The sequence below is a fragment of the Roseiarcus fermentans genome, from assembly GCF_003315135.1.
GTDB classification, from domain to species: Bacteria; Pseudomonadota; Alphaproteobacteria; order Rhizobiales; family Beijerinckiaceae; genus Roseiarcus; species Roseiarcus fermentans.
The window spans coordinates 57672-112672 of the sequence record NZ_QNRK01000021.1; the positions used below are offsets into that span (position 1 = coordinate 57672).

Here is a 55001-nt window from a genome sequence, read left to right on the forward strand (position 1 = left end):
GCGAACGCGCGGCCGCTCCCCGGCGGCGCGCGGCGCAGGAGCGCCCGTTGGACGAGCAGCGGACCGACCGCCCGGTCGACCGCGGCGCTGATTTCCGCCGCCACCGCGCCGAGCGGCCGACGCACGAGCGCGCCGCGGAGGAGCCGCGGACGGAGCGTCCGGTCGAACCCGCAACCGAATCCCGGCGCCACCGCGCCGAGCGCCCGCCGCAGGAGCGCGTCGCCGCCGAGCAGGAGCGCAACCGGGAACGGGCGCAGCGCCACGTCTCCGCCGGCGGAGCCAAGCGCGAACGCCCGCGCCGCGACGACGACGCGCCGGTGATCGGGCTCGGCGATCACGTTCCGAGCTTCCTGCTGCGGCCGGTCCCGAAGCGGAGTCATCAGCCGCAAGAGCCGGAGAGCGTTACCGAAGACTGACCGGTACGAGCCATCGGGGGACGGCGAGGTGTTGCGATTCGGCTTGCTTCCCGTCCTCGCCGTCGTGACGCTCGCGGGCATTCTGCCTTACGGGCTGTACCGGCTCAGCCGGGCGCTCGGCGCGCCGCTCACGGTGGCCGGAGCGGTCGCGCTCGGCCTCGCCTATGGCGCCTTCAAGGCCGACAATCCGTGGTCGGGCGACGGACTCGCCGTCAATCTGCGCATCATGGCCGTCAGCGCGGCCGTCCTTGGCGCCTACGCGGGCGTCAGCGTCGCGGTCGCGCGGGCGATCGCCAGACGGCTCTAGCCGGGTTTGCGCCTTCGCCTTTTTCGCAGCGGCGCGCCCGAAGCCTTTGCTCTAGGCGAGGTTGCGAGATCGCCGCGACCCGTCGGCGCCCCCTGGGAGAGGGGGCGCAAACGGCGTCTGCGCCTGTCTTACTCGGCTCTCGCTCAGTTCTTCGGTCGCAGGTCCAGCCCCACGCCCTGGTTCACGAACTGCAGCGTGTAGGCCTGCTTGAAGTCGATGCCCGGCTTGACCACGCCGGCCTTGACCATTTTGTCGTAAAAGTCCTGCCAGCGCTCGTCGGTCATCGCGCCGATGCCCTTGGTCAGCGTGTCGCCGGAATCGACGATGCCGTATTCCTTGATCTTGGCGATCGAGAACGCGATCTGCTCGTCGGTCATCTCGGGGTTCTCTTTCTTGATCGCCTCGTTCGCTTTCGCGTTGTCGCCGTAGAGGTAGTGGTACCAGCCGATCGCGGAGGCGTTGACGAAGCGCTGAACCATGTCCGGGTTCTTTTCAACGATCTCCTTGCGCGTCATGATCTGGGTCGCGTAGGTGGTGTAGCCGTAGTCGGCGAGCAGGAAGGCGTTCGGCTTGAATTTGCCCTGCTGCTCGACCTCGAACGGCTCGGAGGTGATGTAGCCCTGCTGGATCGAATGCTTGTCGACGATGAACGGGGCCGAGTTGAAGTTGTACGGCTTGATGTTCTCGTCCTTGAAGCCGAACGCCACGCGCATCCAGGCCCAGAAGGTGTTGATCGCGCCGGCGCTGACGAAGGCCGGATTGGCTTTCGGCAGGTCCTCCCACTTGTCGAGCCCGACGCCGGGATGGGACATGAAACACTGCGGGTTCTTCTGGAAGTCGGCCGCCACCGTCACGGTCGGGATGTTGTTCTGGGCGTTGAGGAAGTCGCCGATCATGTCGCCGCCCATGAAGAACTCGATCTTGCCGGCGATCAGCAGCATGCCGCCGTTCGCGGCGGGCCCCCCCTGCATGATGGTGACATCGAGCCCGTACTTCTGGTAGGTGCCGTCGGCCAGAGCCTGATAATATCCGCCGGCCTCCGGGTCCGCGAGCCAGTTGGTGGCGAAGGTGACCTTGTCGAGCGCCTGGGCCGGATGCGCGAGCCCTACGGCGCCGAGCAAGGCGGCAATGATCGCAACACGCATTCGAGATCTCTCCTCAGTTTCCATTCCGGAGGCGCCGAAACGCGTGCGTTGCCTCCCCCTTTTCGCTGGGGGAGTTTCGAGCTTCGCCCTCCCGGCCGACACGCTGCGAACTCCCTCGTTGGCGGTACCATACGAACGCGATTCGCGCCCGTCCAATCCTAACTTCACCCAGCCCGTCCGGGCCCCGCCCCGGACTTCCGCCCAGGAGTTCGTCCCATGCGCATCTGGATCAAGGACCCGCTCGCGATCCTCGCCCCCGGCGCCGAACGCGGCCTGGTGGTCGACGGCGCGCAGATCGTCGAATGCGTGCCGCGCGGCCGATCGCCGACGATCGCAGTCGGCTCGACCTTCGACGCCTCGCGCCATGTCGTGCTGCCGGGCCTCGTCAACACCCACCATCACCTCTACCAGACCCTGACCCGCGCCCATCCCGCCGGCGAAGGCAAGGACCTGATCCCCTGGCTCGTGGCGATGGAGCGCGTCTGGGACCGGACGACGCCCGAGGCGCTGAGCGTGGCCGTGCGGCTCGGGCTGGTCGAGTTGCTGCTCTCGGGCTGCACCACGACCGCGGACCATCACAACCTGTTTCCGCCCGGCCTCGAGGGGGCGATCGACATCGAGGTCGAGGAGGCGACGGCGGTCGGTCTGCGCATGACGGTCACGCGCGGCTCGATGGGCATTTCCGAGAAGGACGGCGGCCTACAGCCCGACTCGATCGTGCAGAGTTCGGACACGATCCTCGAAGACAGCGATCGCGTGCTCAGGCGCTATCACGATCCGAGCCCGGGCTCGCTGCTGCGCGTCGCGCTCGCGCCGTGCTCGCCGCTCGCCGTGCCGCAGCGGGTGCTGACGGAATCGGCGAGGCTCGTTGAAGCCTACGACGCCCGCCTGCACTGCCACCTGTGCCAGTCGCCCGACGAGGACGCCTATGCGCTCGCGACCTTCGGCAAGCGCTCGGTCGATCTGCTGGAAGACGCCGGCTGGCTCGGCCCTCGAACCTGGGTCGCGCACGGGATCCATTTCAATGCGGACGAGATCGCGCGGCTCGGACGGGCCGGCGTCGGCGTCGGCCACCTCCCCGCGGCCGACATGGCCTTCGGCGTCGGAATCTGCCCGACGCGCGAACTCGAAGCGGCCGGGGCCCCGGTCGGGCTCGGCGTCGACGGCTCGGCCTCCAACGATTCCTCCAACATGATGGAGGCCGTCCGCCACGCGTTGATGCTGCAACGCCTGCGCTACGGCCACGCGGCGGTCTCGCCGTACGACGCCCTGCGCTGGGCGACCGAGGGCGGCGCGCGCTGCCTCGGCCGCGACGACATCGGCCGCATCGCCCCGGGCCTGCAGGCCGATCTCGCGCTCTATCGGGTCGACGAGCCGCGCTTTTCCGGCGCCCACGATTTCGTGGCGGCGCTCGTGCTGTGCGGCGCGACCCATGCCGACCGGGTGATGGTCGCCGGGCGCTGGCGGGTGATCGACGGCAGGCCGGAGGGGCTCGACCTCGCCGCGCTGGTCGCCCAGCACAAGGCGGCGGCGAAGGCGTTTGGATGAGCGCGCAGGAGGGACAGAGATGACGACGGAGCCCCTGCCGAACGGGATCACGCCCGAAAGCCTCACCATGGCGTTGCGTTGCGCGGGCGCGTTGACGGACGGACGCGTGGCGAGCGTTTCGGTCAAGCGCGCATGGCCGACGATCCTGTCCCGTATCGTCCGGCTCGGACTCGCCTACGAAGGCGACGCCGCGGACGCGCCGGCCAGCGTCATCGTGAAGACCGGACTGCCGGAGCGCATGTCGAAAGACTGGAGCGGCGGCCGCAAGGAAATCGCCTTCTACCGCGACGTCGCAGCCGCGACGCGGCCGGGCGTTCTCCCGCGGTGCTTCGAGGCGGAATGGGACGAAAAGACCTATCATTGGCGGCTGGTCCTCGAAGATCTGGGCGATTCCCACAGAATCGCCACGCAATGGCCGCTTCCCCCGCGTTGGGAGGATTGCCAGACGATCCTGCGGGCCTGGGCGCGCTTTCACGCGCACTGGTGGGACGACGTGCGCTTGGGATCCTCGATCGGACGCTGGGGCGACGCAGCCGCCATAGACCAATTCCTGCGCCGTCTGGGCGAGAAGGTCTCGGCCTTCGCCGATCGCATGGGCGACCGTCTGCCGTCGGAACGCAAGCGCCTCTACGAGCGATTGGTCGATCAGGCGCCTCGGCTCCTCGACCGCTTCGATTCGCGACGCAACGTCACGATCGCGCACGGAGACGCCCATGTCTGGAATTGTTTCCTGCCCAAGGATGGCGGCGCCGACGTTCGTCTGTTCGACTGGGACAATTGGCGTCTCGGCATCGCGTCGGAGGACCTCGCCTACATGATGGCCGTGCACTGGTATCCCGACCGCCGCCAGGCCCTCGAGACGCGGTTGCTTGACGCGTATTTCGCCGAGCTCGCCGCGCAGGGCGTTTCCGGTTACGGCCGGCGCGCCCTTGCGGATGACTACCGTTTCTCCGTGCTTTGGAGCGTCACGACTCCGGTCTGGCAGGCCGAGGGCGGCATCCCGCCAGTGATCTGGTGGAACAATTACGAGCGGATCTGGCTCGCTTTCGACGATCTGGACTGCCGAGAGCTGCTCGGGTAAGCGCGCAAATTTGCGAGCCGCCAAACCAAACTGCGTTCGCGTGGGGGCGAAAGCCGGCGATCGTCGCGAAGGCCTGGACAAGGCCTACGGCTCGTCCCGCTTCTTGCGGTAGACGACGTGGCGGCGGAGCGGATCGTCCGGCTTGCGGTCCATGCGGTCGAAGTCGTCTACCGGATCATGGGTCATGCCGATCCGCTCCATGACGCGCCGCGACGGTGTATTGACGGCGACAGCGTAGGCGACGATTTCCGCCAGACCGAGCCTTGCGAACCCGTCGCCCAGCGTCGCGCGTGCGCCCTCGGTCGCATAGCCGCAGCCCCAATATGCGCGAGCCAGACGCCAGCCGGCCTCGACTGCCGGCCCGAACGGCAGTTCGGATCCGATGTGCAAAAGGCCGATGAAGCCGATGAAGCGCGCCACGCCGGGAACTTCAGCAGCCCAGAAGCCGAAGCCGTATGCTTCGATGTGCTTCTGGAACGCTGCCGCCTGCGCGTCGCTCTCCTCGCGGCTCAGCGTCGTGGGCCAGTAGCGACGCACCTCCGGATCGGCGTTCAGCGCGGCGTAGGGCGCGAAGTCGTCATCCCGCCAGGGTCGCAGGATCATGCGTGGGGTTCTGATGACGAAGGCTGGCATCCAATCGATTTCTGCGGGAGAGAAGCAAGAACGCAAGACAGCGGCCGGATCGCGCGCCTTCGGGCCGACCTCGCGCTCTCCCGCCTCGGCGAATCGCGCGTGCGGCGCCGGCCGGGTCGGCCGACGCCGCGCTTTTCAGCGGCCCTTCAACACGTCGGCGACTCGCTTGGCGAACCCGGCCGCCGAGCAGGCGAAGCCGCCGGGGCGGTCGGGATCGGGATTGCCTTCGCTGCGCGATCCGATGGCCACGATCGCCGGCCGGCCGTCGAAGTCGAACAGGATCGGCGCGCCCGAATAGCCGAAATTCGTCAGGCACGCGTAGCGGAGGACGGTGTCGAGGGGGGTCTGGCCGACCTTGCAGGGACGGGCGACCGACGGCAGGTAGGGCCGATCCATGCCGAAACCCACCTGGAACGCCGAACCGGTCCCGGACAGCGTCAGGATGTCCTCGGCCGAGGCCGCGCGCACCGCAATCGGTTCGACGGGGATCGCCTCGGCGAGGAACACGAGGGCCCAGTCGGCGCCGGCGCCCGTCCACGCGGCGTCGTCCGCCGCCGTGTATCCCTCACCGATCTCGAAGCGTTCGGCGACCGAATGATGGGTCGGAACTCCCCTGTCGAGGCCGGCGGAGAAGTGGATGGCGCGAGGCGAAGCCGTTCGTCCGCCGCGACTGAGACAATGCGCCGCCGTCAGGACGACTTTCGGCGCGACGAGCGCGCCGGTGCAGCGGGTGAGGACATTGGCGCCCCAGGGGATCGTGATCGCGCCGATCGCGGACACCGGCCACGCCGAGGGATCGGCGACGGCGCCGAAGTGACCGTCCGGGCGGCTCGCCGGCGCGGCCGGCTGCCCGAGCGAGACGTCGGGCGCCATGGCGGCGACGACGAACGCGGCGGCGGCCGCCGCCGCGAGGCGCCGCTTCACGGGCGTCGCTGTGAACTCCGCGTCGGCCATCCCGCGATCTCCCGGCCCGACCGTGCGTCTGACGCGGCGTTGCATCGTCGATCCGATCGGCAATCGGCGCCCGTCGCGCCCGTATCGATCCGCAAGGCGGACCGCGCCGCGTCGTTGTCGGCGCGGCCGCCGGCCGAGCTCGCGGAGCGCGGCTACGCGACGCCCACGGGCGGGCCGCTCCGGCGCGTTCTCACGCCGCCTTCGCCTGCGGCGCTTCGGCGCCGTCCATGGCGCGCAGATAGAGGTCGAGCAGCGATTCGTGCTCGTCGCGCTCGTCCTTGTCCAGCTTGCGCAGGCGAAGGATCTCCTTCAGCACCTTCACGTCGAAGCCTTCACCCTTGGCTTCGGCCATGACCTCCTTCTTGCCTTCGTTCAAGGCCCTGATCTCGTCGTCGATGTGTTCGACGCGCTCGATGAACGAGCGAATGCGGTCGCCCGCGATTCCAACCGTGTCCGACATGCATGGCTCCTCGTTGCCAGAGGTCTTACGGTAGGGCGGCGAAAGTTACCCGGTCGTTAAGCGCGGCGCCGCTGTCCCCAGCCGGCGCGCGATCGTCTCCAGCACCGCGGCCGCGGCGTGGGCGCTCGGCGCGCCGCCGTCGGCGAGCTGCATTTCGCGGTCGAGCCGGTCGAGCGCCTCGACCTGCGCTGCGCGCTCGGGGCCGTCGCGCATCAGGCCCGCGAGTTCGGCCGCGAGCGTCGCGGGCGCGCACTCGCGCTGCAGCTTCTCGGGGATCGCCCGCAGGCCGAGGATCAGGTTCGGCAGCAGGATCGACGGGACCTTGATGAGAAACCTGAGCTGCTCCTCGACGATCCCCACCTTGTAGGCGCCGACCAGCGGCACGCCGGCGAGCGCCAGTTCCAGCGTCACCGTACCGGAGGCGGCGAGCGCGGCGCGTGCGGTGCGGAACGACTCGTAGCGCGCCGCCTCGCCGAGCACGATCCGCGGCGCGACCGGCCACAGCGCCGCGCGCGCCCGCACTTCCGCCTCGATGTGCGGCAGGGTCGGCACGATCGCCGCGAACGGGCCGATCGTCTCGCGCAACAGGCCGAGCGCGCCGCCGAAATCGGCCATCAACCGCCGGATCTCGGAGCGGCGCGAGCCCGGCAAAACCACCAGGATCGGCGGCTCGGCGTTGCGCCGGCGCGACTCGTCCTCGTTCGGACGCAGTTCGACCAGCCGTTCGATCAGCGGATGGCCGACATAGACGCAGCGGGGGCCGCCGAGGCGGCGATAGGCCTCCGGCTCGAACGGCAGCAGGCCGAGCACGCAGTCGACGTAGCCGAGCATCGCCTTGGCCCGGCCGGGCCGCCACGCCCAGACGCTCGGGCTGACGTAGTCGACGACCGGCAGGTCCGGCAGCGCCTTGCGCACCCGGCGGGCGACGCGGTGGGTGAAGTCGGGGCTGTCGATGATGACCAGCGCGTCCGGGCGCTCGACGACGATCGCCGCCGCGGTCTCGCGGATGCGCCGGAGCACGGTCCTGAGCCGGGCGATCACCGGCAACAGCCCCATGACTGCGATGTCGCTGATCGGAAACAGGCTTTTGAGGCCCTCGGCCTCCATCGCCTCGCCGCCGACGCCAGTGAAGGTCACGCCCCCGGCGTGGGCATCGCGCAGCGCGCGCATCAGCTTGAAGCCGAGCTGGTCGCCGGAATGCTCGCCCGCGACGATCGCGACGCGAAGCGCGCCGGCCGCGCCGCTCACGCCGAAAATCCCGCGATAAAGAGGCCCGCCGCATCCGCCTCGCGGACGCAACGCTCGCGGTCGACCATCAGCACGGCGCCCGCCGCGAGCGCGAGCCCGCGCAACCCCGCGCGCGCCGCGCCCGCGACCGTGGCGGGGCCGATCGCCGGCATGTCCAGCCGCAGGTCCTGCCCGCGCTTGGGCGCCTTGACCAGCACGCCGCCCGGCTCCCTGCGCTTCAGCCGGCCGCTGGCGCGCATGTCGGCGACCCGGGCGAGCATGGCGTCAGTGCCCTCGGCCGCCTCGATCGCCAGCACCCGCCCCGAGGCCACCACCGCGCACTGTCCGGCGTCGAATTCCGACAACGCGCCGAGCAGCCTGGCGCCGAAAGCGATGTCCTCCTCGTCCCCGGCGCCCGGAGCACGCGGGCCGAGCGCGCCCGAAGGCGCCACGAGGCGCGGCGCGATCTCGTGCGCGCCGACGATGCGGACGCCTTCGCGCTCGAAGATCGCGGCGAGGCCGACCAGAAGGCCGTTGTCGCCGCGGCGGAAGAGTTGCGCCAGTTCGGCGGCGCGCCTGACCGCGCCCCAGTCGAGCCTGAGATCGGCGAATTCGGGGCGCGCGATGGCGCCGACCATCGCCATTTCCTTCACCCCCCGCCCCTCGAGCGCGGCGAACAGCTTGCCGACCTCGCCGATCCGGACCCAGACGTGCGGATAGGCTTCGATCGCGGCGTCCGAAGACCCGACCACGCCGACGAGGAACGGGTCGCGGCCCCCCTTGCGGGCGTCGGCGGCCACTTCCAGCGGGAAGGCGCCGGCGCCGCACAGGATCGCAAGCGGCGGCGCGGCCGCGCCTGCAGCCCCGGCGTTCACGCCTCCTCGCCCCTGGCGTCGCGCGGCACGCAGATCGCCCGGTCGCCGCCCTCGAGCACGAAGGCGACGATCTGCCGCACCGCCTCCTGGCCGGGGAAGGCCGCAGCGACGTCGGCGGCGCGCTCCTTGAGGGTTCCCTTGCCGTTGAACAGCATGCGGTATGCGCGGCGCAGTTCGTGGATCGCCTCGTGCGAGAAGCCGCGCCGCTTGAGGCCGACGAAATTGAGGCCCGCGAGCGCGGCGCGATTGCCGAGCGCCATGCCGAACGGGATCAGGTCGTGCTCGAGGCCGGCGAGGCCGCCGACGAAGGCATGCGCGCCGATGCGCACGAACTGATGCGCCGCCGCGCCGCCGCTGACGATGGCGAAGTCGCCGACGGTGACGTGGCCGGCCAGCATCACGTTGTTGGACAGGATCACCCCCTCGCCCACCCGGCAGTCGTGGGCGACATGAGCGTTGGTGAGGAACACCGAGCGCGGCCCGACGACCGTCTCGCCGCCGCCGCCTTCGGTGCCCGGATTCATCGTCACATGCTCGCGGATCAGGCAGTCCTCGCCGATGACGAGCCGGACCGGCTCGCCCCGGTACTTGAGATCCTGCGGCTGGTGGCCGATCGCGGCGAAGGGAAAGATGCGCGAGCGCGCCCCGATCGTCGTGTCGCCGGCGAGGCTGACGTGCGAGACGAGCCGGACGCCGTCTGCGAGCTTCACCGCCGGCCCGATATGGCAGAAGGGTCCGATCTCCACGCCTGCGCCGAGGACCGCGCCGTCCTCGACCACCGAACTCGGATGAATCGCAACTGTCATTCGCGCACCAGCATGGCCGAGACCTCGGCCTCGCAGACGAGCGCGCCGTCCACCCTGGCCTCGCCGCGGAACCACCACATGTTCCGCTTCTTGGCGGTGCGGGTCATGTGGAACCGCACCTGATCGCCCGGCACGACTGGCCTCCTGAACTTCGCCTTGTCGATGGTCATCAGATAGACGACGCCGGGCGCTCCGGTCTTCTGCGAGGCGACGCAGAGCGCCCCGGCGGTCTGCGCCATCGCCTCGATCAGCAGCACGCCCGGCATCACCGGACGCACCGGGAAATGGCCCTGGAAATGCGGCTCGTTCACCGTCACATTCTTGATCCCGACGCCGTATTCGTCGGCGCGCGCCTCGACGATCCGGTCGACGAGCAGAAACGGATAGCGGTGCGGCAGCAGCCTCAGGAGCTGCTGGATGTCGTAGCTCTCGAAGGTCTGATCCGTCGTATCGTTCATTCATCCCCCCTTTCCGCCGGCGTCCGGGCGATGATCGTGGCCCGACTCCTCCTTCATACTCGAATCGGCGCGGGCCGCGGCGAGCTTCTTCACCAGCGCGACCTCGCGGAAGAATTCCCGGATGGGCTTGGCCGGGGCGCCGCCCCATCGCTCGCCCGGCGGAATGTCGGTCATCACGCCGGCCGCGGCCGCGACCTGGGCGCCGGCGCCGATCCTGAGGTGGCCGGCGATGCCGGCCTGGCCGCCGAGCGCGGCGAAATCGCCGATCACGCTCGAGCCCGACACGCCCGACTGCGACACCAGGACGGCGTGGCGTCCGACGACGACATTGTGCGCGATCATCACGAGATTGTCGATCTTGGCGCCTTCGCCGACCACCGTGTCGCGGTTTGCGCCGCGGTCGATCGCGACGCCGGCGCCGATTTCGACGTCGTCCTGAATGATCACCCGGCCGACCTGCGGCACTTTCAGGTGGCCGCGCGCGCCGAGCGCGAAGCCGAAGCCGTCCTGGCCGATGTGGACGCCCGGGTGGATGATGACCCGATCGCCGATCAACGCCGCCTGGATCGTCGTGGTCGCGCCGATCGAACCGTCGCGGCCGATCCGCACGCCGGGGCCGATCACCGCGTTGGCGCCGATCACCGTTCCCGCGCCGATCTCGGCCCCCGGCCCGATCACCGCCCCGGGATCGACGACGACGCCGGCTTCGAGGCGCGCCGTGGCGTGAACATGGGAGGCCGGCGAAATTCCGGTCACGCCGAACGCCGAGCCAGGCTTCCTCGCGGACGGGTAGAGCCGCGTCATCACGTGGGCCATGGCGCGGTAGGGCTCGCGGACGACGAGCGTCGCGCACCCCGGCGGGGCCGCCCTCGCGAAGCGCGGCGCGACCAGCGCCGCCGCCGCCCGCGTCGTCCGGAACGCCTCGAGGTATTTCGGATTGTCGAGAAAGGTCAGGTCGCCGGGCCCGGCCTGATCGAGCGCGGCGACGTCGCTGACGACGCGGTCCGCGTCCTTCTCGTCCGAAAGGGTCGCCTCGCACCAGCTCGCGACCTCGGCGAGCGTCGGCGCCGAGCTTTGCGGAAAGAAGCGGATTTTGGTCAAGCGCGGGGTTCCGTCGAAAGCCGACGGGCGCGTCAGCCTGGTGACGCGCCCGCGGATCGGGAGACCGGGAAGGACGACGCTTAGAACGTCGCGCCGCCCGAGAAGTTGAACACCTGGGTCTGGTCGTACTTGCCCTTCGACAGCGGCAGGGCGAAGTCGAACCGGATCGGACCCATCGGCGAGTTCCAGATCAGGCTCGCGCCGACCGAGGAGCGGATCAGGTTCGGGTCCCAGATCTTGGCGCAGCTCGGCTGGGTGATCAGGATCACGTTCTGCGCCGGGCAGTAGGTGTAGCCGAGGAAGCTGGCGAAGTTGGTCTGCCCGCTGTAGCCGATCAGGTTGCCCGCGTCGGCGAACAGCGCGCCCTTGAGGCCGATCTCCTTCGGCAAGCCGAAGATCGGGAAATCGACCTCGGCCGACGCGCCGTAGTAGGTCGTGCCGCCGATCGCCGAGCCCGTGATGTTGTTCGAGCTCGCCACGTCGCGCGGCCCGATGCCGCCCGGAGCGAAGCCCCGAACCAGCGTCGGCCCCATCATGAAGTTGTTGATGATGTCGAGCTGCTTGGAGCCGAAGCCGTTGATCTGGCCCGCCTGCAGGTGGATCTGGCCGATGAAGTCGTCGGTGACGACCGGATGGAACCAGCGCGCGTCCAACGTCTCGCGGATGAAGTCGGACTGACCGCCGACGCCGGCGAAATCCTGCTTGTAGTTCGCGGCCCAGCCGCTCGTCGGATCCCTGCGGTCGTCGAGCGTGTTGTAGCTCATTGTGAAGCCGATGAGCGACGTCGTGACCGCGCCCTGCGCCGCAGCCTGCTTGATTTCCACCGGCGCCTCGCCGTTGGTCAAGCAGTTGATGTAAATCGTCGGGGTGACGGCGTAGTACGTGCCGCCGACATACCACGGCGAGTTCGGCCCCGAGCAGTCGTCATAGGGCTGCGAGGTCGTATTCGGGATGGAGATCTTGGACTGGTACAACGCGTAGTTCGGCTGGAAGGTCAATTCGTCGGTGATCGGCACGCCGAGCCGCAGAGTGGCGCCCGTGGTCCAGTTCTCGTACAGCGCGTACTGGTTCTGCGAATTGACCTGATGGTAAAGGTCGAAGCCCGCCGCCAGCCGCTGGCCGAGGAAGTAGGGCTCGGTGAACGACGCCTTCCATCCCTGACTGTACTGGCCGTCGGACACGCTCAACCGAACGTACTGGCCGCGGCCGAGGAAGTTGGTCTCGGTGTAGGCGAGTTCGGCCATGATGCCCTGGGTCGTCGAATATCCGCCGCTGAGGCTGAGCGATCCGGTCGGCTGGTCCTGCACCTCGACCACGACGATCACGCGGTCGGGGGTCGAGCCCGGACGGTTCGAGATGTGGACCTTCTTGAAGTAGCCGAGGCCGTTGAGCCGGCGCTCGGCGCGCTCGATCATGACGTGGTTGTAGGGGTCGCCTTCGCCGATGTCGAACTCGCGCCGGATCACGTAATCGCGGGTGCGGGTGTTGCCGACGATGTCGATGCGCTCGATGTAGACCTTCGGGCCGTTGTCGACCGAGTAGTTCAGCGCGATGGTGTGGTTGACCGTATCGCGCTCGCCGTGCGGGCGGACTTCGGAGAAGGCGTAGCCCTGGGTCGCGACCGCGCGGGTCATCTGATCCACCGTCTTGTCGACGCCGCCAGCGTCGTAGACGTCGCCCGCGTGCAGCGCCGAACGGCTGAGCAGCGCCGGACCGTCGACCGCCGGGATGTGCGAATCCACCGACACGCCGGAGACGTGATACTGCGGCCCTTCGTCCACCGTGATGGTGATCACGTAGCCGGCCGGATTGGGCTGGTAGGTCACGTCCGTGTTGACGATGCGGAAGTCGGCGAAGCCGTTCTTCATGTAATAACGGCGGATCGCTTCCTCGTCGGAGGCGAGACGGTCGGGGTCATAGACGTCGGTGCTCTTGAACCACGACAGCAGGTTCATCGTGCTGGTCTGCATCAGGTTGTGCAGACGATACGAGGAAATCGCGTTGTTGCCGACGAAATTGATCTCCCGGATGCCGGTCTTGTCGCCCTCGTCGATGCTGAAAACGAGATCGACGCGTCCGTTCGGCAGGGTGACCAGCCGCTTGGTCACCCGCGCCTCGTTGCGCCCGTATTTCTTGTAGGCGTCCTTGATACGGCCGACGTCCCCCTCGCCGACCGCCTCGCTGTAAGGCTGGCCCGGCTTCGACTGCACCTCGACCTCGAGCTGGTCCTTGGTGATCTTGGAATTGCCCTCGAAGGCGACGCGGTTGATGACCTGCTTGGCGACCGCCAGCGACACGACGATGCGGCCGTCGACCGCCCTGGCGCTGACCGAGGAATAGATGCCGGTCGCCTTCAGGTCGTCCACGCCGCGCTGGATGGAAGCCGGATCGGTTCCGGAGAAATAGGGCTTGAGAGCCGCCGGATCGATGCCCGAGCCGCCCTCGACCACAATCTGCTGCGCAAAAGCCGGCGAAACCGGGACCATTCCGCCAAGGGCGAACACGACCGCCAGAACCAGCGCGCCAAAGACGCCGCGAATCCAATTCATGTCGTTCATAGTCCCTCTTCGCGTTGCCGGCGGCGACCGCCGTCCGCGCCAGCTCGCCATCCACACGACCACGGTTCGTTCCGCAATCATCTTGTTCGCGAGGCGCTGCGCGCAACGCCCCCGCCGGGTCCCGCCCGAGGGACCCGCGTTTAACGGCCTTTTACCGTTTTCAGCCACTCCTGCAAACCTCTATTCGGCAAGCCTACACCTTTTCGCGAGGCCGTTGCCGCGAGGACACGCAAGATGGTCGACCAATGGTTAATTGCCGCTCGACACCAGCCGCAGGATGTCGTGCGACGTTGTGAACACCAGCAGCGTCGCCACCAGCACGATGCCCACTCTCAGCCCGATTTCCTGCATGCGCTGGCTCAGCGGCCGGCCGAGCAGCGCCTCGAAGGCGTAGAAGACGAGGTGCCCGCCGTCGAGCAGCGGAATCGGCAACAGGTTCATGAAACCCACCGAGACCGAGATCAGGGCCGCGTAGTAGAATAGATCGAAGACGCTGATCTTGGCGATTTCCCCCGCCATCTGGGCGGCCCCGATGAGCCCGGACATCTGGTCGGTCGATTCGCGCCCGGCGACGACGCCGACGATATAGAGCGCGGTCGACTTCGTGATCACCCAGACCCTGTCCGCGCCCCAGGCGGCGCAAACCGGGACGCTGCAGCGCGCGATCCGGGTGTCGCTCGGCGCCGTCGACGACCCGAGGCCGAGATGGCTCATCTTGCGCTTGCCGAACACGCCCTGGTCGACCACGGTGACGGCCGGCGTCGCGGTCAATCCGACGGTTCGGCCGTCGCGCTCGACCTGGAAGGTCAAGGGGAGGCCGGCGCTCAGGAGCGTCGCCTCCTGCAACGCCTCGAAGCTGCGGACCGGATCGCCGTCGACCGACTTGACGAGGTCGCCGGGCAGGAAACCGGCCGCCGCGGCGGGGCTGTTCGCCTCGACGCGGCCGACGCGGGGCATGTGCTCGACGCGGCCGAAACTCATGAACACGCCGGTGAAGATGACGAAGGCGAGCAGGAAATTGGCGACCGGCCCGGCGAGCACGATGGCGGCGCGATTCTGGACCGGTTGCGCAGCGAGCGTGCGCGACGGCTCGACCCCGATGTCGAGCGTCCCGACATCGACGCTGGCGGCGTTGGCGTCGCCGTGGAACTTGACGTAGCCGCCGAGCGGAAGCGCCCCGACCCGCCAGCGGGTTCCGTGCGAATCGACCCGCGCGAACAGCTCCGGCCCGAAGCCGATGGAGAAGGCGTCGATCCGCACGCCGCACCATCGTCCGACGAGATAGTGCCCGAGCTCGTGGATGAACACGATCGCGCTGATGATCACGATGAACGGCAGGACATACCAGCCGAGCCACGACAGGAGCTCGGAAACCGGGTGCAGGATCGCCATCGACGTCTCCGCGCGCGCGCCCCGCGCATCGCCCGGCTGGAGCCGGGCCGGGTTTCACAAAACAGCCGCCGGACCGACCGGCCTCAGGCCAGGAGTCCGCGGGTTCTCTCGCCCGCCATATGGTGGACGGCGAGCGCCTGCGCAACGCTCGAAGGCGGCGCGAGCTCTCCCGCCGCGCTCATCGCCAGGATCGTCCGGTCGACGAGCCGGGCAATGTCGCTGAAGCCGATCCGGCGGTCGAGAAACGCCGCGACGGCGACCTCGTTGGCGGCGTTGAGCGCGGTCGGAGCGCCGCCGCCCGCCCGCAGGGCGTCGATGGCGATGCCGAGCGCGGGAAACCGCTCGAGGTCCGCGCGCTCGAAGGTCAGGCGGCCGAGCGCGGCGAGATCGGGCGAACGCACGCCCGAGGCGATGCGGTCCGGATAGGCGAGACAATGCGCGACCGGGGTGCGCATGTCGGGCGACGCCATTCCGGCGATCATCGATCCGTCGGCGAAGGTGACGAAGCCGTGGATGATCGACTGGGGATGGACGACGACGTCGAGCCGGTCCGGCGGGACCCCGAACAGGAAATGCGCCTCGATCAGCTCGAGGCCCTTGTTCATCAGGCCGGCCGAATCGATCGTCACCTTGGGTCCCATCACCCAGTTGGGATGCGCCAGCGCCTGCTCGGGGGTCGCCGCGGCGATGCGCTCGGCGCTCCATTCCCGGAACGGGCCGCCCGAAGCGGTGATCGTCATCACCGCGATCGTGTCCTTGTCGCGCGATCCGATCGCCTGGAACAGCGCGTTGTGCTCGGAATCCAGCGGCAGGAGCAGGCTTCCGGCGCGCGCCGCGGTCTCCATGATCACCGCGCCGGCGCACACCAGCGTCTCCTTGTTGGCGAGCGCGACCGTGCGCCCGGCCGAGACCGCCGCGAAGGTCGGCTCGAGCCCGGCGGCGCCGACGATCGCCGACACGACGAGGTCCGCCTCGCGCAACGCCGCCTCGCGGACCGCCTCCGGCCCGGCCGCGGCCTCGACGCCCGTCCCGGCGAGCCCCGCCTTGAGGTCGGCGTAGGAGGCCGGATCGGCGATCGCCGCGAAGTCCGCGCCGAGTTCGATCGCGCGGCGGGCGAGCGCCGCGCCGTCGCGACCGCCCGCGACCGAGACGACGGCGAACCGGCCGGGCGCTGCGGCGATGACCTGGGCGCACGAGCCGCCGATCGAACCGGTGGCGCCGAGAATCGCGAGCCGCCTGGGCGGCGTGCGCCGGCTTGAAACGGTCTCGGGAGAAAGATCCAGGTCGAGTGCGCTCACCATTGGAACAATCCGCTTGCGATGAAGGAGCCGCGGGTGTTGAGCGCGGCGACGACGGCGGCGAAGGCCGAGGCGGCGATGAAGGAATCCAGCCGGTCCATCAGCCCGCCGTGGCCCGGAATGAGGCCGCTCGAATCCTTGACCCCGAAGCGGCGCTTGACCGCCGATTCGAACAGGTCGCCCAGTTCCGACACGATCGCCGCGGCGAGACCGAGGGTGAAGACCTCGTCCATGAGGATCGAGCCGGGAACGAGAACCAGGGCCAGGGCCAGTCCGAGCGCGGCTCCCGCGAGCGCCCCGGCGATCGCCCCCGACCAGGTCTTGCCCGGCGAGACGCTCGCCCAGAGCCTCGGTCCGCCGATCGCGCGGCCGGCGAAATAGGCCGCGACGTCCGCGCCCCAGACGATGGCGAACAGCCACAGGATCGCCGGCAGCCCATAGGACGGACTGGTCTGCAGCAGCCCGAGGCTGACGACCAGCGCGCCCGCGTAGAGCGCGCCCGCCGCCGCCCAGATCCGGTCTCGCGGCGCAGCGACGGCGCCGACGGCGAGCGCGGCCGCTGCGAGCGCGGCGAGGGAGAGGAGCGCATGATTGTGAAGGGTCTCGAGCGCGGCGAGCGCGAGCAGGAGCGCGCCCGCGGCGACCCGCGCAGCGAGCCGCTCCCCCCCGACGAGCCGCTGCCATTCCCACAGGACGATCGCCGAGGCGACCCACCAGAAGGCGACAAAGACGATTCCGCCGAACCAGGTCGCGGCGAGCGCGGCCAGTCCGAGCACGATCGCCGCGGCGACGCGCGGCCACAGGTCGGGCCCGATCCGGGTCCCTTCCCTGCCCTGCGCCGGTTCGTCGGTCGGGTTCGCGCTCATCCGGTCGCCCTCACGAGGCGGTCATGGCGGCAGTCGTGTGGACGACCGCGCCGAAGCGGCGCTCGCGCGCAGCGTATTGCTCGAGCGCGGCGACGAACGCCGCGTCGTCGAAGTCCGGCCAGAGAATCGGCAGGAAGACGAGCTCGGCGTAGGCTGCCTGCCAGAGCAGGAAATTCGACAGCCGCATCTCGCCCGAGGTGCGGATGATCAGGTCCGGGTCGGGGATGTCCGCGCTGTCGAGCCGGGCGGCGAAGTCCTCGTCGCTGATCGCGTCGGGATCGATTCGCCCCTGGCGGACGTCTTCGGCCAGACGCCGGGCGGCCGACACGATCTCGTGCCGCGACCCGTAGTTGAAGGCGACGACGAGGGTCAGGCCGCAGTTGTCCCGGGTGAGCTGCTCGGCCTCCTCGAGCAGGGCGAGAATGTCGGGCGGGAGCCCCTCGCGCTCGCCGATCACGCGCACGCGCACGAAATTCTTGTGCAGTTCGGCGAGATCGACCCGGATGAAGCGCTTCAGCAGGCCCATCAGGAGCGCCACTTCGTCGGCCGGGCGGCGCCAGTTCTCGGAAGAGAACGTGTAGATGGTGAGGAAGCGAACATCGTGGTCGATCGCCGAACGCACCGCGCGACGCACGGCCTCGACGCCGCGCCGATGACCCTCGAACCGGGGCAGGCCGCGCGCCTTGGCCCAGCGGCCGTTGCCGTCCATGATGATGGCGACATGCGCGGGCGTCTGGTCCGAGCGAGGACCGGCCGGGGAGCGTGCGAAGGGCATGCGGGGGATCCTCCGGCTTCGGCCGTTCCGCTTAGACCTGCATGATCTCCTTTTCCTTCGCCGCGAGCGAGGCGTCGATCTCCTTGATCGCCAGATCGGTCGCCTTCTGCACCTCCGCCGCCTGCTTGGCTTCGTCGTCCTCGCTGATCGCGTGCTCCTTGAGCAGCTTCTTGAGGACGTCGATCCCGTCGCGGCGCACGTGACGGACCGCGACGCGGGCATCCTCCGAGTACTTGTGCGCGATCTTCGCCATTTCCTTGCGCCGCTGCTCGTTGAGCTCGGGAATGCGGATGCGCAACGTCGTGCCTTCGACCGTCGGGCTGAGGCCGAGATTGGAATCGCGGATCGCCTTGTCGACCGCATGCACCATGCTCTTGTCCCAGACGGACACGGCGAGCGCGCGCGGCTCGGGAACGCTGATGGTGGCGACCTGGACGATCGGCATGCGCTGACCGTAGGCCTCGACCTGGACCGGCTCGAGCAGGCTCGCGCTCGCCCGGCCCGTTCGCAAGCCGCCCAGCTCGTGCTTGAGGGATGCGTGGGCGGCCTGCATGCGCCGCTTGAGATCATCGAGATCGAATTTGGGCAATTGCGCCATGATGGTCCTATTCGATGTTCGTTCGCGAGCCGTCCCCGCCGCCTTGGCGGCGGCGCGAGGCTCGGCCGTCTTCTCTACGGGCGGCCATCGGCCTCATTAGCATAGCTGGCCGGTTGTGACAGCGTAGAAAAGGCGGAGCTCGGGCGCTATCCGGCCGGCGCGCGGGCCAGTCGCGCAGCCTCGGCCATCGCCGCGAGTTGGCCCGCGCCCTCTGGCTGGATCAGTCCGGCCGACATGATCAGCTTGGCCGCTTCGTCCGCGGTGATCGTCAGTTCGACGATGTCGTCGGCCGCGATGTAGAAGAAGAAGCCGGTCGTCGGGTTGGGCGTGCACGGCATGAACACCGACACCATCGGCTTGTCGCCCGGCAGCGCGCGCGCCATCACCGAACCGGGGTCGGACGACAGGAACACGATCGACCAGCTGCCCTTGACCGGGAATTCGACCAGGCCGACCTTGCGAAACTGCGAGCCCGACTGACTGAAGACGGTCTCGAACACCTGTTTCAGGCCCTTGTAGACGCCGCGCACCACCGGCGTGCGGTCGAGCATCGCCTCGCTGAAGCCGACCACGCTGCGGCCGATGATGTTGGCGGCGAGGAAGCCGAGCACGGTCAATCCCACCACGGCGATCAGGACGCCGAGGCCGGGAACGTGGAACGGCAGCCAGCCGTCGGGCGACAGGCTCTGGGGAAGCAGCGGCTTCACCCAGTTGTCGATCGTATTGACGACGAACCAGGCGATGTAGGCCGTCACCGCGACCGGTCCGAACACCACGAGGCCGGTGAAGAACCACGACCGAAGCTGACGTGCGAACGAGCGGTGGATGGAGGCAGGCGAAGATTCGATCGACATTCCGACACGCGACTTTTTTGCGCCGCAAAACTGGCGGCTTCGCGTGGCGAATGCAAGGCGCCGGCCGGCGCCTATTCCCGGTCTTCGCCGAGCTCGTAGTCCTCGCAGGAGCGGCCGAAGGCGTCGAGCGCGTCTTGCAGATAATCCGGCAAAAGCGGAATGCCGAGCAGGTACTTCCAGGTCGGGCCCTCGCGCCGGTCGTTGGCGGCGGCGACCGCCGCCTGCCAGTCGTCGGCCTCGTAGTCGCCGCGTCCGATCCAGGCGAGCGCCACCAGGGCCGCCGATTCGTCGACGTCGAGGTCGCGAACGAACTCGACCAGCTCGCGCCGGAAGGCGTTGTTGGCGTCGGTGAGGACGATTCGCTCGCCGTCGTCGGTCGGGTTGGACGCGTCGGGGTCGACGCCGACGTCCTCGCTCAGCAGTTCGCGCGCCTTTTCGATGATGAAACACACCTTGGCCGGATTGATTTCCGGCATCGGGCGCTCGCTCGTGTCGATCCTTCGCATTCCCGGACTCCTTCGCCGCATTCATGGCGCCGCAATACTCCGTCCGACTTGCGGCAGGTCAAAGCCGTTCGGAAAAACAGCCGCGGGCGAAGCGGACCGCCGACGCCGCGGCGCGCTGCGTAAGAAACACGGGGGGGCTCCGCCGCGTTCCCCTTCGACGCAGCGCGCGGCGCCTGCGGAAGCCCGCGTGTCGTTTCGCCCTGACAATGTCTTCAGCTGGTCAAATTGTTCAATGAGGCGGGACAATACTTATTTCACCTTCTTTTTCTGTCAACATGAGCTTGCCCGCCGCAGTCTCTGCCCAGCTCGCGATTATATGCGCTATCGATGTGAACCTCTACGCTTCGCGCGGACCGTCGGGCTTTCGTCGCTCGTCTTTTTCGCCTAGGGGATCCTTCCGGCCTCGGCGCAACACGCCCCGCCGCCGGCCCCTTCGTTCTGGAGGGACCGGCAATGGCGCACGCCGAGGGAATATGCAATAAATTACATAATTTCATTGGCGTTTTGCAGCCGACCCCGGCCGTGATTCCCATCTTCGTGTCCGATCCGCGATCCGACCGGCTTCGTCGCGACGGAGCAACCATCGGGCGCGACCACCACAAGCGCGAACCCCTTCTTCAGGCTTTGGGGGTCAATCATCGGACAGGCTTCAGCTGCCACCAGCCGGCGACGGGATGGTCGATCAGCGCCGCCAGCGCCCGGCAGCGCTTCGGCGACGGAGCGGCCAGCGGCGCCGATCCGCTATTCCGTCTTGCAGGAACTGGCGCTGACAGAAAGCATCGCATTTCGCCCTATATTCACACTGAGAACTATATTTCCACGTCTTGACAACGCCTCTCAATTATAACATTCTTCAGTGAAACTACGAAAACTTAATTTATCTGCGAGGAACGAAGTTCTCGACCCTTGCAACTTTGCAATGACCGTTTGAGCCCTGCGTTTATCGGAGCGGGGACTCCGATTGATCTAATGATGGAGGTCATTTTGCGCTTTCGAGGCGAACCCTTACACTTGCCGCGAGAAATGAAGTCGAAAGCCATCGGGTTTTCCATTCTCGCCCTATTTGCGCAAGGGCTCCCCGCGTCGGCAGGAAACGCTCCGCCGACCAACCGGTTGTGGTGGCTGGCGCCAGCGATCGAGCACGCCATGCAAATCCACAAGAGATTTCCTGACACGCTGTTCGGATCCCAGACGACGCCAGCCGCAATTCCCGCTTTTGAATCCGATCCCGACCCGGCAGGGCTCGTCGCGACCGATCAACCCGCAGGCGCGACCCTCACAGCAAGCAACGCCTTTTTTCAGAATCTGGGAGCCAATCAGCGTACATGCTTTAGCTGCCACCAGCCGCAGAACGGATGGGCGATCAGCGCGGCCAGCGTCCAGCAACGCTTTTATTCAAGCCTTGGCAACGATCCACTCTTTCGTCTCATCGACGGCGCAACCTGCCCGAATTCCACCATTGAGACGTATGCGGGAAAAATTCTATCGTTTAGATTGCTCTTGACTAAGGGTCTCATAAGGGTTGGATTGCCTCTGCCTTCATCATTGACAATGACTGGCCTTGTTGATCCCTACCAATGTTCGAACAACACAACGGTAAACGTCGGGAGCACGTCTATATATTCTTTTTACAGGCGGCCATTACCGTCGACCAACTTTTTCTTCCAGACCTCCAACCCATCCAATCTCTTCATGTGGGACGGCCGTGAGCCAAGCCTCATCAGCCAAGCCAACGATGCGACCCTGATCCATGCGCAGGCGCCGACCGCGCCGACGTCGACCCAGCAGACGCAGATGGTCAGCTTCGAGTCCGGGATCTTCAGCGCGCAGAATTTCAGTTCCGCCGCCAGGTCGCTCCAGACGCAATCGGCGACGGGCGGGCCGTTCGCGCTATCGTCCCAGCCGTTCGTCCAGGGGGGGCCGCAGCCGAGCGCGGCTTCGCTGCCAGCTCCTTTCAACCTTTACACCAGTTGGGCGACCCTGACGGCGACCGATCCCGTGAGCGCGGCTCGGGAGTCGATTGCGCGCGGCGAGGCGATATTCAATTCGACCACAGCGAAGTCATGCGGCGGTTGCCACAATACGGTCAACAACGGCAATCGGGACAACGCCGCCAACCCGGGCATCCAGAAATTCTTCAACACGGGCCTTGCCAACGCGAGCGCCACGCCGCCCTCCGCGGGGCAGGGCATCACGTCGGCCGCCCTGGCGGATCTCGACATCTCCGGGCTGCCTGTCTTCACCGTCACGTGCAACGACGGCTCGAACCTGCAGGGCTCCGTATACACCGTCACCGATCTGGGTCGCGCGATGATCTCGGGCGTCTGCGCCGATATCGGAGCCTTCAAGGCGCCGTCGCTGCGCGGATTGGCCGCGCGCGCGCCCTATTTTCACAACGGCTCGGCCGCCACGCTTCTCAACGTCGTCAACTTCTACAACGACAATTTCAATCTCGGCCTGACGTCGTCGCAGGTGCAGGACCTGGTGAATTTCCTGAATACGCTGTAATCCGGGCGCCATCGTTGCGGCCGTCAAGCCGCATCGTGGCCCCGTGACGATCGAGGGCGCGCGGGCCGGCGAGCGACATGCCGGCCCGCAGCGCCAGATCGACGACCACCCGGGGCGGGCGGGCCTTCTTCGCCGGCAAGCGGCCGCCGCACGCTATTCCACCGTCACCGATTTCGCCAGATTGCGCGGTTGGTCGGCGTCTTTCCCCATCAGCACGGCGGTGTGGTAGGCGAGCAGCTGGACCGGCACGGCGTAGACGATCGGGGCGAAGTTGGCGCCCACGTCGGGCATGGCGAGGAAGCGCTCGATCTCGACCGCCGCCTCCTCAGCGGCGTGGCGCGCTCCGATCAGGATGATCCGGCCGCCGCGCGCGGCGACCTCCTGCATGTTGGAGACGGTCTTCTCGAACACCGCGTCGCGCGGGGCGAGCACGACCACCGGCATGTCGGGATCGATGAGCGCGATCGGCCCATGCTTCAGCTCGCCCGCGGCGTAGCCTTCGGCGTGGATGTAGGTCAGCTCCTTCAGCTTGAGCGCGCCTTCGAGGGCCAGCGGATAGCCGGTTCCGCGGCCGAGATAGAGCACGTCGCGCGCGTGCGCGATGCCCTGCGCGAGCTTTTCGGTGGCGCGCTCGAGCTTCAGCGCCTCGGCGATCAGGCCCGGCGTCGCGACGAGTTCGGCGAGCAGCGCGCCCTCCTCCTCGTCGCCGACCGTCCCGCGCGCCCGCCCGAGCGCGATGGCGAGCGCCGCCAGAGCCGCGAGCTGGCAGGTGAACGCCTTGGTCGAGGCGACGCCGATTTCCGGGCCCGCCAGCGTCGGCGCCGCGGCGTCGGTCAGGCGCGCGATGCTGGAATCGGGCACGTTCACCACGCCGACGGTCTTCGAGCCGCGCTCCTTGACGTATTTCAGCGAGGCCAGCGTGTCGGCGGTCTCGCCCGACTGCGAGATAACCAGGGTCAGCCCGTCCGGGTCGACCGGCGCCTCGCGATAGCGATATTCCGACGCCACGTCGACCTCGACGGGCAGCCGGGCGAAGCGCTCGATCCAGTACTTGCCGACGAGCCCGGCCATGTAGGCTGTGCCGCAGGCGATGATGGTGAGGCGGCGAAGGGTGGCCGGGTCGACCGGCCAGTCGAACGGCTTCAGCCGCATCGAGGCCATGTCGATATAGTGGGCGAGCGTATGCCCGACGACCTCGGGCTGCTCGTGGATCTCCTTGGCCATGAAGTGGCGATAATTGCCCTTCTCCGCGAGCAGACTCCCGACCGGGCTGCGCTGGATGCGCCGCTGCACCGATACGCCGCCGGAGTCGAAAACCTCGGCGCCGGCGCGGGTGACGACGACCCAGTCGCCGTCCTCGAGATAGGCGACGCGGTCGGTGAAGGGGGCGAGCGCCAGCGCGTCGGAGCCGAGATACATCTCCCCGTCCCCGTAGCCGATCGCGAGCGGCGCGCCCTGGCGCGCGCCGATGAGCAGGTCCTCGTAGCCTTCGAACAGATAGACGAGCGCGAACGCGCCCCGCAGCCGCCCGAGCGCGGCGAACACCGCCTCGGCCGGCGTCTTGCCGGCGGCGAGCTCGTCCTCGACCACAAGCGCGGCGATCTCGGAATCGGTCTCGGTGACGAAGGCGTAACCCTTGGCCGCAAGCTCCTCGCGCAGCGCCTTGAAGTTTTCGATGATGCCGTTGTGGACCACCGCGAGCCCGCGCGCCGCATGCGGGTGGGCGTTGGCCTCGGTCGGCTTGCCGTGGGTCGCCCAGCGGGTGTGGCCGATGCCGATCGCGCCGCCGAGCGGCTCGGCGGCGAGCCGCGCTTCGAGGTTCCTGAGCTTGCCTTCAGCGCGCCTGCGCTCCAGCCTGCCGTTGTGGAGCGTGGCGACCCCGGCGGAATCGTAGCCCCGGTATTCGAGCCGCTTCAGCGCGTCGACGATCGCGCCCGCGACCGGCCCCTGACCCAGAACGCCCACGATGCCGCACATGGTCGATTCTCCTTCGGCCCAATTCGTTCGAACAACGGTTAGGCCGCGGACGCGCGCGATCACAAGTCACTTTCGGTGAGGGAGTGTGAACCGGCGGCGCCCTGCGGCGTCCGGGCGGCGATTGATCCGTCCGGCGCGTTAGGCTACGCAATGACTCAATATTGCAGGCGCCGAGCTGAAGGGGCCGTAAGCGGTGAAAAGCGGCGGCAAACGTGTGCGCGGAAAGCGGCGGGCGACGCCCGGCGCCGCCGTGTTCCGTTCGCCGCTGACGGCGATCGCCGCGGCGCTGGCGCTGCTCGTTCAGTTGGTCGTCCTCCCCTACCATCAGGCGCTGTCCGCTCCGGTCGCGCCGTCGGCGGCGAGCGACATTGCAACGGTCGCGGCGGAGCTGAAGGCGGTTTTCGGCGACGCGGCGGCGCTCTGCGTCCAGAGCGACGACCCGGGGGCGCCCGGCGCGCCTTCGGGCGACTGTGACGATCATTGCCCGCTCTGCCAGTTCGCGGCGCAAGCCTCGGCGCTGCTCGCGCCGGATCTTCCCGCCCTGCCCGACCGGTTCGACGCCGCCTGCCGGGCGCTCGGCGTTCGACCCGAGCCGGGCGCGCTTCCCCTCCGTCCAGCCCATCAACACCGCGCCCGCGCGCCGCCCTTCGCCGTCTGAGCCGATAACCGTCCAGCCGCGAACGGCTGCACCGCCATCCTCAGACCCGAAGGTCAAATTCCCATGTCCTCCCCCGTTTCGCGCGCCCTCGCCGGCGCGCTCGCCGCGGCGTCCGCGCTTTGGCTCACGCCCGCCTTCCCCCACGCCGTATGCGGCGACCGCATCTTCCCCGCCACGCTGGCGATCGACGACCCGGGCGTCGGCGACGAACTGGCGCTGCCGACCGTCAGCTATGTTCCCTTCAACTCCGACGGCGCCCACGAATGGGACGCGAACTTCAGCTGGACCAAGACGATCACCCCCGGCCTCAGCGTGGTGATCACCGACGGTCCCACCTGGGAGCACCCCGGAGGCTACGGCTGGAACGGGCTCGACACCGAGATCCAATACCAGCTCCTCTGCGTCCCCGACGCCGAGTTCATGGTGAAGGTCGGCTTCGATGTCGGCTGGGCCGGAACCGGCACGGGGATCAATGCCGGCTCCGGCGGGCAAAACACCTATACTCCCCTGGTGGACGCCGGTCTCGGCTTCGGGACGTTGCCGCCCGCCCTCAAATATTTGCGGCCGTTCGCCATCACCGGCGAATTCAGCACGTCCTCCCCGGGTCAGGACTTTACCGCCGGTGCGCCGAACGTGAGCTTCTTCAATTGGGGGTTCACGATCCAGTACAGCCTGCCGTACTTCAGCTCACACGTGGCCGCGATCGACAACGACTTCCTCAAGCACCTGATCCCGGTCGCAGAATTCGCATTCCAGACGCCGATCTACAACGGCGGCCTGACGGGGACGACGACGACGGGATATTTCCAGCCCGGCCTCATTTACATAACTGACAAGTGGCAATTCGCACTCGAAGCCATGATCCCGATGACGGGCTCGACCGGTCACGGCGTCGGGGTGATCGGCCAAATCGACTTTTACATGGACGACATCTTCCCCGATTCGCTCGGCAAGCCAATCTTCCCCCACGGCCTCGGCATAGCTCCAGGAATCTGACCCATGCGCAACACCTTGCTCACAATCGCGACTTCGCTCGCCTTCGCCTTCGCGGCGTCGCCCGCCTTCGCCCACGCCCAGCTCGAGCGTTCGTCGCCCCCGGTCGGGGGCACGGTCTCCTCCCCGAGCCAGATCCGGCTCGAATTCAGCGAAGGCGTCGAGCCGAAATTCTCGGGCGTGACCCTGTCAGGCCCCGGCGGTTCGGCGCCGCTCGGCGCGGCCGCGGTCGAGGCCGGCCATCAGAACGTGCTGATCGTTCCGGTCGCGAAGCCGCTGGCGCCGGGCGACTACACCGTCAAGTGGCGCGCCGTCTCGGTCGACACGCACCACACGCAGGGGACGTTCGCGTTCACCGTGAAGTAACTTCCCGTCCGGGCCGTCCATGGCGGTCCGGATCAAATGTCGCCAGGAAAGGACAAAAAGATGACCCGCAGGACCGTTTTCGCCCTCGCTCTGGCGCTCTGCGCAGCCGCCGCTCCGGCGCTCGCGCAGGAGTTCAAGGCGGGCGACATCGCCATCGACAAGGCCTGGTCGCGCGCCACCCCGAAGGGCGCCGACGCCGGCGCCGGCTATCTGACCATCCACAACAACGGCGCGACGCCGGAGCGGTTGGTCGGAGGCTCGGCCGATTTCGGCGCCGTCGAAATTCACCAGATGAAGACCGAAAACGGCGTCATGACGATGCGGGAGCTGAAGGACGGGCTCAACATCCCCGCCCACAGCGCAATCCGCCTCGCGCCCGGCGGCTACCACATCATGTTCACCCACCTGACCAGGCCGCTGGAAAAGGGAGCGAAGGTCACCGCGACGCTCAGCTTCGAGCACAGCGGGTCGATCGCGGTCGATTTCCCCGTCGAAGCCGTCGGCGCCTCCGCGCCCATGAAGGGCGACGACATGGGCGGCATGAAGGGCATGAAGATGTGAGCGATCCGACTGCGCCGACCCTCGCGTGACGGCCCTCGCGCTCTGCCGCTTCGTCCATTTCCTGGCGGCGATGGCGGCCTTCGGGTCCAGCGCCTATCTCCGGCTCTACGCGCCCGCCGACCTGCGGCAGGCGCTGACGCCGAAGATCCGCCGCATCGCGGTCGCGGCGAGCCTGATCGCGCTCGCGACCGCCGGCCTCTGGCTGGCGCTGCAGGCGGCGTCGATGGCCGACGACCCCGGCGCGATGATCGATCCGGACACGATTGCAGACGTCCTCGTCGACACGCGCTTCGGGCAGGCCTGGATCCTGCACCTCGCCCTGGCGGCGGCTTTGGCCGCCGCCGCGCTCCTTGCGCCGCGCGACGCCTGGATGACGATCGCGGTTCTCTCGGGCCTCATGCTGGCGAGCCTCGCGCTCGTCGGCCACGCGTCGATGCAGACCGGGGTCGAAGGCGTCCTCCATCGCGCCGGTCACGCCCTGCATCTCCTGACGGCCGGGGCCTGGATCGGCGGGCTCGTTCCGTTCGTCATGTGCCTCGACGCGGCCGGGCGCGCGGCGCTGCGCCGCGACGCGGTCACGGCGATGATGCGGTTCTCGTACTGGGGGCATTTCGTCGTCGCGACGCTGGTCGCGACCGGGATCGTCGACATCGCGCTGACCTCGGGCCACGCGCCGCTGCCGCCGACCACGCCCTACCGCGTCCTGCTCGACGTGAAGATCGTCATCGTCGCGGCGATGATCGGGCTCGCCCTCGTCAACCGTTACGTCCTCGTCCCGCGTCTCATGGCGCGCGCCAACGCGCTTGCCGCGCTTCGCGCCCTCACGCTCGTCAACGTCGGCCTCGGCGCGCTCGTGGTCGCGCTCGTCAGCGTCTTCGCCCTGCTCGATCCGGCCTGAGGGCGTCGCCGCTCGGCCATTTCCCAAGACGTCGACATGTCGCGCCCCGCCCCGCTTCGCGCAGCCCTGTTCGCAGCGGCGTCCAGTCTCGTCGTCTTCGGCGCTCCCCTGCCCCTGCCCGACTTCGGCGGGGCGCGGATGCTCACAGCGAGCGGCGCACGCGCCGACGAGGCGCCAAAAGTCGTCCTTGGCTGAGACGCGCCGCGCTCACCGCGCGCCCTCGCGCGCCGCACGCTCGAGCGCGAAATTCACCAGCGCGCCCGCCGCCATGAGGACCGCGGTGCCGAGGAAGACGGCGCGCATGCCGATGTGGCCGCCGAGAAAACCGCCGGCGAGCGGACCGAGCACCTGCCCGACATATTGCGCCGACACCGACCAGCCGAGCAGGCTGCCGGCGATCGCCTCCGGCGCGCTGTGGCGGATGACGGCCGCCATGCCCGGCGCGAGCCCGCCGAGCGCCGCGCCCATGACAAAGCGCAGCGACACGAGTTGCCAGCTCGCGGTGACGAACGCCTGGGGCACGAGCAGCAGCGCGGCGGCGGCGAGCGACAGCGCGACCAGGCGCCAGGGACCGAATCGATCCCCGAGGCGCCCGAGACGCGGCCCCGACAGCACGCCGCCGAGCGCGCCGGCCGACATCGCGAGGCCGGAGACGAAGGTCACCGCGTCGGGCGGCGCGAACAGGGCGACATAGACGGTGATGATCGGCTCGATCGAGGTCAGCGCGAAGGTCAGCAGGAGCCCGGTCGCCAGCATCGCTGCGACCGGACGCGGGTCGGCGATCTGTCCCCATAAGCTCCCCGGACCCGCCTTGCGCGCCGCAGCGGGACGCGGGGCCTCGCGCAGGAAAAACGTCGTGCCGAGAAAGCTGACGAAAATCGCCGCGCCCGACAGCCAGAAGGTGGCGCGGATGCCGATCAGCGGCGGCAGCACGCCGCCGATCAGCGGCCCGACCAGATTGCCGGCCATGATTCCCGACGACAGCACGCCGAGCGCCCAGCCCGCCCTGCGCCTCGGGGTCTGGGCCGCGACCAGAATCATCGAGCCCGAGGCGTAGCCGCCCAGGAGCCCGGTCAGCAGGCGCACCGCGACGAGCTGGTCGATGGTCTGCGCCATGCCGGTCAGCGACATCGCCACCGCCATGCCGAGGCTGGCGCGGATCAGCATGAGTTTCCGGCCGTAGCGGTCGCCGAGCCGGCCCCACAAGGGCGCGGTCAGCGCGGCGGTGAAGAAGGTCGCGCCATAGGCGACCCCCGACCACTGCACGATCGCCGCCCGGCCGGTCACGCCGATCTCCTCGACGTAGAGCGGCAGGAACGGCAGCAGCAGCGTCATCGCGACGATGGTGGTGAACGACCCGATCGTGCACACGATCAGGTTCGTGAACCAGTGGCGGTCGTCGGGAGGCGGAGCGTCGGGCACGAGGGTCTCTATCGCGGGATCGCGGCGCGGCCGCAAGCGCGCGCGGCAGAGCGCCGCCGCCCGTGCGACCAGCCGCTCGGCGGCCCGACGCGTCGTTGCTTACACGCTCACCTTGACGTCGAGTTCGTCGTAACGCTTGACGCGATAGATCACGACGGAAAGCAGCCAGGCCAGCGCGAAGACGCCGATGATGACATAGCCGAGCACCCCGAAATTGTCGTTCAGCGCGCCGATCGCTTGCCAGAACGGCCCTCCGAGCTTGAGCCTGTCGCCGATGAGGCCCAAGGTCTCGATCCCGCCGATCAGCACCGCGACCACGACCGAGACCGCGGTGATCGTGATGTTGTAATAGAGCTTGCGGACCGGCTTCATGAAGGCCCAGCCGTAGGCGCCGAGCATCAGCACGCCGTCGGTGGTGTCGATCAAGGTCATGCCGGCGGCGAAGAGGGCCGGGAAGACCAGCAGCGTTCCGAACGACGCGCCGTTCGCGGCCTGGGTCGCCGATATGCCGAACAGCGCCACTTCCGTCGCCGTGTCGAAGCCGAGCCCGAACAGGACTCCGATCGGAAACATGTGCCAGCTCTTGGTCACGATCTTGAACAGGGGACGAAAGATGCGGGCGAGGAAGCCGCGATTGTTCAGGAGCAGGTCGAAGTCGTCCTCGTGAAAGGCCTCGCCGCGCTTCACCGCCTGGAACGTTCGCCAGACGGAGATCAGGACGACGATGTTGAAGGCTGCGAGCAGGAACAGGAACAACGCCGAGGCGAGCGTGCCGAAAACATCGCCGAAGGCCTTGAGATCGTCGAAGCGCCCGCTGACCGCCGAGGCGGCGACGCCGACGGCGACCGCCAGCAGGAAGACGACGAGCGAATGGCCGAGCGAGAAATAGAACCCGACGGAGACCGGCCGCTCGCCCATCTGCATCAGTTTTCGCGTCGAATTGTCGATCGCTGCGATATGGTCGGCGTCGACCGCGTGGCGAAGGCCGAACGTATAGGCGAGGAAGGCCGAGCCGAACAGGACCGCGTTGCCGCGCAGGGCGGCGAAGGCCCATGTCCAGACGACGATATTGGCGCCGATCAGCAGCGCGTAGAGACCGATCAGACGCGCGCGAACGCTCGGATCGCTCTCCTTCCAGATGCGGGAAACAAAGCCTTGCATGACACCCTCGCATGCATTGGAGCCACAACAGTCAGCGCAACCGGGAACGGACGCGCTGCGCGAGACGGCAGGTCTCCTGGCTCGCGGTTCATCGCCTGTCGCCGGCCTTCCCAGGTTTCCCCAGTGGCCATGATCGGCGTCAGACTCGCCGCTTACAGTTGCGGGGGCAGCCGCGGCATAGGACAGATCGTCCGCACCGCATTCCCTTTTGATCCCGGACGGGAACCATCGCAACCACGTTACAAGACCATGGTCAGCGGCGCAAACTCGCCGCGCACGTCAACTCGCTGCAGACGGGGGCCGCCTCGGCGAGCCCGCACGGGCGTCGCGAACGGCAGGCTTCGCCGCGATCCTTCCGCACCGACTGAACAGCGCCGCCCGCTGCGCGGGCCCTCGTCTGTGGTATGCGAGCAAACCAGGGATGACCCGCACATCGCACGATCGGGCGCCTCATGAGCGGACGAAGTCATGCCGATCGCCATTCTCGACGCCCTGCTCGTGGGATTCGCCGCCACCCTGGGCACGATCGTCATTCACGGCTACGTCGTCCACACGATCGTCATGACCTTGCGCCGCAACCTGCAACGCGGCGTGCTCGGCATCCGGATCAGGAAGAACCTGACCTTCGTGATGAGCGCGACGCTGCTCGCTTTCGCCGGCCATCTGGTGGAGATCGTGCTGTGGGCGTTCGCGCTCGACATGTCCGGCGCGGTCGCCGATTTCAGCTCGGCCATCTACGCGTCGGCCGGCAGCTACACCACCGCGGGGTCCGACATCGTCCTGGCTTCGGGCTGGAGGCTTCTGGGACCGTTGGAAGCGGTGTGCGGAATGCTGATGTTCGGCGTATCGACAGCGTTCATCTACGCCGTGATCAACAGCCTGATCCATGCCCGGTTCGAGGACGCCGATCGCTTTCTTCCGTGAGCGCGGAAGGCCGCTACTGCGCCGGCTTGCCCCGCGCCGCCAGCGCCTCGAGCCGCGCCGCCATCGCGTCGCTGTCCCAGTCGGCCGCGCCCTCGCGCCGGGCGAGCGGCGCGCCGTCGCGGCCGATGACCAGCGTGGTCGGGAAGCCGCGCGCGCCGACCTCTTCGGCGAGTTTTCCGTCCGGATCGAGGTAGAGAGCGAGCCGCTTCAGCCCCATCCGGTCGAAGGTCCGCTTCGAGGCCGAGTCGCCGGCCGGGTCTTTCGTCACCGCGACCACCGCGAAGTCCGCGGCGGGCAGGCGCGCGGCGAGGCGGTCGAGCGACGGCATCTCGCTGAGGCACGGCGCGCACCACGGCGCCCAGAGGTTGAGGACGACCGTCTTGCCGCGAAAATCCTCGATTCGCACCGGCGCTCCCGACGCGTCGAGGAAGGCGCCGAGCGTCGCCGGCGGCTGGCCCAGCAGCTCGACGAAGCCGGCGTCGCCGTCCGGAGCGCGGGCCTGAAGCATCGCCAGAATCGCGAAGCCCGCGGCCAGCAGCCCGATCAGGGCCGTCCATTCGCGTCGCCGGCCGCCGGCCGTTTCGACGGCGGCGCTCATGCGGCCGCGGTTCGCGACCGGAGAAGGGCCCGGATCGCGATCACGACAAAGGCCGCGCCGCCGACGATGGTGACGATCGAGGCGATCCCGTGCGCCGCCATGCCGGCCGCCGCCACCGGATCGAGCGGGCCGCCCGGCGTCTTGCGCGCCGCGCCGTAGCCGCCAGCGACGAACATGGCGATCGAGGCGACGAACTGGCCGCCGGCGTAGAGCCCGATCAGCCAGCGAATCGCGCCGGCGCGCACAGGCGCGAGGTCGAGCGCGTCGAGGCCGAAGGTCAGCAGCATGCCGGCGCTCGACACGCTGACCGCGGTCACGACCGCATGGTAGTGCGCCGGCGTCCGCGTGTCCGAGCCGGAGATCAGAAAGCCCATGATGCCGCCCAGCGCGAACAGCGCCAGCGAGGCCGCGAGCGCGAACGCCGCCGGGTCGCGCCACGGCCACGGCTTTCGTCGAAGCGCGGCCTTGCGCACGAGCGCCGCCGCGAACACGAGCGTCGGCGCCGCGAGGCCGAACTGCAGCAGGCGGAAGGCCTCGTGCTGCCCAGGCGAAAACGGCTCGAACGCGGCGTAGAAGAAGGGCGCCGGCGCCGCGAGGACGGCGATCAGCACGATCGCGACGCGGAAGGCGGTCTCGTCGACCGCCGTCTCGCCGAGCCCGCGCCGCGCCAGGATACGCCAGTTGACCACCAGCAGCATGGCGTTGACGAACTGGAGCAGGTGGCCGCCGCCCCAGAACAAGGCCTCGCGGTCGCCGAGCGCGCCGCGCTGCGCCAGCAGTACGCCGGCGACGACGAAGGAGACCAGCGCCAGGCCGTAGACGAGCCCCGCCAGCGCCATCGCCAGCGTCAGCGGCGGCGGCGGCCGCCTGCCCGGCAGATTGACGATCAGCCGCACGACGGGGGCGAGCACGCCGAGCGCCAGCAGCACGAGGCCGATGTCGTAGGCCGGGTGGCGAAGCAGAGGGATGTAGTTGGTCAGCTCCGGCTGGGCCGCGTCGAGGAAGGCCGGCGCGAACAGGCAGGGAAAGGCGACGAGCACAATCCCCTGCCCGATCCGCCCGAGCGGCGCGGCGCGCACGGTCGGGCTCGCGGCGTCGCGCGTCGCGACCGTGGCCAGGAACGCGAACACGCCGAGGAGCCAGATCACCAGCGAGAACACGACATGGATGACGAGGCCCTTGTAGAAGAAGCCGATCGGCCACAACGGCGCCCGGTCCATGCCGGGAATCCGCGACAGCGCCAGAAGGATCGCGAACACGCCCGCGAGCCCGAGCGCGCCCACCGCGATCAGCGCCCAGCCGCGCGCCTCGGGCGCGAGCGCTCCGGCCGCATCCGCCTTGCGCCCGATGGCGACGAACTGCGACGACGCGACGCTCATCCGCCGGCGCCCGGCAGCGGATAGAGGTGAACCGCCATCCCGTAGACGACGAGGCCCGACACGGCGACGAACATCCACGACGGATAGGTCACCCGGGCGAAGCGGCGGTGGACGGCGAACCGGCCGGTGAGCGCGTTCCAGACCGTGATCGGAACGAGCACCGCGACCGCGAAGGCCATGACCACGTGAACGGCGAGCAGGGTGAAGTAGATCGGCCGAATCGCGCCTTCGCCGCCGAACTTCGCCAGGCCCGCGAACGCGTGATAAGTGAGATAGACCGCCAGGAAGACGGCGCCGATCGCGATCGCGACCATCATCGCGCGCCTGTGCCCGTCGCGATCGCCGGCGCGGATGCGGCGGTAGGCGACGACGAGCGCGACGATGGTGGCCGCGTTGAGAACGGCGAGCACGTGGGTGAGATCGTGGACGGCGATCATGTCTTCGTCAGAACCCGTAGCCGGCGATCTTGACCATCATGCTCCCGTACCCGAACGCCGCGACCGCGGCGAGCAGGGCCAGGAGCAGCCATTTGTTGATCAGCGGCTTGCGCCGCTGCGGCTGGGCGAGGGGGTCGTTCATCTTGCAAAGCTCCAAAGGGTTCCGTCGCGTTCGCGCAACCGGCGCCGGGGTCTCTCGCCGCGGCCCTTGACCGCGAGCGCGGCTGCGCGCGGCGCCGGCGGGCCTAGCCCCTGAGCAGGGCCTCCGCGAGCAGCGTCGCGAACAGGAGGAACATGTACAGGATCGAGAAGCGGAACAGCGCCATCGCGGCCTTGCGGCGCACGGATTCGTCGCCGAGCCGCAACCGGTAGAGCGCGAGCGCGCGCCACAGGAACACGGCGTTGCAGGCGGTCGCGACCGCGACGTAGAGGGGGCCGACGCCGGGAATCACCAGCGGGCCATAGGTCGAGGCGGCGAGCGCCACCGAATAGAGGAGGATCTGCCGGCAGGTCTCGACCGGTCCGGCGACGTTGGGCAGCATCGGCACGCCGACCCGCTCGTAGTCCGTCGTGCGGCAGATCGCCAGCGCCCAGAAGTGCGGCGGCGTCCAGAGGAAGATGAGGAGAAACAGCGCGACCGAACCAAGGGTCATCGAGCCGCTGGCGGCGGCCCAGCCGATCATCGGCGGCAGGGCGCCGGCCGCGCCGCCGATCACGATGTTGAGCGGCGTCCGGCGCTTGAGCGTCATGCTGTAGAGCGGGATGTAGACGGCGATCGTGAGCACCAGCAGGGACGCTGCGAGCCAGTTCGCGCGCAGGCCGAGCGCGATCACCGAGACCACCGAAAGCAGCACGCCGATCGCCAGCGCCTCGTGCGGAGGAACGGAGCCGCGCGGGATCGGACGCATCGCGGTGCGCGCCATGCGGGCGTCGATGTCGGCGTCCCACCACATGTTGAGGGCGCCGCAGGCCCCCGCCCCCGCAGCCATCGCCGACAGCGTGGCGAGCAGCTTCAGGCCGTCGAGCGGGCCGGGCGCGAGCAGGTATCCGACCGCCCCGGTGAAGACCACGAGCGACATCACCCGGGGCTTGAGAAGGACGAGGTGGTCCATGACGCTGCGCGACGGCCGCGCTTCCGCGGCCGGTTCGCCGGTTGCAATCGCCCTCACGCCGACACGAGACGTCCCCATGCGCATATCCGTTCCCAGCCGCAAGACTCGACTCGCGCGGATCCTCGGGGTCTGGTCGAGGGCCGCAACTTCCCCAGCGTGCAGGAAGCGCTTATCCGGCCCCGGATCGACAGCAGGACGCCGTGAACGCGCTTTTTCTCTGTCGAAAGCTCACGATGGCGGGGACCAAAAGTCAAGCCGTCATGCGACAGATTGACGCGCGCCGCGGCCAGCCGTCCGGCGCGCCGTTCACGCGCCCGCCTTCAGCGCCGCCGCCGCCGGCTCGAACTGAAGCCGCGCGAGGCGCGCATAAAGGCCGCCCCTGGCCACGAGGTCGGCGTGCGTCCCCTGCTCGACGATGCGGCCGCCCTCCAGCACGAGGATGCGATCGGCCTTCTGCACGGTGGCGAGGCGGTGCGCGATCACCAGCGTCGTGCGTCCCGCCATGACCTCGTCGAGCGCGGCCTGGACCAGGGCTTCGCTGTGGGCGTCGAGCGCCGAGGTCGCTTCGTCGAGCAGGAGAATCGGCGCGTCCTTGAGGATCGCGCGCGCGATCGCGAGCCGCTGTTTCTGGCCGCCCGACAACGTCGCGCCGCGCTCGCCGATTTCGGTGTCATAGGCTTCGGGAAGGTCGCGGACGAAGCCGTCGGCCGCCGCCCGCCGCGCCGCCTCGGCGATCGCCTGCGCGCTCGCCTCCGGGCGACCATAGGCGATGTTCTCGGCGACGCTGCCGCCGAAGATCGAGGGGTCCTGCGGCACGGACGCGATTCGCGCTCTCAACGCCTGCGGATCGACCGACTTCACGTCGACCCCGTCGACCAGCACCCGGCCCTCGGTGCAGTCGTAGAAGCGCATGATCAACTGGAAGATCGTCGACTTGCCGGCGCCGGACGGGCCGACGAGGGCGACCCGCTCGCCGGGCGCGATCGAGACGCTGAGACGGTCGAGCACCCGGGTGTCCGGCGCGCCGTCGTAGGCGAAGGAAACGTCCTCGAAACGCACGGCGCCGAGCGGCGGCGGCAGGACGGCGGGCGCTTTCGGGGCGACGATCCGCGGCTCGACCGCGAGCAGCTCGGCGATTCGCCCCGCCGCGCCGGCCGCCGCCGCGGCCTCGCTCCACACCTGCGACAGTTCGCCGAGCGAGGTCGCCGCCAGCACCGCGAACAGCACGAACTGCGACAGGAGCCCGCCGGTCATCCGCCCGGCCAGCACGTCGTGCGCGCCGAGCCACAGCACGAACACCACGCTGCAGAACGCGAGCGACACGGCGACCGCGATCAGGATCGCGCGCACCGCCGAGGCCTCGCGCGCCGCGGAATAGGCGCTCTCGACCGCGCGGGCGAATCGCCGCCCGCTCGGCGCCTCGGCCCCGAACGCCTGCATCGTCCGCACCGCGCCGAGGCTTTCGGAGGCGAAGGCGGTGGCGTCGGCGAGCGTGTCCTGGGCGTGGCGGGAGCGGCGCCGCACGATCCGGCCGGCGACGATCAGCGGCGCGGCGATCAGCTGAATGGCGGCGAGCACCAGCGCGGAGAGCTTCGGGCTGGTGGCGATCATCAGCGCGGTCGAGCCGACGAACATGAAGAGGTTGCGCAGCGCCAGCGACGCCGTCGCGCCGAACGCCGACTTGATCTGGGTCGTGTCCGCGGTCAGGCGCGAGACCAGTTCGCCGGTGCGCGCGCGATCGTAGAAGGCGGCGTCGAGCGAGGTCAGATGCGCGTAGACGTCGCGGCGCAGATCCGCCACCACCCGCTCGCCCAGCGTCGCCACGAGGTAGTAGCGCGCCGCGGCGGCGAGCGCGATCACGATCACGACCGCGCCCATGACCACGAAATAGGCGTCGATCGCGCCGCCGCTGTCCTTCGAGAAGCCGGAGTCGATCATGCGCCTGAGCGCGAACGGCACAGCGAGCGTCGCGGCCGACGACACGGTCAGCGCCGCCAGCGCGCACAGCGCCCGCGGCCAGTAGCGGCGTCCGTAGCGCACGAGCGGAACGAGCGCGCGCAACGAGGCGCTCCTGGTCGGTCGCGGCGCGTCTGTCATGCAGCCTCCGTGGGCGCTCGAGTCTCGTTCGGATGCGGACGCCCCACAGGCTTCAAGGCGCCCGCGTCCATTCCACCATCGTCACGCCGTCCGCGAACGCGCGCGCGGGGCCGGCCGCGAGCCCCGCGCCGGCCAGAACCGCCTCGGGCGAGCGCCCGTCCGCCTGCTCGCGGAACACCGGCAGGCCGCCGGCCAGGCGTACGCCGGGCGCATGGCTCAGGTGGAAGGCGTCGTAGCCGATCGTCAGGAACAGGCTGAACACGAAGGTTCCGCCGATCACGGCGACCGTCCCCGACCGGACCCCGAGCGAAGCGCAGGCGTCGTCGAACGAGGCCCCCGCCGGATTCCAGAGGCGGGCGTTCGGATTGCCGGGGTCGGGGGCGAGCCCGGCGACGCGGCGCGTCACCACCAGCCGCTTGCGGGCCGGCGAGTTCGCCTGCCACTCGTAGGACAGATGGCCGTTGACGAGCGCGCTCGCCCCGTCGAGCGCCGTTTCGTACGCCTTCTGGTCGGACGGAAACTTGAGCGAATTCGGCATCAGCCCGGTCGAATCGGCGATCATGCCGTCCTCGGAGGCGATGGCGTGGCCTTCTATGCGAAACGGACCGCGCATCCGACCTCCGTCGCTCACGTCCCCAGCGCCTTGAGGGTTTCCTGGACCGGCCCGGGCGAGAGCTTCAGCACCCCGACGAACGGATCGGTCAGCTCGATGATCAGGAACATCGCGCTGGCGACCGCGACCGCGCCGAGCCCCAGCGAGACCATGACGGTGGCGTTGACCGGAGACACCAGCCCGTAGCCGCAGAACAGCAGCAGCGACCAGGCGACCACGATCGACAGCATCGCCCAGTTGACGCCGCTGGCCAGTTGCAGGTCCATCAGAATTCGGGTCTGCCCGATCTGGGTCGCGGCGGCGGTGGCGGCGGCGAGCGCCTGCTTCTGGGCGTCGGTCTTGGGCGTCAGCGTGGCGAGGAATCCGTCGAGGATCTTGGTCCCCTCGAGACTGGACTTGACGCTCAGATCCGCGACTTCGGCCGTGTTGTTACCCCAGATCCTGTTGTAGCTTTCCGTGATCGCCTTGCGCAGGCCGTCCCGCCCGGGTTGCGCCTCGGGGCCGAAGGCTTCGAGCGCCATGTCCAGTTGCAGGGAGCGCGCCGACAGGGTTTCGATCTCGGACTTCTCGATGGCGTAGAGCGCGTAGGCGGAGCCGATCAGCGTGCCGAGGACGAGCGCCAGCAGCAGGCCGAGCAGGCCGGTCATCGCCCCGATCATTTCGCGCGACTTTTCCGGGGCGTGCTTTTCCGGCAGCCACTCGTGCAGCTTGAGGCCGACCATGCCGGCGCCGAACGCCAGCACGGCCACCCCGAAGACGAAAATCAGCGAATCCACCAGGGCCTCCCAGACCGACAGCGGGGCGCACCGTAATTGTCGGGGGGCGGCGGTTCAAGCCGCCTGTCGGACAGACCGAGTCTGGCGCCGTCGGCGAGGCGCCGACCGGAGGGCGTATCGCCGGTCGGGTCGCGGCGAGGGGCTTGCGACCCCGCCGCCGCGGGGAATCAGCGGCGCGTGGCGACAGGCGCGCGGCGCGGTCGGAACAGGCGAGATCGCGATCACAGCCGACGCGCTGAGCGACTGCTTCGCGCAAATAGCCGTCGCCGCTGACAGCGTGCAGAACGGTCACTTGCAAACAGTCACCAGTAGGCCGTACGAGGGACGCACGTGGGAAGGCCGTCTCACGGCCTCGTATTAGCACAACACTGTACCGCCCTGAGACATCTATTTAGTGCTGGCGGGCAGACTAGGCGTTGCCGGTAGCAATATGTTTGGCCCAGGCACACAGCCCTGAATCGAACCAACACAGTACCTCACAAAGGTCGTATGCTCCGTATCATCCACATACGTCTTGGGGATGTCGATTGGAACCGTAACTCGGTCTCCAGATTTCCAGTTCCCTTTGACAGATGTATATTCTCTGTCGTCGGACCTTGCGCAACTCTTGTTTGCCTTGTATGAATAAACTGTAATCAAATTTATGGGATTGCTCGTGAGCAATCCCTGTATTACGGGAACTGTAAAGCCAACCTCGTAATGATAATGATCATCTTTCGCGACAGCAGTTACCACAGGCGCCATAGAAACGGCAGAGGGTGTGTCCAATACCGGCGTATATGTCGATCCGGACGGCAAGACCGGTATGGCATTTAGATCTGTTTCGCATTTTCCAAGTCGACCTTCCGGGTCGTCCAAGAGCCCAAGACGAATAAACGATATAAGGTTACGACAGGCCGATTTTTGATCGCCAGTACCAACGGCCTGTACAATCAAATTTGATTGAGCTTTGAACTGTTCGATACGTTGAGAGTTACTGCTGGAAACCAACGCCACAAACATATTGCCAAAGAGACCAGAAGCCGCCGCAATAAGCCCAATAACTGTTGGATTAAGCCACCGTGACCTCCGTGCATCATTTTCCTTAAGTTCAAGCTCGCGAGTATTCAACAAATTTCTTTGTAATTGCATCTCCCTATCAAAAGCAAACTTTCGCTCTTCGAGCGATATATCGTTACCAGAATGCTCATTAGCCATTGCAATCTCCACCGCCAAAGGCACAGGGGATGCAAGCTTCGCTTCGGTCCGCGAATATCAGCCTTCTCACGGGCCAACTTGTCCTGGAACATTGCCCTGTGGGAGCGTCACAAAGCAGGGATTGCCTTGAGCTTGAATAGGCCCAGGCCCAAAACGCCCAAATGCAGTGTAGCAGAAAGCGCCTAGGGACTGAATATTTGATGGTTGTGGTATATATGTCGCAGGCAGCGTATTTGGAATAGTTGGCATTCGATTTGTTATCGTATTACCATTCTTATTCTGACTATACCACGCGGCAAAACCATTACCCTTCATGTATGCGGGATCTTCAACGCTGCGCCAATCTCGAGTGTATTGGACGGAGAAACTATGAACTCCCCAGTCTCTATATTGATCAACGTGGGTCAACTCGTGCGCCCAAGTGGATAAGTCGTTCGCCTCAATGGGGCCGCGGAAAATTACGACGTCAATCAGAGTGACTGCGTCGGCCTTTCCCCCTTGCTCGATTAGGTGCGCAAGATTGGCAAACCCGTTGTCGCCTATTTTATAACGGACCCGGTTCATTGAGTCTTCACTGGCGTAACCGGTCAATGCGCGCCTGACGTCCGGCGGGATAGACATGGCGCCATTTATCGCGGTATTGTGGGACGAGATGATCGCTTGTTCGAGAACTGGTCCTGACAGAAGACCTGCCTGAAGTTCGTTGAGGGCGTTTCCGACGTCCCGTTGAGCCTTGGCGATGGTGTTGACCGTATCCTGGGCGGCCTGTTGGGCCTGCGTCGAAATGTTCGAAGGGCTGAGTCCTCCGTGTGTCAAGTTACATTGCGCGTCAAAAAAGCCTCCGCAAGCCATGCCTTTTGACGGACTAAGAAATAACAAAGGGATTGCCGTGACGATAGTCATGAGCTTTGACATCGCAACGGCCGGATAGCTCCGATTAAACTGCGGTAAACACATTTTGTTTCTCCCGGCATAGCCTTATTATTCGATTTGATTTGACAAAGGAGTTGAGCAAAATTCTTGCTGGTGCGCAGTGACGGCGGTCACACAGCGAGCGATCTCGCGATTTGTTACTGGCGCCACGTGAAGACCAGACGTTCACTTTCGTTCGTGCGGACCTACCCTGGCTCTATGACCTCTTCCTCCTTTGAGGCAGGCGGCGGCGACCGGCGATGGCCGTCGATACGTCGTTTGCTCCGTTCGATACTGGAACCGGGATCGCGGCGCGGGCCCGGCGCGACCTATCGCCCCACACGGTCCCGGGTTCTGGTTCTGGTCGCAGCCCCGGCGGCGGTTCAAGCCGCCCTGTTCAGCCGCCATCGTTTCGCTTAAGACCCGCGCTGGTTTCGAAAGCGCCGCTGGGACGCCTCCGCTGATGAATGGCCGAAGACTGATACCGGGCAAGCCTATCCCGGCCGCGGATATTCCGGACTACGCGATCGAGCGGGACACGCTCGCCGAAACGCTGTCCGAACGGTTCCGCGACCGCCTGCAACGGCTCAACGCCATCGTCGCCGACTCGGGCGAGGCGCTCGAAGGCAACATTTTCTACCCCGATCTCGACGCGGCCTTCGCCGGCGCCCCGCCGGCCGACTCGCTCGCGCCGGCGCGGCGCAACGTCTGGCGCGCGGCCCGATTCAAGCGGCGGATGCTGGAGGTCGGCGTCAACGCCGGCCACAGCGCGCTGCTCGCCCTGTCCGCCAACCCGAGGCTCGAATATTACGGGGTCGACATTCTCGCCCACGCCTACACGATTCCCTGCGTCGACTTCCTCAAGGGGGAGTTTCCCGGCCGGGTGCATCTCTTTCCCGGCGATTCGCGCGAGGTGCTGCCGTGGCTCGCCGATCGCGGCGACGACATGAATTTCGACCTCGCCGCCATCGACGGCGGCCACACCGACGAGGTGTGCCTCTCCGACATGACCCACTGCGTCCGCATGGCCGTGGGGCGGAAGGGCCGGCACCTGCTGCTCGACGACGTCCATGCGAGCTGGATCTTCGACATCTACTGCGAATTCCTGGCGCGCGGCGACCTCACGACCGAGACCTTCTTCGGCGACTGGGAGGACGCGGGGCGCAACGTGCTGGCGCGTATCGAATGATCCTCGCCCCGGCTCAAATCGGGAGGCGGACACCTTCCCCGGCTCTGCCGGGGAAGGTGGCGCGTAGCGCCGGATGGGGTGTGGCCCACCGCTTCGCCGTCAGTCGAATTGCTTCGCCGGTGCAACTCGGATTGCGCGACCGTCGCCGCGAACGTCTGAATGAGCGGACCTGCTTTCCCCACCCCATCCGTCCCTTCGGGCCCCCTTCCCCAGCAATGCTGGGGAAGGGGCGGGCCGCCCTCGCATGACGACCCCCTGCGACTTCGCCTCGTTCTGGCACGGCGGGCCGCTGCACGCCTTCGCCTACGCCTGCCTCGCGTCGTTTCCGAAAGAGGGCGCTCGCCTCGGCCTCTACGGCTACGACGCCGGCCTCGAGGTTCCCCCGGGCGTCGCGCTCATGGACGCGCGCGCGATCTGCCCGGACGAGACGCTGGTCTCGCGCTACCTCGCCAACGGCAAGCCGTCGATCGCCACCTTCGCCGACATGTTCCGCTACCGCATGATCCGCGCAACCGGCCTCTGCTGGGTGGACACCGATCTCGTCTGCCTGCGGCGGCCGGCGTTCGCGAACGACCCTTACGTCTTCTGCCGCCAGGCGGACGCCGTCAGCGCGCTGCTCGTCAACAACGCCGTGCTGAGGCTTCCCCGCGACGACCCCGCGCTCGCCGAACTGGTCGCGACCGCGGACGCGGCCGCCGGCGTCGACGGCCGCTGGGGCGCGCTCGGGCCGTTCCTGCTGACGCCGGCGCTCGAAAAGCACGGCCTCTACGCCCGCGCTTTTGCGCCGCGCGTCTGCTATCCGATCGAGCCGGAGCAGTTCTGGAAGCCGTTCCTGCCCGCCTTTCGCGACGAGGTCGCGACGAAGGTCGAGGGCGCGACCTTCCTGCATCTCTGGAGCGAGGCGATTCGCTGGAGCGGCTACGATTATCGCGCCTGCCCGCCGGAAGGGTCGTTCCTGCACGAGCGCTTCGAGAGGCTCGGCGTCCTCGGCCGGTTCGCCCGGACCAGCGACGAGGACGAGGTCCTGCGCCGGATGGGCGAACAGATCGCCGCGAGCCGGGCGCGCCCGGCGGCTCCTTCAGGCGGCGACGGTTAGCCGGCCTCCCGACCCCACGCTACTGATGACCGCCGGGGGGCTTGGTCGCGGCTTCGACCGCGGCCAACACGTCTGTGATCGGAGACGGACTGACCTGGAACAGGCCGGAATACGGGCTGCTCAGATCGGCGATGACGTAGATCGCCGAAGCGATCGCCACAGCGCCGAACGCGAGCGCGATGTAGGTCATGGGATGGCCCTTCGCCATCAGCCCGTAGGCGCAAAACAAAATCGTCGCCCAGACGACGACGACGGCGAGGAGCGGATAGTTGATCGGATCGACGAGCGACAGGGCCAACTGGGTTCGCGTCTGCCCCATCGCGATCGCGGCCTGCCCCGCCGCCGCCTTTGCGGCGATCTGCGCGTCCGAGGTCGGTTGGAGCGTCTTCAGATAGCCCTCGCGGGCTTTCAGGCCGTTCATCACGTGGGTGTAATTCTTGATGATGAAATCACTGTCGTCGCCGTCGTTCCAGATCTCGTCGACCGAGCGCGCGAGGCCTTCCCTCAGGAGGCGGCGCCCTTCCGCCGCCTCAGGCCCGTAGTCGCGCAAAGCCTCGTCGTACTTCATCCCGCTGAGCGCCAGCGTCTGAATCGCCGTCTTCTCGCCCGAATACACGCCGAACGCCGTCCAGATCAGCAGGCCGAGGACGAGGGCGAGAAGCAGCGTGATCAACCCGGAGACGGCGCCGATCATGTCCCTCGCGCCGCCCGTGGTGTAGCCCTCCGGCAGCGCGCGCTGGAGACCAACGCCGACGGCGCCGCCGGCGAACACGCCGACAAAAACGATCACCGCCAAAATCAATGAGTTCATCGCCCCGCTTTCCCCAACCCAGGCCTCGGGCGCCGCGCCCGGCCCGGCCGCCGACGCTTCCACGCCGCGTCGGGGCGGCCTCGAGCGCTCTCCCCGAGTGGGTCGTCTGCCTCACTTCATCGCATTTGTCGACCGGCTTGCGGCATGGCTCCGACCCGCTCGAACGCCCCGCAGAAGAAGCCCAAATCGACGGCCTTGTCCTGTCCGGACGGACGACGCCGACCTTTCAGTCCCGCCGCTCCCACGCCCGCATCGTGTCCGGTCCGCAGGCGGCCGTCTCGACCAGGCGATAACGGGAGGGACTCGCCAGGCGTTCGCGCGCTTCGTCGCTCAACGCCGCCACGCCCTGGCGGCCGAGCGGCCTCTCCGCCGTGAACACCACGACCTGATCGGCGAGCCCGAGCGCGATCAGCCGCGCCGCGACCCGCGGTCCGCCCTCGCTGAACACCCGGGTGACGCCGCGCGCCGACAGCGCCCGCAACGCCGCGCCGAGATCGACGTGGCCGCCCGCGTCGAGGGCGACGCGCTCGACGACGACGCCCCGCTCGGCGAGCCTCGCTTCGGCCTCGGCGGACGCGTCCGGACCGGCGAAAGCCAGCGTCGGCAGGCTTTTCGCGTCCGTCGCGAGGCGCGATGAGGACGACAGACGCAGACGCGTGTCGAGCACGACCCGCCACGGTCTGCGGTCGAGGCCGGGCAGGCGCACGGTGAGCGCGGGATCGTCGGCGAGCGCCGTCTCGCTGCCCACCATGATCGCCTCGTGCGTCGCGCGCAGCATCTGCACGCGGGCGTTGGCGATCGCGCCGGTGATCTTGAGGCGCGAATCGTGGAGCCCGCCGGAGGCGAAGCCGTCCGCGGTCTCGGCGATCTTCAGGGTCACGCAGGGGCGGCCCTCGGTCACCCGGCGGATGTGGCCGAGGTGGTCGCGCCGGGCCTGATCCGCGCCGACCCCGACCGTCACCACGATCCCCGCGGCGCGAAGCCGGGCTGTCCCCTGGCCCCCGACCAGCGGATTCGGGTCCTCGATCGCGACCACGACGCGCGTCACGCCGGCCTCGATCACAGCGTCGGCGCAGGGCGGGGAGGCGCCCACGTGCGAGCACGGCTCGAGCGTCACATAGAGGGTCGCGCCGCGCGCCGCATCGCCCGCTTCCGCGAGCGCGATCCGCTCGGCGTGCGGACGGCCGCCGGGCGCGGTGACGCCGCGGCCGACCACCACGCCGCCCCTGACCAGGATTGCGCCGACCGACGGGTTCGGCGCGGCCTGGCCCAGCGACCGCTCGCCGAAATTCAGCGCCGCCTGCATCCAGCGGGCGTCCTCGCTCGCCGTGGCGGACGCAGGCGCGCTCATGAGGCCTGCGGCTCCTTGCGCCGGCGCGCGGGCGCGGGCGCGGGCGGCGGCGCCTCCGGCTCGGCCTCGAGTTCGCCGACGATGGCGTTGAAATCCCGCGCCTCGCGGAAATTGCGGTAGACCGAGGCGAAGCGCACGTAGGCGACGTCGTCGATCGCCTTCAAGCCTTCCATCACCAGTTCCCCGATTCGCTCGGTCGGGATGTCGCCGTCGGTCTGGCTTTCGAGCTGGCGGACGACGCCGTTGACCATCCGCTCGATCCGTTCGGGCTCGACGGTGCGCTTGCGCAGCGCGACCTGAACCGAGCGCATCAGCTTGTCGCGATCGAACGGCGCGCGCCGGCCGCTCTTCTTCACCACCATCAGTTCGCGCAGCTGGACGCGCTCGAAGGTGGTGAACCGCCCGCCGCAGTCGGGGCACACCCGCCGCCGGCGGATCGACGCCGAGTCGTCGGTCGGGCGGGAGTCCTTCACCTGGGTGTCGAGACCGCCGCAATATGGGCATCGCATGGCGGGCCCTCCCCTAGAGAATCAGGCGCCGCCCTCTCCCGCCGGGAGAGGGGCGGCCGCCGAAGGCGGCAGGGCGAGGGCCGGCCGGCGCCGCCATCGACGCAGTCGGTCCGCGCTCAGTAGATCGGGAAGCGCCGGGTCAGCTCGGCGACGTCGCCGCGCACCCTGGCTTCGACCCCGGAATTGTCGCTCTCGCCGTGCTTCGCCAGGCCGTCGAGGGTCTCGACGATCAGTCGCCCGACCTCGGCGAACTCGTCGACGCCGAAGCCGCGCGAGGTCGCGGCCGGCGTGCCGAGGCGGACGCCGGACGTCACCATCGGCTTCTGCGGGTCGAACGGAATGCCGTTCTTGTTGCAGGTGATGTGGGCGCGCCCGAGCGCCGCCTCGGCCGCCTTGCCGGTCAGCCCCTTCGGCGTCAGGTCGACCAGCATCAGATGGTTGTCGGTGCCGCCGGAGACGAGCTTCAGGCCGCCGGCGAGGATCTCCTTGGCCAGCGCCTTGGCGTTTTCGACCACGGCCTGCGCATAGTTGCGGAACTCGGGCTGGAGCGCCTCGCGGAACGCGACCGCCTTGGCGGCGATGACGTGCATCAGCGGGCCCCCCTGGAGGCCGGGGAAGATCGCCGAGTTGATCTTCTTGGCGAGGTCCTCGTCGTTGGTGAGGATCATGCCGCCCCGGGGACCGCGCAGGGTCTTGTGGGTGGTGGTGGTGACGACGTGGGCGTGGGGAAACGGCGACGGGTGCGCGCCGCCCGCGACCAGCCCGGCGAAATGGGCGATGTCGACCATGAAATAGGCGCCGACTTCGTCGCAGATCGCGCGGAAGCGGGCGAAATCCCAGTGGCGCGCGTAGGCCGACCCGCCGGCGACGATCAGCTTGGGCTTCACCTCCCTGGCGAGCCGCTCGACCTGATCCATGTCGACGCGATGGCTCTCGCGGTCCACCCCGTAGGACACGCACTTGAACCATTTTCCGGACATATTGACCGGTGAACCGTGGGTGAGATGGCCCCCCGCCGCGAGATCGAGGCCCATGAACGTGTCGCCCGGCTGCATGAGCGCGAGGAACACGCCCTGGTTCGCCTGGCTGCCCGAGTTGGGCTGGACATTGGCGAAGCGGCAGTCGAACAGCAGGCAGGCGCGCTCGATCGCCAGTTTTTCGGCGATGTCGACGAACTGGCAGCCGCCGTAATAGCGCCGGCCCGGATAGCCTTCCGCGTACTTGTTGGTCATCACCGAGCCCTGCGCCTCGAGCACGGCCTTCGAAACGATGTTCTCCGACGCGATCAGCTCGATCTCGTCGCGTTGCCGGCCGAGTTCGAGCGCGATCGCCTCGGCGATCTCGGGATCGGCGGCGGCGAGCGGGGCGGAAAAGAACGAGTTCGAGCGGATCGGCGGATTGGCGGTGACGTTCATGGGCGGACCTTCCTCGGCGGGGGACGACGAGTCGCGTGAGGCCGCGCCCATAGCACGGGCGGCGCGCGAGAACCACAGAAAGCGTTCCCGGCTTGTCCCGCGGCGAGGCGGGGCCCGCGCGCTTTCGGGCGTCGGCGCGGGCGTGGACGGCGCGGGGCGGCGGACGAGAGGAAGGCGCCGGCGCGGCCGGCGTATCGACATCGCCGTGCCCCGGCCGCGACCTCGATCTCGTCACCGCCGAACCGCCTGCGACCGCCCGGACCGCCACACCGTCGCGGTCGAGGTCGTCGACATTGTCGCGAACGACACGATGACCCTCGCGCCGGTGAACGCGGGTCGTCGCCGATGCGCCCTGCGCGCCGCCCGTCCGGCGTGGGCTTCCCCAGGCCGAAAACAATTCCTTGCCCTGCGCGGTCCGGTGTTCTAGTTTTGTTCTCATCTGCACGGTGAGCCGGCTCCCGGGCCGATTCGTTGGCCGCTCCGGCAGGAGGTCGAGCGAAGCGCGCGCCGCGTGACCGTTTCAGGCGAGGAGGCCGTCGCCGCCGCCGGCGGCTCGAAAGGGCGAACTTGTGACAAGTCTTGCCGCCCAAGACCCCGGAATCCTTGCTTCCCTGCCGGAACTGCGCGCGCCCCGGGGCCCGACACGCGACCCGCTGCTCGTGTCCTCCCGCGCAGGCGGTGACGCGACGGCTCGGCCCGGACGAGCGGCGCATGCGCGCCGGATCGCCGACGCGCCGCTCCCAAGGCTGCAGCGTTCGCGCGCATGACGACGCCGGCCGCGACGCTCGCCCGTAACTGCCAAGGTGGGGTCCTTACACCTCGTCATCGCGAGGAGCCCGAAGGGCGACGCGGCGATCCAGGAGCCGTCTGCGCTGCCGGCTGCCGAAGCGCTGGACTCCACTGGCGGCAGGCGTCGGCGTCCCGGACTCCTGGATCGCCACGTCGCTTCGCTCCTCGCGATGACGGCTTTGAAGCGAGCCGCCGCCTTGGGAGATACGCTCGCCCGCTCGCCCGGAAAATCCGCCGCAACATCTTGAAAAGATGGATTCCGCGCCCGAGCCGCCCGGCCCGTGTGCGGCGGAGCCTCCGTCGTCTGCCGGGTCCGCGCGGGCGGCGCCCGGGCGACCGCCCCGCCCTACCGCACCTTCTGCGGCTTGGTGAAGATCACCACCTCGTCCTTGCCGACCCGGTCGAGCTGGAGGTGCGCCTCCTCGTCGAGCAGGTCGCGGTCGACGCTTTCGGGACGAAGCGCGGCGACGCGCCGCTCCCAGCGGCCGCGCTCCTCCTTGAGGGTTGCGAGCTGGTTCTGCAGCACGACCGCCTCGGCGGCGGCCTTCTCCGCCGCTTTCAGCCCGTGCGGGCCGTTCGAGGCGCCCCAGACCAGGTAGCCGGTCGCCACCCCGAGAACGAGGTAGAAGACGAAGGGCGCCAGGATCGAGCGCAGGCGGGTTCGGACGACCATGCGCCGGACTCTGGCCGGGTCGCGGTTAAGGCCGCGTTACCCTTACGCGCCCTTGATGGTCGAACGGCCGGCGTAGCGCGCCTGCTCGCCGAGCTCCTCCTCGATGCGGATGAGCTGGTTGTACTTGGCCAGGCGATCGGAACGCGACAGCGAGCCGGTCTTGATCTGGCCGCAGTTGGTGGCGACCGCCAGGTCGGCGATGGTCGAATCCTCGGTCTCGCCGGAGCGGTGCGACATGACCGAGGCGTAGCCGGCGCGGTTCGCCATGTCGACGGCGGCCAGGGTCTCGGTCAGCGAGCCGATCTGGTTGACCTTGATCAGGATCGAATTGGCGGCGCCTTCCTTGATGCCGCGGCTCAGGATTTCGGTGTTGGTGACGAAGATGTCGTCGCCGACCAGCTGGATCTTCGCCCCGAGCTTCTCGGTCAGGAGCTTCCAGCCGGCCCAGTCCTGCTCGGCCATGCCGTCCTCGATCGAAACGATCGGATAGGCGCCGGCGAGCTTGACCAGATAGTCGACCTGTTCCTCGACCGAACGCGACTTGCCCTCGCCCTCGTAGGCGTACTTGCCGTCCTTGAAGAATTCCGACGCCGCGCAATCGAGCGCCAGCGCGATGTCGACGCCGGGCTTGAATCCAGCGGCCTCGATCGCCTTGAGGCAGAAATCGAGCGCGGCTTCGGCGGACGGCAGGTTCGGGGCGAAGCCGCCCTCGTCGCCGACGTTGGTGTTGTGGCCAGCCTTCTTCAGCGCGCTCTTCAGCGCGTGGAACGTCTCGGCGCCCCAACGGACGGCGTCGGCGAGCGACGGCGCGCCGACCGGCATGATCATGAATTCCTGGAAGTCGATCGGATTGTCGGCGTGGGCGCCGCCGTTCACCACGTTCATCATCGGGGTCGGCAGAACCCGCGCGAACGTGCCCCCGACATAGCGGTAGAGCGGCAGTCCCGACGATTCCGCGGCGGCCTTGGCGACCGCGAGCGACACGCCGAGGACGGCGTTGGCGCCGAGGCGCGCCTTGTTGGGCGTGCCGTCGAGGGCGATCATCGTCTCGTCCACCTTGACCTGATCCTCGGCGTCGAGACCGGAGACCGCGTCGAAGAGGTCGCGATTGACGGCCTCGACCGCCCGCAGAACGCCCTTGCCGCCGTAGCGGCCCTTGTCGCCGTCGCGCAGCTCGACAGCTTCGCGCGTCCCGGTCGATGCGCCGGAGGGAACGGCGGCGCGTCCCATGGAGCCGTCTTCGAGGACCACATCCACCTCGACCGTCGGATTGCCGCGACTGTCGAGGATCTCACGGGCGGCGACGTTGACGATAGCAGTCATGTAGGGACTTCCTTTTGCGGTTCTCCACGCGGCTTCTACGCCATCCCGAAGGCAGGCGGAAGACGGTCCAAATGGCTAGGCTGCGGCGCGCCCCGCTGCACATTTGCTTCAGCGGCGAAACAATTGACCAATCAACTCATTGTCAGAAAAAAATTGCATGGCAGGACTGTCGCGCCCCGTGACATCGTCCGAAAAAGGGACTAGCAATGTCGGCGCGAAAAGGAGGCCGCTGCCAAGTCTTTTTGGCGCCGGACGCCGCGAAGTCTGTGGGAGGACGACACGCTTTGCCGCCTCGGACCGACGCACTCGAGCGTCGGGATCATCAAAACAAAAATCGAGGCTGCAGTAGCGTAAGCGAGGACGGAGACGAGGGGCGAAGCGCCCAATGGCGCTTCGCCCTTTGCGTTTGCGGTTCGCCCGTCGCGCTTGAAAGGCGCGCGCCCGTCCCGCCTCAAGTCTCCTCCGCCTCTCCCTCCGCCCAGCCCCTGCGCGTCTCCTCGATGTAGGCGTCGAGTCTCCCCTCGCCAATCGCGCTGCGCGCCCCGGCCATCAGATCCTGATAATAGGCGAGATTGATCTCGGTGAGCGCCATCATGGCGAGAATCTCGCCGGCCTTGACCAGGTGGCGGAAGTAGGCGCGCGAATAGTCACGCGCCATCGCCGAGGTCGACAGCGGGTCGACCGGCCGGGAATCGTCGGCGAAGCGGGCGTTGCGCAGGTTCAACCGGCCGGCCCGCGTGAAGACCATGCCGTGCCGCCCGGCCCGCGTCGGCATCACGCAGTCGAACATGTCGACGCCGCGCCGGAGCGACTGCAGCAGGTCGTCGGGCGTGCCGACGCCCATGAGGTAGCGCGGCTTCGTGTCCGGCAGGTGCGGGATCACCGCTTCGATCGTCGCCAGCATGTCCGCCTGCGGCTCGCCGACGGCGAGGCCGCCGATCGCGTAGCCGTGGAAATCCATGCCGACCAGCGCCCTGGCGCTCTCGATGCGCAAGGTCCTCTCGACGCCGCCCTGAACGATGCCGAACAGAGCCCGGCCGGGCTGGTCGTCGCCAAAGGCCGCCTTCGACCGCTCCGCCCAACGCAGCGACAGGCGCATGGCGCGCTCGGCCTCCTCGGGCGGGCACGGCAACTTCACGCATTCGTCCATCTGCATCTGGATGTCGGCGCCGAGCAGCCGCTGGATCTCCATCGACCGCTCCGGCGTCAGCTCGTGGCGCGAGCCGTCGATATGCGACTGGAAGATCACGCCGTTCCCGTTGATCTTGCGCAGCTTGGCGAGACTCATGACCTGGAACCCGCCCGAGTCGGTCAGGATCGGCCGCGGCCAGTTCATGAACCGGTGCAGGCCGCCGAGGCGCGCGATCCGCTCCGCGCCCGGCGCCAGCATCAGGTGGTAGGTGTTGGAGAGAACGATGTCGGCGCCGGTGGCGCGCACGTCCTCGGGACGCATCGCCTTGACGGTCGCCGCCGTCCCGACCGGCATGAAGGCGGGGGTGCGGATGTCTCCGCGCGGCGTCAGCAGCGCCCCCGTGCGCGCCGCGCCGTCGCGGGCGTGAATGGTGAGAGCGATGGCGTCGGTCATGCGGCGTCTCTGTCGCGCCGGCCGATCAGGAGGCAGGCGTCCCCATAGGAATAGAAGCGATAGCCGGCGGCGATCGCGTGGGCGTAGGCAGCCTTCACGGTCGCGAGCCCGCTGAAGGCGGACACCAGCATGAACAGCGTCGAGCGCGGCAGGTGGAAGTTGGTCATCAGCGCGTCGACCGCGCGGAAGCGGTAGCCGGGCGTGATGAAGATCGCCGTCTCGCCGGCGAACGGCCTAACCCCGCCCGCGTCGTCGGCGGCGCTCTCGAGGATCCGGGCGGAGGTCGTGCCGACCGCGACGATGCGGCCGCCCGCGGCGCGCGCGACGTTCAGGGCGTCGGCGGTCGCGGCGTCGATCGCGCCCCACTCGCTGTGCATGACGTGATCGTCGGTGTCGTCGGCCTTGACCGGGAGGAAGGTCCCCGCCCCGACGTGCAGCGTCACGCGGTGGAGGGTGACGCCGCGTTCCGCGAGGCGCGCGGCGAGGTCCGGGGTGAAATGAAGCCCCGCCGTCGGGGCCGCGACCGCGCCCTCGCGCGCGGCGAACATCGTCTGGTAGTCGGCGCGGTCCTTGTCTCCGGGGGGGCGCCGGGCGGCGATGTAGGGCGGCAGCGGCGGCGAACCGAGGCGGTCGATCGCCTCGTCGAGTGCGGCGCCGGAGAAATCGAAGCGCAGCGTGACCTCGCCCGCCTCGCCCTTGTCCTCGACCTCGGCGTCGAGCGCGGCGAGGAGGCAGGCCATGCTCTCGCTCGCTTCGCCGAACCGGACCCGCTCGCCGACCCTGAGCTTCTTGGCCGGGCGGACGAGCGCCCGCCAGCGGCAATCGTCGATTCTCTTGATGAGCGTGGCCTCGATGGAGGCGACCGCCTCGCCGCGCACCCGAATCCCGTCGAGCCGCGCGGCGATCACCCGCGTGTCGTTGACGACGAGCGCGTCGCCGGGACGCAGCAGGCCCGGCAGGTCCGCCACGCGCGCGTCCGCGAGGGCGCCGTCCGAGGCGACGACCAGCATGCGGGCGCTGTCGCGGGGAGACGCGGGCTCGAGCGCGATGCGGTCGGGCGGCAGGTCGAAGTCGAAGGCGTCGACGCGCATGGGTTTGCGCTCCTAACCCGCGGGCCGAAAGCCTTCGTGTATCTTCGTGTCCTTCGTGGTAAACACGTTCGGCGCTGGGTTGGGATCACCACGAAGGACACCAAGAGACACGAAGAGATGCATGAGCCGATTCCCTCCCGGGTTGAAGCTGCCGCGCGAATTTGCGTCGACGCCGCTCTGCACGTTCACAGGGAGCTTGGCCCGGGCCTGCTGGAGTCCGCCTACGAACATTGCCTCGCTTACGAGATCTGCCGCCGCGGCTTTCCGATCCGACGGCAAGTCGCTCTCCCGATCGTCTATGAAGGCGAGAAACTCGACGCAGGCTACAGACTCGACCTCGTCGTCGACGGGGCGGTGATCGTCGAAATCAAGTCCGTTGACGCCCTGGCGCCGATTCACGACGCGCAGGTCCTGACCTATCTCAAACTGTCGGGCCTGCGCGTCGGGCTCCTGATGAATTTCAACGTCGCCCTGTTCAAGCAGGGGCTCAAACGCTTCGTTCTCTAGACCCTCAGCTCAAGCTGGCCGTGACGATCTTGTCCGGGTCGCGGACCGGCTCGCCGCGCTTGATCTTGTCGACGTTCTCCATGCCGGACGTCACCTTGCCCCACACCGTGTACTGGCGGTCGAGGAAGTGGGCGTCGCCGAAGCAGATGAAGAACTGCGAGTTGGCCGAATCCGGGTTCTGGGCGCGCGCCATCGAGCAGGTGCCGCGCACGTGCGGCTCGGCGTTGAACTCGGCCTTGAGGTTCGGATACTTCGAGCCGCCGGTGCCGGTGCCGTGCGGGCAGCCGGTCTGGGCCATGAACCCGTCGATCACCCGGTGGAACACGATGCCGTCGTAAAAGCCCTCGGAAACGAGCTTCTTGATGTGGGCGACGTGGTTGGGCGCAACGGCCGGGTTCATCTCGATCACGACCGGGCCCTTGGTCGTCTCCAGGGTCAGCGTATTGCCTTCGCTCATGCCAATCACTCCTATTTTGCCGCGGCCATTTTCATCGACACGATCTTGTCCGGGTTGGCCACCGCGCCGTTGTTCGCCTGCGTCCCGGCCTTGATCTTGTCGACCGCGTCCATGCCCGAGACGACCTCGCCGAAGGCGGTGTACTGGCCGTCGAGGAAGCGCGAGTCCTTCGTCACGATGAAGAACTGCGAATTGGCGGAATTGGGGTCGCCCGACCGCGCCATGCCGACGATGCCGCGCTTGAACGGGGTGTCGTTGAACTCGGCGTCGATGTTGGGCAGGTCCGAGCGGCCGCCGCCGGTGCCGGTCGGGTCGCCGGTCTGGGCCATGAAGCCCGGGATCACGCGATGGAACACGATGCCGTCGTAGAAGCCGCGCTTGACCAGGGTCTCGATCTGCTCGACGTGCTTGGGGGCCCAGTCGGGCCGCAGTCGGATCACGACCTTGCCGCCGTTCTTGAGCGTCATGACGACGGTGTTGTCCGCGTCCTCGCTCGCGGCCCAGGCGGCCCCGGCGAAAAGAAGAGGAATCGCAAGCGCCGCGCGGCGACTGATTGTGAACATGCAGGGCCTCGAAGTGACTGCGCCCGCTCGGCGCCGGCGCTCCTTAGCAGGTTGAAGGCGCGTTGCAACCGCAGCGTGGCAGGCGGCGCCGCCGATCCTCTCCCCCGGCTCGACCCGGCGCCGCGTTTACGCCTCTTGCGGCGCGACGACGCGGCGCCCGTCAATATTTTGGCCGGCGCCGGAACAATCCCAATCTTGCCCTTTTTGGCCGATAGCCGGACAATGACTGCTTGGGAGACGGCTCCCGGGCGGCCGGCGGCGGGGCTCTCCATGAACGCGTCCGAGGCTCGATGAAAGGGATTTTACTTGCCGTTGCGGGCTGCCTGGCGGCGACCTTGACGGGGCCGGCCTTCGCCGATTCGCTGACCCGCTCTTGCGACTACAAGGGCGACGGGAAGCTCGGCCCGCTCACCATCGACTTCGACGAGGCCGCGCGCTCGGTGCGGGTGACCACGCCGGACGGCCGCGTCTATCGCTACCAGAACGGGGTGACCGGTCGGATCGGCCCCGCCACGGCGGACGACGATCTCGGCCCGGTCGAGCAATTCGTCAATCTGCGCCCGGACAGGGTCGAGGTCGGCTTCCGCTGGCTCGACGACGGCTCGACCGGCCATCTCGCCTATTTCGACCCGACCGCTTTCAAGAACCCGGCCAAGCGCTGCGTCTGGCGCTCGCTCTGGGCCTTCGCGACCGGCTGAGCGGCCTTGGCCCGCCGCCGGCGCCGCGCGGCGCCGGCGGCGGCCTGGATGTCACTCCGCCGCCAGCTTGGGCAGGTGGGCGAGCGAGGCCTCCAGTTCCTTCGGATCGTAGTCCTGGTCGCGAAGCTTGCCGGCGAAATAGTCGGTGTAGGCCTGCATGTCGAAATGGCCGTGCCCCGAGAGGTTGAAGAGGATCGTCGGAGACTTGCCCTCCTCGCGCGCCTTCAACGCCTCGTCGATCGCCGCCCGGACGGCATGGGTCGATTCCGGCGCCGGCACGATGCCCTCGTTGCGGGCGAACAGGACCCCCGCCTCGAAGCACGGGTTCTGGTGATAGGCGCGCGCCTCGATCAAGCCGAGTTCCTTGCAGTGGCTGACCAGCGGCGCCATGCCGTGGTAGCGAAGGCCGCCGGCGTGGAAGCCCGGCGGGACGAACTCCGACCCCAGCGTGTGCATCTTGACCAGCGGGGTCATGTGGGCCGTGTCGCCGAAGTCGA

58 protein-coding genes and 1 riboswitch (2 of these 59 cut by a window edge) are annotated in these 55001 nt (G+C 68.3%); of the genes, 17 read left to right on the forward strand and 41 right to left on the reverse strand.

All coding sequences use genetic code 11. The features are described from left to right. Together DFR50_RS18315 and DFR50_RS18320 are read left to right on the forward strand one after the other, a co-directional pair. A protein-coding gene (locus DFR50_RS18315; protein ID WP_113890711.1) for a DEAD/DEAH box helicase crosses the window boundary here: on the forward strand, positions 1–416 show its final stretch. 1273 nt of this gene lie to the left of the window's left edge; 416 of the gene's 1689 nt are visible here — the last part of the coding sequence; the start codon falls outside the window, past its left edge; it ends in the stop codon at positions 414–416. Positions 417–447: 31 nt separating this feature from the next. Continuing rightward, a complete protein-coding gene (locus tag DFR50_RS18320; RefSeq protein WP_147262805.1) occupies positions 448–723 on the forward strand; it encodes a hypothetical protein in 276 nt (91 codons plus the stop codon). 143 nt (positions 724–866) lie between these two features. Here the strand turns inward: DFR50_RS18320 and DFR50_RS18325 are convergent, their stop codons facing one another. After that, a complete protein-coding gene (locus DFR50_RS18325) occupies positions 867–1868 on the reverse strand; it encodes an ABC transporter substrate-binding protein (protein ID WP_113890713.1) in 1002 nt (333 codons plus the stop codon). Positions 1869–2084: 216 nt separating this feature from the next. On the opposite strand from DFR50_RS18325, the gene DFR50_RS18330 reads away from it, so the two are divergent. Both DFR50_RS18330 and DFR50_RS18335 read left to right on the forward strand, forming a co-directional pair. Further along, positions 2085–3416 carry an 8-oxoguanine deaminase gene (locus DFR50_RS18330; RefSeq protein ID WP_113890714.1) on the forward strand — a complete coding sequence of 444 codons (1332 nt, stop codon included), beginning with the start codon at positions 2085–2087 and terminating at the stop codon, positions 3414–3416. A gap of 19 nt (positions 3417–3435) precedes the next feature. Next, a complete protein-coding gene (locus DFR50_RS18335) occupies positions 3436–4497 on the forward strand; it encodes a protein kinase family protein (protein WP_113890715.1) in 1062 nt (353 codons plus the stop codon). 84 nt (positions 4498–4581) lie between these two features. Here DFR50_RS18335 and DFR50_RS18340 read toward each other — a convergent pair whose 3' ends face one another. The 16 genes from DFR50_RS18340 to DFR50_RS18415 form a co-directional block, all read right to left on the reverse strand. Next, positions 4582–5130 (reverse strand): GNAT family N-acetyltransferase, encoded by a 549-nt coding sequence (locus tag DFR50_RS18340; RefSeq protein WP_113890716.1) that lies wholly within the window; start codon positions 5128–5130, stop codon positions 4582–4584. A 135-nt stretch (positions 5131–5265) separates the two neighbouring features. After that, positions 5266–6084 carry a trypsin-like serine peptidase gene (locus tag DFR50_RS18345; protein WP_113890717.1) on the reverse strand — a complete coding sequence of 273 codons (819 nt, stop codon included), beginning with the start codon at positions 6082–6084 and terminating at the stop codon, positions 5266–5268. Positions 6085–6274: 190 nt separating this feature from the next. Beyond that, complete coding sequence (locus DFR50_RS18350) at positions 6275–6544, reverse strand: DUF2312 domain-containing protein (RefSeq protein ID WP_113890718.1); 270 nt, start codon at positions 6542–6544, stop codon at positions 6275–6277. 45 nt (positions 6545–6589) lie between these two features. Further along, complete coding sequence (gene lpxB, locus DFR50_RS18355; protein WP_113890719.1) at positions 6590–7792, reverse strand: lipid-A-disaccharide synthase; 1203 nt, start codon at positions 7790–7792, stop codon at positions 6590–6592. Further along, on the reverse strand, positions 7789–8646 hold the full coding sequence (locus DFR50_RS18360) for an LpxI family protein (protein WP_113890720.1): 858 nt from the start codon (positions 8644–8646) through the stop codon (positions 7789–7791). Before DFR50_RS18360 ends, lpxB begins: the two co-directional genes overlap by 4 nt. After that, complete coding sequence (gene lpxA, locus DFR50_RS18365; protein ID WP_113890721.1) at positions 8643–9452, reverse strand: acyl-ACP--UDP-N-acetylglucosamine O-acyltransferase; 810 nt, start codon at positions 9450–9452, stop codon at positions 8643–8645. Before lpxA ends, DFR50_RS18360 begins: the two co-directional genes overlap by 4 nt. After that, positions 9449–9910, reverse strand: a complete 462-nt coding sequence (gene fabZ, locus DFR50_RS18370; RefSeq protein WP_113890722.1) for a 3-hydroxyacyl-ACP dehydratase FabZ — start codon at positions 9908–9910, stop codon at positions 9449–9451. The genes lpxA and fabZ overlap by 4 nt, the downstream gene beginning before the upstream one ends. Continuing rightward, positions 9911–11011 carry a UDP-3-O-(3-hydroxymyristoyl)glucosamine N-acyltransferase gene (gene lpxD / locus DFR50_RS18375; protein WP_113890723.1) on the reverse strand — a complete coding sequence of 367 codons (1101 nt, stop codon included), beginning with the start codon at positions 11009–11011 and terminating at the stop codon, positions 9911–9913. A gap of 80 nt (positions 11012–11091) precedes the next feature. After that, entirely contained in the window at positions 11092–13569 is a 2478-nt protein-coding gene (gene bamA / locus DFR50_RS18380; RefSeq protein WP_245427941.1) for an outer membrane protein assembly factor BamA, read from the reverse strand. A 249-nt stretch (positions 13570–13818) separates the two neighbouring features. Next, entirely contained in the window at positions 13819–14961 is a 1143-nt protein-coding gene (locus DFR50_RS18385; protein ID WP_113890724.1) for a M50 family metallopeptidase, read from the reverse strand. Between the two features lie 83 nt (positions 14962–15044). Next, the gene (gene dxr / locus DFR50_RS18390; RefSeq protein ID WP_113890725.1) at positions 15045–16262 is read right to left on the reverse strand and encodes a 1-deoxy-D-xylulose-5-phosphate reductoisomerase; all 1218 of its coding nucleotides are present in this window, start codon (positions 16260–16262) and stop codon (positions 15045–15047) included. Continuing rightward, positions 16256–17125 (reverse strand): phosphatidate cytidylyltransferase, encoded by an 870-nt coding sequence (locus tag DFR50_RS18395; RefSeq protein ID WP_113890726.1) that lies wholly within the window; start codon positions 17123–17125, stop codon positions 16256–16258. Before DFR50_RS18395 ends, dxr begins: the two co-directional genes overlap by 7 nt. 10 nt (positions 17126–17135) lie before the next feature. After that, positions 17136–17900, reverse strand: a complete 765-nt coding sequence (locus DFR50_RS18400) for an isoprenyl transferase (RefSeq protein ID WP_113890727.1) — start codon at positions 17898–17900, stop codon at positions 17136–17138. A 31-nt stretch (positions 17901–17931) separates the two neighbouring features. Beyond that, complete coding sequence (frr, locus tag DFR50_RS18405) at positions 17932–18498, reverse strand: ribosome recycling factor (protein WP_113890728.1); 567 nt, start codon at positions 18496–18498, stop codon at positions 17932–17934. Between the two features lie 146 nt (positions 18499–18644). After that, a complete protein-coding gene (locus tag DFR50_RS18410; protein WP_113890729.1) occupies positions 18645–19352 on the reverse strand; it encodes a DUF502 domain-containing protein in 708 nt (235 codons plus the stop codon). Positions 19353–19423: 71 nt separating this feature from the next. Further along, the gene (locus DFR50_RS18415) at positions 19424–19858 is read right to left on the reverse strand and encodes a DUF3775 domain-containing protein (RefSeq protein WP_245427943.1); all 435 of its coding nucleotides are present in this window, start codon (positions 19856–19858) and stop codon (positions 19424–19426) included. 453 nt (positions 19859–20311) lie between these two features. Here DFR50_RS18415 and DFR50_RS31510 point away from each other — a divergent pair, with 453 nt between their 5' ends. Further along, positions 20312–20686: a hypothetical protein gene (locus DFR50_RS31510; protein WP_147262806.1), complete on the forward strand. Its 375-nt coding sequence runs from the start codon at positions 20312–20314 to the stop codon at positions 20684–20686. A 141-nt stretch (positions 20687–20827) separates the two neighbouring features. Beyond that, a complete protein-coding gene (locus tag DFR50_RS31515; RefSeq protein ID WP_147262807.1) occupies positions 20828–22366 on the forward strand; it encodes a c-type cytochrome in 1539 nt (512 codons plus the stop codon). A gap of 153 nt (positions 22367–22519) precedes the next feature. Here the strand turns inward: DFR50_RS31515 and glmS are convergent, their stop codons facing one another. After that, complete coding sequence (gene glmS / locus DFR50_RS18425) at positions 22520–24343, reverse strand: glutamine--fructose-6-phosphate transaminase (isomerizing) (RefSeq protein WP_113890731.1); 1824 nt, start codon at positions 24341–24343, stop codon at positions 22520–22522. Between the two features lie 214 nt (positions 24344–24557). On the opposite strand from glmS, the gene DFR50_RS18430 reads away from it, so the two are divergent. The 6 genes from DFR50_RS18430 to DFR50_RS32170 all read left to right on the forward strand — a co-directional run bounded on the left by DFR50_RS18430 (position 24558) and on the right by DFR50_RS32170 (position 28014). Further along, the gene (locus tag DFR50_RS18430; RefSeq protein WP_113890732.1) at positions 24558–25001 is read left to right on the forward strand and encodes a DUF2946 family protein; all 444 of its coding nucleotides are present in this window, start codon (positions 24558–24560) and stop codon (positions 24999–25001) included. A 63-nt stretch (positions 25002–25064) separates the two neighbouring features. Next, a complete protein-coding gene (locus DFR50_RS18435) occupies positions 25065–25997 on the forward strand; it encodes a hypothetical protein (RefSeq protein ID WP_113890733.1) in 933 nt (310 codons plus the stop codon). Positions 25998–26000: 3 nt separating this feature from the next. Further along, entirely contained in the window at positions 26001–26360 is a 360-nt protein-coding gene (gene copC, locus DFR50_RS18440; protein WP_113890734.1) for a copper homeostasis periplasmic binding protein CopC, read from the forward strand. A gap of 60 nt (positions 26361–26420) precedes the next feature. Further along, a complete protein-coding gene (locus DFR50_RS18445; protein WP_113890781.1) occupies positions 26421–26921 on the forward strand; it encodes a copper chaperone PCu(A)C in 501 nt (166 codons plus the stop codon). 25 nt (positions 26922–26946) lie between these two features. Then, entirely contained in the window at positions 26947–27819 is an 873-nt protein-coding gene (gene copD / locus DFR50_RS18450; protein WP_113890735.1) for a copper homeostasis membrane protein CopD, read from the forward strand. A gap of 36 nt (positions 27820–27855) precedes the next feature. After that, entirely contained in the window at positions 27856–28014 is a 159-nt protein-coding gene (locus tag DFR50_RS32170) for a hypothetical protein (protein ID WP_170153280.1), read from the forward strand. 12 nt (positions 28015–28026) lie between these two features. Here DFR50_RS32170 and DFR50_RS18455 read toward each other — a convergent pair whose 3' ends face one another. Next, entirely contained in the window at positions 28027–29241 is a 1215-nt protein-coding gene (locus DFR50_RS18455) for an MFS transporter (protein ID WP_245427945.1), read from the reverse strand. A gap of 99 nt (positions 29242–29340) precedes the next feature. After that, the gene (locus DFR50_RS18460) at positions 29341–30402 is read right to left on the reverse strand and encodes a HoxN/HupN/NixA family nickel/cobalt transporter (protein WP_113890736.1); all 1062 of its coding nucleotides are present in this window, start codon (positions 30400–30402) and stop codon (positions 29341–29343) included. 49 nt (positions 30403–30451) lie between these two features. Next, a riboswitch (cobalamin riboswitch) is annotated at positions 30452–30647 on the reverse strand. Between the two features lie 223 nt (positions 30648–30870). On the opposite strand from DFR50_RS18460, the gene DFR50_RS18465 reads away from it, so the two are divergent. Next, complete coding sequence (locus DFR50_RS18465) at positions 30871–31326, forward strand: hypothetical protein (protein ID WP_113890737.1); 456 nt, start codon at positions 30871–30873, stop codon at positions 31324–31326. Positions 31327–31339: 13 nt separating this feature from the next. Here the strand turns inward: DFR50_RS18465 and DFR50_RS18470 are convergent, their stop codons facing one another. The 10 genes from DFR50_RS18470 to DFR50_RS18505 all read right to left on the reverse strand — a co-directional run bounded on the left by DFR50_RS18470 (position 31340) and on the right by DFR50_RS18505 (position 40438). Then, positions 31340–31924, reverse strand: coding sequence for a TlpA family protein disulfide reductase (locus DFR50_RS18470; RefSeq protein ID WP_113890738.1), 585 nt, complete (start codon positions 31922–31924; stop codon positions 31340–31342). After that, complete coding sequence (locus DFR50_RS18475; protein ID WP_113890739.1) at positions 31921–33303, reverse strand: cbb3-type cytochrome c oxidase subunit I; 1383 nt, start codon at positions 33301–33303, stop codon at positions 31921–31923. The genes DFR50_RS18470 and DFR50_RS18475 overlap by 4 nt, the downstream gene beginning before the upstream one ends. Further along, a complete protein-coding gene (locus DFR50_RS18480; protein WP_113890740.1) occupies positions 33300–33740 on the reverse strand; it encodes a DUF420 domain-containing protein in 441 nt (146 codons plus the stop codon). Before DFR50_RS18480 ends, DFR50_RS18475 begins: the two co-directional genes overlap by 4 nt. Before the next feature lie 7 nt (positions 33741–33747). Next, positions 33748–33882, reverse strand: a complete 135-nt coding sequence (locus DFR50_RS33370; RefSeq protein ID WP_281016581.1) for a hypothetical protein — start codon at positions 33880–33882, stop codon at positions 33748–33750. Between the two features lie 103 nt (positions 33883–33985). After that, positions 33986–34930: a heme o synthase gene (locus DFR50_RS18485; RefSeq protein ID WP_113890741.1), complete on the reverse strand. Its 945-nt coding sequence runs from the start codon at positions 34928–34930 to the stop codon at positions 33986–33988. Between the two features lie 228 nt (positions 34931–35158). Further along, positions 35159–36949, reverse strand: a complete 1791-nt coding sequence (locus DFR50_RS18490; RefSeq protein ID WP_113890742.1) for an ABC transporter transmembrane domain-containing protein — start codon at positions 36947–36949, stop codon at positions 35159–35161. Between the two features lie 52 nt (positions 36950–37001). After that, positions 37002–37562 carry a dihydrofolate reductase family protein gene (locus DFR50_RS18495; protein ID WP_113890743.1) on the reverse strand — a complete coding sequence of 187 codons (561 nt, stop codon included), beginning with the start codon at positions 37560–37562 and terminating at the stop codon, positions 37002–37004. 14 nt (positions 37563–37576) lie between these two features. Further along, complete coding sequence (locus DFR50_RS18500) at positions 37577–38338, reverse strand: bestrophin-like domain (RefSeq protein WP_113890744.1); 762 nt, start codon at positions 38336–38338, stop codon at positions 37577–37579. Between the two features lie 387 nt (positions 38339–38725). Then, a complete protein-coding gene (locus DFR50_RS31520) occupies positions 38726–39535 on the reverse strand; it encodes a hypothetical protein (RefSeq protein ID WP_147262808.1) in 810 nt (269 codons plus the stop codon). A 66-nt stretch (positions 39536–39601) separates the two neighbouring features. Continuing rightward, entirely contained in the window at positions 39602–40438 is an 837-nt protein-coding gene (locus DFR50_RS18505) for an eCIS core domain-containing protein (RefSeq protein ID WP_245427946.1), read from the reverse strand. 472 nt (positions 40439–40910) lie between these two features. Between DFR50_RS18505 and DFR50_RS18510 the strand changes: the two genes are divergently transcribed. Together DFR50_RS18510 and DFR50_RS18515 are read left to right on the forward strand one after the other, a co-directional pair. Next, entirely contained in the window at positions 40911–41636 is a 726-nt protein-coding gene (locus DFR50_RS18510) for a class I SAM-dependent methyltransferase (RefSeq protein ID WP_113890745.1), read from the forward strand. 244 nt (positions 41637–41880) lie between these two features. Further along, positions 41881–42732, forward strand: a complete 852-nt coding sequence (locus tag DFR50_RS18515; RefSeq protein ID WP_113890746.1) for a hypothetical protein — start codon at positions 41881–41883, stop codon at positions 42730–42732. A gap of 19 nt (positions 42733–42751) precedes the next feature. Here the strand turns inward: DFR50_RS18515 and DFR50_RS18520 are convergent, their stop codons facing one another. The 8 genes from DFR50_RS18520 to queA form a co-directional block, all read right to left on the reverse strand. Beyond that, complete coding sequence (locus tag DFR50_RS18520; protein WP_113890747.1) at positions 42752–43543, reverse strand: bestrophin-like domain; 792 nt, start codon at positions 43541–43543, stop codon at positions 42752–42754. 226 nt (positions 43544–43769) lie between these two features. After that, entirely contained in the window at positions 43770–44894 is a 1125-nt protein-coding gene (gene ribD, locus DFR50_RS18525; RefSeq protein WP_113890748.1) for a bifunctional diaminohydroxyphosphoribosylaminopyrimidine deaminase/5-amino-6-(5-phosphoribosylamino)uracil reductase RibD, read from the reverse strand. After that, a complete protein-coding gene (nrdR, locus tag DFR50_RS18530; RefSeq protein ID WP_113890749.1) occupies positions 44891–45403 on the reverse strand; it encodes a transcriptional regulator NrdR in 513 nt (170 codons plus the stop codon). Before nrdR ends, ribD begins: the two co-directional genes overlap by 4 nt. A 116-nt stretch (positions 45404–45519) precedes the next feature. Next, entirely contained in the window at positions 45520–46818 is a 1299-nt protein-coding gene (gene glyA, locus DFR50_RS18535; RefSeq protein ID WP_113890750.1) for a serine hydroxymethyltransferase, read from the reverse strand. A 1135-nt stretch (positions 46819–47953) separates the two neighbouring features. Further along, positions 47954–48280, reverse strand: a complete 327-nt coding sequence (locus DFR50_RS18540; RefSeq protein ID WP_113890751.1) for an FtsB family cell division protein — start codon at positions 48278–48280, stop codon at positions 47954–47956. 42 nt (positions 48281–48322) lie between these two features. After that, complete coding sequence (gene eno, locus DFR50_RS18545) at positions 48323–49603, reverse strand: phosphopyruvate hydratase (RefSeq protein WP_113890752.1); 1281 nt, start codon at positions 49601–49603, stop codon at positions 48323–48325. Between the two features lie 451 nt (positions 49604–50054). Then, on the reverse strand, positions 50055–51188 hold the full coding sequence (gene tgt / locus DFR50_RS18550; protein WP_113890753.1) for a tRNA guanosine(34) transglycosylase Tgt: 1134 nt from the start codon (positions 51186–51188) through the stop codon (positions 50055–50057). Further along, positions 51185–52279, reverse strand: a complete 1095-nt coding sequence (queA, locus tag DFR50_RS18555) for a tRNA preQ1(34) S-adenosylmethionine ribosyltransferase-isomerase QueA (protein ID WP_113890754.1) — start codon at positions 52277–52279, stop codon at positions 51185–51187. The genes tgt and queA overlap by 4 nt, the downstream gene beginning before the upstream one ends. A 117-nt stretch (positions 52280–52396) precedes the next feature. Between queA and DFR50_RS18560 the strand changes: the two genes are divergently transcribed. Then, positions 52397–52786: a GxxExxY protein gene (locus DFR50_RS18560; RefSeq protein ID WP_113890755.1), complete on the forward strand. Its 390-nt coding sequence runs from the start codon at positions 52397–52399 to the stop codon at positions 52784–52786. A 4-nt stretch (positions 52787–52790) separates the two neighbouring features. Here DFR50_RS18560 and DFR50_RS18565 read toward each other — a convergent pair whose 3' ends face one another. After that, complete coding sequence (locus tag DFR50_RS18565; protein WP_113890756.1) at positions 52791–53243, reverse strand: peptidylprolyl isomerase; 453 nt, start codon at positions 53241–53243, stop codon at positions 52791–52793. Positions 53244–53254: 11 nt separating this feature from the next. After that, positions 53255–53806: a peptidylprolyl isomerase gene (locus DFR50_RS18570; RefSeq protein ID WP_113890757.1), complete on the reverse strand. Its 552-nt coding sequence runs from the start codon at positions 53804–53806 to the stop codon at positions 53255–53257. Between the two features lie 290 nt (positions 53807–54096). On the opposite strand from DFR50_RS18570, the gene DFR50_RS18575 reads away from it, so the two are divergent. Then, on the forward strand, positions 54097–54504 hold the full coding sequence (locus DFR50_RS18575; protein WP_113890758.1) for a hypothetical protein: 408 nt from the start codon (positions 54097–54099) through the stop codon (positions 54502–54504). A gap of 51 nt (positions 54505–54555) precedes the next feature. On the opposite strand, the gene DFR50_RS18580 is transcribed toward DFR50_RS18575, so the two are convergent. Further along, positions 54556–55001, reverse strand: partial view of a TrpB-like pyridoxal phosphate-dependent enzyme gene (locus DFR50_RS18580; protein WP_113890759.1) — the 3' end only. The gene runs 922 nt beyond the window's last position; the window shows 446 of its 1368 coding nt (coding positions 923–1368); its start codon lies beyond the right edge, outside the window — the gene reads right to left on this strand; the stop codon is at positions 54556–54558.

Bases quoted from the DNA above. Each gene is read 5' to 3' on its own strand.
- DFR50_RS18325 (WP_113890713.1), bottom strand. From the start codon at position 1,868: ATGCGTGTTGCGATCATTGCCGCCTTGCTCGGCGCCGTAGGGCTCGCG.
- DFR50_RS18330 (WP_113890714.1), top strand. From the start codon at position 2,085: ATGCGCATCTGGATCAAGGACCCGCTCGCGATCCTCGCCCCCGGCGCC.
- DFR50_RS18335 (WP_113890715.1), top strand. From the start codon at position 3,436: ATGACGACGGAGCCCCTGCCGAACGGGATCACGCCCGAAAGCCTCACC.
- DFR50_RS18340 (WP_113890716.1), bottom strand. From the start codon at position 5,130: ATGCCAGCCTTCGTCATCAGAACCCCACGCATGATCCTGCGACCCTGG.
- DFR50_RS18345 (WP_113890717.1), bottom strand. From the start codon at position 6,084: ATGGCCGACGCGGAGTTCACAGCGACGCCCGTGAAGCGGCGCCTCGCG.
- DFR50_RS18350 (WP_113890718.1), bottom strand. From the start codon at position 6,544: ATGTCGGACACGGTTGGAATCGCGGGCGACCGCATTCGCTCGTTCATC.
- lpxA (WP_113890721.1), bottom strand. From the start codon at position 9,452: ATGACAGTTGCGATTCATCCGAGTTCGGTGGTCGAGGACGGCGCGGTC.
- fabZ (WP_113890722.1), bottom strand. From the start codon at position 9,910: ATGAACGATACGACGGATCAGACCTTCGAGAGCTACGACATCCAGCAG.
- bamA (WP_245427941.1), bottom strand. From the start codon at position 13,569: ATGAACGACATGAATTGGATTCGCGGCGTCTTTGGCGCGCTGGTTCTG.
- DFR50_RS18385 (WP_113890724.1), bottom strand. From the start codon at position 14,961: ATGGCGATCCTGCACCCGGTTTCCGAGCTCCTGTCGTGGCTCGGCTGG.
- dxr (WP_113890725.1), bottom strand. From the start codon at position 16,262: ATGGTGAGCGCACTCGACCTGGATCTTTCTCCCGAGACCGTTTCAAGC.
- DFR50_RS18395 (WP_113890726.1), bottom strand. From the start codon at position 17,125: ATGAGCGCGAACCCGACCGACGAACCGGCGCAGGGCAGGGAAGGGACC.
- DFR50_RS18400 (WP_113890727.1), bottom strand. From the start codon at position 17,900: ATGCCCTTCGCACGCTCCCCGGCCGGTCCTCGCTCGGACCAGACGCCC.
- frr (WP_113890728.1), bottom strand. From the start codon at position 18,498: ATGGCGCAATTGCCCAAATTCGATCTCGATGATCTCAAGCGGCGCATG.
- DFR50_RS18410 (WP_113890729.1), bottom strand. From the start codon at position 19,352: ATGTCGATCGAATCTTCGCCTGCCTCCATCCACCGCTCGTTCGCACGT.
- DFR50_RS18415 (WP_245427943.1), bottom strand. From the start codon at position 19,858: ATGCGAAGGATCGACACGAGCGAGCGCCCGATGCCGGAAATCAATCCG.
- DFR50_RS31510 (WP_147262806.1), top strand. From the start codon at position 20,312: ATGGCGCACGCCGAGGGAATATGCAATAAATTACATAATTTCATTGGC.
- DFR50_RS31515 (WP_147262807.1), top strand. From the start codon at position 20,828: ATGATGGAGGTCATTTTGCGCTTTCGAGGCGAACCCTTACACTTGCCG.
- glmS (WP_113890731.1), bottom strand. From the start codon at position 24,343: ATGTGCGGCATCGTGGGCGTTCTGGGTCAGGGGCCGGTCGCGGGCGCG.
- DFR50_RS18435 (WP_113890733.1), top strand. From the start codon at position 25,065: ATGTCCTCCCCCGTTTCGCGCGCCCTCGCCGGCGCGCTCGCCGCGGCG.
- copC (WP_113890734.1), top strand. From the start codon at position 26,001: ATGCGCAACACCTTGCTCACAATCGCGACTTCGCTCGCCTTCGCCTTC.
- DFR50_RS18445 (WP_113890781.1), top strand. From the start codon at position 26,421: ATGACCCGCAGGACCGTTTTCGCCCTCGCTCTGGCGCTCTGCGCAGCC.
- DFR50_RS32170 (WP_170153280.1), top strand. From the start codon at position 27,856: ATGTCGCGCCCCGCCCCGCTTCGCGCAGCCCTGTTCGCAGCGGCGTCC.
- DFR50_RS18460 (WP_113890736.1), bottom strand. From the start codon at position 30,402: ATGCAAGGCTTTGTTTCCCGCATCTGGAAGGAGAGCGATCCGAGCGTT.
- DFR50_RS18465 (WP_113890737.1), top strand. From the start codon at position 30,871: ATGCCGATCGCCATTCTCGACGCCCTGCTCGTGGGATTCGCCGCCACC.
- DFR50_RS18470 (WP_113890738.1), bottom strand. From the start codon at position 31,924: ATGAGCGCCGCCGTCGAAACGGCCGGCGGCCGGCGACGCGAATGGACG.
- DFR50_RS18475 (WP_113890739.1), bottom strand. From the start codon at position 33,303: ATGAGCGTCGCGTCGTCGCAGTTCGTCGCCATCGGGCGCAAGGCGGAT.
- DFR50_RS18480 (WP_113890740.1), bottom strand. From the start codon at position 33,740: ATGATCGCCGTCCACGATCTCACCCACGTGCTCGCCGTTCTCAACGCG.
- DFR50_RS33370 (WP_281016581.1), bottom strand. From the start codon at position 33,882: ATGAACGACCCCCTCGCCCAGCCGCAGCGGCGCAAGCCGCTGATCAAC.
- DFR50_RS18485 (WP_113890741.1), bottom strand. From the start codon at position 34,930: ATGGGGACGTCTCGTGTCGGCGTGAGGGCGATTGCAACCGGCGAACCG.
- DFR50_RS18490 (WP_113890742.1), bottom strand. From the start codon at position 36,949: ATGACAGACGCGCCGCGACCGACCAGGAGCGCCTCGTTGCGCGCGCTC.
- DFR50_RS18495 (WP_113890743.1), bottom strand. From the start codon at position 37,562: ATGCGCGGTCCGTTTCGCATAGAAGGCCACGCCATCGCCTCCGAGGAC.
- DFR50_RS31520 (WP_147262808.1), bottom strand. From the start codon at position 39,535: ATGGCTAATGAGCATTCTGGTAACGATATATCGCTCGAAGAGCGAAAG.
- DFR50_RS18505 (WP_245427946.1), bottom strand. From the start codon at position 40,438: ATGACTATCGTCACGGCAATCCCTTTGTTATTTCTTAGTCCGTCAAAA.
- DFR50_RS18510 (WP_113890745.1), top strand. From the start codon at position 40,911: ATGAATGGCCGAAGACTGATACCGGGCAAGCCTATCCCGGCCGCGGAT.
- DFR50_RS18515 (WP_113890746.1), top strand. From the start codon at position 41,881: ATGACGACCCCCTGCGACTTCGCCTCGTTCTGGCACGGCGGGCCGCTG.
- DFR50_RS18520 (WP_113890747.1), bottom strand. From the start codon at position 43,543: ATGAACTCATTGATTTTGGCGGTGATCGTTTTTGTCGGCGTGTTCGCC.
- ribD (WP_113890748.1), bottom strand. From the start codon at position 44,894: ATGAGCGCGCCTGCGTCCGCCACGGCGAGCGAGGACGCCCGCTGGATG.
- nrdR (WP_113890749.1), bottom strand. From the start codon at position 45,403: ATGCGATGCCCATATTGCGGCGGTCTCGACACCCAGGTGAAGGACTCC.
- glyA (WP_113890750.1), bottom strand. From the start codon at position 46,818: ATGAACGTCACCGCCAATCCGCCGATCCGCTCGAACTCGTTCTTTTCC.
- DFR50_RS18540 (WP_113890751.1), bottom strand. From the start codon at position 48,280: ATGGTCGTCCGAACCCGCCTGCGCTCGATCCTGGCGCCCTTCGTCTTC.
- eno (WP_113890752.1), bottom strand. From the start codon at position 49,603: ATGACTGCTATCGTCAACGTCGCCGCCCGTGAGATCCTCGACAGTCGC.
- tgt (WP_113890753.1), bottom strand. From the start codon at position 51,188: ATGACCGACGCCATCGCTCTCACCATTCACGCCCGCGACGGCGCGGCG.
- queA (WP_113890754.1), bottom strand. From the start codon at position 52,279: ATGCGCGTCGACGCCTTCGACTTCGACCTGCCGCCCGACCGCATCGCG.
- DFR50_RS18560 (WP_113890755.1), top strand. From the start codon at position 52,397: ATGCATGAGCCGATTCCCTCCCGGGTTGAAGCTGCCGCGCGAATTTGC.
- DFR50_RS18565 (WP_113890756.1), bottom strand. From the start codon at position 53,243: ATGAGCGAAGGCAATACGCTGACCCTGGAGACGACCAAGGGCCCGGTC.
- DFR50_RS18570 (WP_113890757.1), bottom strand. From the start codon at position 53,806: ATGTTCACAATCAGTCGCCGCGCGGCGCTTGCGATTCCTCTTCTTTTC.
- DFR50_RS18575 (WP_113890758.1), top strand. From the start codon at position 54,097: ATGAAAGGGATTTTACTTGCCGTTGCGGGCTGCCTGGCGGCGACCTTG.